The organism is Paenochrobactrum gallinarii (assembly GCF_014205685.1).
Lineage (GTDB): Bacteria > Pseudomonadota > Alphaproteobacteria > Rhizobiales > Rhizobiaceae > Paenochrobactrum > Paenochrobactrum gallinarii.
The window spans coordinates 288,357-345,352 of sequence record NZ_JACIIU010000002.1 but is presented as its reverse complement, the minus strand read 5'-3'; the positions used below and the strand labels follow the sequence as shown (position 1 = coordinate 345,352).

Sequence of the window (56,996 nt, the reverse complement as noted above, 5' to 3'; positions counted from 1 at the left end):
CTTTTCTGGTTTGTCCGGCTTCACCGCCTGGTCTGGTTGGTGTGGGCGAAGAGTGCACAGTGCTGCAAGTACATGAACCTTTGCCGGAAAATGTATTGGGTGAGGTGCGCCTGCATCAGCAAATTTACCAAAACCGTGCCGAAGTAAATGGCGTGGTGCGCTTTATGAGCCCGAAAATGATGTCGCTGGCTGCAATGGGTTTGAGCCCTAAGCCGCGTCATGGCTTTGGTTCTTATTTCGCGCCGAGCGTTCCGCTTTGGGATGATCCGCAGCTTATCCGTGATGATGAGCGGGCACAAAAAGTCATCCGTCTGATGGGCGAGGCCAAGGCCGTGCTGATGCGCGGCAATGGTGCCGTTGTTGCCGGTCAGTCACTGGAAGAGGCGGTGGTGCTGGCTTGGTATCTGGAGGATAGCTGCCGCGTGGAACTCGATGTTCTGGCCAGCGGCATGGCGCAACATGCACCCGTTTTAAGCAATGAAGAAGCTGCACAGCGTGCGACCAAAGCAGGCCGCATCTTTGAAAGAATGTGGCAGTTTTTAACGAATGATGATGAAGAGTGAACCGGATTATGACTTCAAATAAATCAACTGGCGCAGGCGCTGCCGGTACTGAAATTCTCAACTTTATCGGCGGCGAATATCGTAAAGGTGGCGGCCGCCTGTTTGAAAATTATTATCCGGCAACCGGTCAGGTGCATGCCCATGTGCATGAAGCAAGCCGTGAGGATGTCGATCTGGCAGTTGGTGCTGCCAAGCAGGCGCTCAAAGGCCCTTGGGGTCGTATGAGTGTTGCTGAACGTCTGACTATTTTGCGCAAGGTGGCTGATGGTATTCAGGCGCGTTTTGATGAGTTTTTGCGTGCCGAAATCATGGATACCGGCAAGCCGCGCTCCATTGCCAGCCATATCGACATTCCGCGTGGTGGCGCAAACTTCAACGTGTTTGCCGATCAGATCGCATCTTTAAGCACCGAAGCATTCCAGTCGGCAACGCCGGATGGTGCAGGCGCTATCAACTATGCCATTCGCGTTCCGCGTGGTGTGATTGCGGTCATCTGCCCGTGGAACCTGCCACTACTGTTGATGACATGGAAAGTCGCGCCAGCCATGGCCGCCGGTAACACGGTTGTGGTTAAGCCATCAGAAGAAACACCTGCAACAGCGGCGCTTTTGGGCGAGGTCATGAATGCTGCCGGTGTTCCGGCTGGTGTTTATAACGTCGTGCATGGTTTTGGTGCGGATTCCGCCGGTGAGTTTTTGACCTCCCATCCCGATGTTGACGGCATCACCTTTACCGGCGAAACCTCAACCGGTGAAGCAATCATGCGTGCGGCCTCCAATGGTGTCCGTCCTGTTTCGCTTGAACTGGGTGGCAAAAATGCCGGTATCATTTTCAATGATGCTGATCTTGCCAAGGCGATTGAAGGCACAGGGCGTTCTTGCTTTGCCAATACCGGTCAGGTTTGCCTTGCAACCGAGCGTCTTTATGTTCAGCGCGGCATTTTTGAAGAATTTTGCGCCAAACTGACTGCGCAGGCCAAGTCCTACCGCTTTGGTGATCCGTTTAATCCGGAAGTGACCATGGGGCCGTTGGTCAGCGACATTCACCGCCAGAAAGTGCTGGGCTTTTATGAAAAAGCCAAGGCAGAAGGTGCAACCATCCTTTGTGGCGGCGGCACACCGGATGTGGCTGGTTTTGAAAACGGTTATTTTGTTGAGCCAACTCTTTGGACCGGTCTGCCGCAGACATCGGAAATCGTCACCAATGAAATCTTTGGTCCTTGTGCACATATCAGCGTGTTTGACGATGAAGAAGAAGTTGTCGGCCTTGCCAATAACAGCCCTTACGGTTTGGCAACCGCAGTCTGGACAGAAAACCTAAGCCGTGCGCACCGCGTTGCCTCGCAGATTGATGTGGGCATTGCATGGGTAAACAGCTGGTTCCTGCGTGATCTGCGCACCCCGTTCGGCGGCTCGAAAAAGTCCGGTATCGGTCGCGAAGGCGGCAACCACTCATTCGAATTTTACACAGAGCTTCGCAACATCTGCATCAAGCTTTAATCGCATTATCAGGAAGTAGAATACTATGTTGAACGATCAGGAACGCTCGCTTGCCATTGAAGCTTTGCTGGAAGCCCATCGCAGCAAAAAGCCTTGCACACAATTATCAACCCAGTGGCCACATATCACCATTGATGATGCTTATGCGATCTCCCATGCGGTTGCGCAAAAGCGTATGGCAGGCGGCGCACGCATTGTCGGTCACAAAATTGGCCTGACATCAAAAGCGATGCAGGCTTCTTCTCAGATTGATGAGCCGGATTACGGCCATATCTTTGATGATATGCTGCTTAATGATGGTGCTAAAGTCCGTCATGCTGATTTCTGTGTCCCGCGCGTTGAGCCGGAACTGACCTTTGTGCTGAAAGAGCCGCTCAAAGGCCCGAATATCGGTCTGGTTGATGTGCTGCGCGCGACAGAATATGTCATTCCGTCCATCGAAATCATTGATGCGCGTGTGCAGAACCCGCGTAAAATCTTTGATACTGTTGCAGATAATGGCGCAGCCGCTGGTCTGGTACTCGGAGGTCGTCCGGTGCGTCCTGAAGAGATTGATCTGCGTTGGGCTGGTGCCGTTTTCTATCGCAACTCCGAGATTGAAGAAACAGGTCTTGCTGCCGGCGTGCTTGGTCATCCGGCCATGGCGATTGCATGGCTTGCCAATAAGCTTGCGCCATTTGGTGTGACATTGGAGCCTGGCCATTTGCTGCTTTCCGGTTCGTTTACGCGTCCGGTCTGGGCTGACAAGGGCGATACACTGCATGCAGATTTTGGTCCACTCGGCAGCGTTGCTGTACAGTTTGTTTAATAGGTTTGATCATGGATGTGAAAACAAACCCGTTTAAGGCAGCCATGCTTTCACGCACCAGGCAAATTGGTGTGTGGAGCATGAGCGCCAGCCCTGTAGCGGTGGAAATTATCGGCAATAGCGGCTTTGATTGGGTCTGCCTTGATGCGGAACATTCACCGGTTGATATTTCCAATCTCGTGTCACTCTTGCATGCTGGCTCCGCTGGCAAGGCGCATCCGGTGGTGCGTCCGGCATGGAATGATCCGGTGCTGCTTAAGCGTGTGCTGGATGTGGGGGCACAAACAGTGCTGGTGCCTTTTGTGCAAAATGCAGAAGAAGCACGTCAGGCTGTTGCGGCTTGCCGTTATCCGCCTGAAGGTATCCGTGGTGTGTCGGGAAGCTCGCGTGCATCGGCCTATGGCCAGATGAACGGCTATCTGAAAAAAGCCAATGACGAGATCTGTGTGCTGGTGCAGCTTGAAACCGGCAGCGCTTTGCAAAATCTGGAAGAGATTGCGCAGGTTGAAGGTGTGGATGGTGTCTTTATCGGCCCGTCGGATCTCGCGGCATCGCTTGGTCATTTAGGTAATCCCGGCCATCCGGATGTGCAAAATGCTATTCAGGAAGCTATCGAAAAGCTCAATAAGCTTGGCAAGGCCGGTGGTATTTTAACCACTGATATTGCGGCGGCACGTAAATATCTGGAATGGGGCTTTACCTTCGTGGCTTCGGCGCTGGATATTCAGTTGCTGATGGGGGGCTTAAAAAATGCCCTGCATGAAGTGACAAAAGACTAAAATATAAAAACCGGCTTCTATAATCAGAAGCCGGTTTTTTTAATTTGCCGATTTTCTGTGTACTGAGAATTAGCAGTCGTTGAAATAAAATAAGAAGCCATCATCGCATAGCTCAAAAATAAGCTGCGTTTTTAATCATTTTTATATCAGGAAAGTCATGGCTGGGGCGCCTGGATTCGAACCAGGGAATGCCGGTACCAAAAACCGGTGCCTTACCGCTTGGCTACGCCCCAACAATTCGCAAATCATTGCGATGCGGTTGGCGAACCTATAGCCGCTTAAAAACCGAAGTGCAATGTGCATATGTCGTTTTCCTGTAAGTTTTTTCACGGAAAACTCAAAAATTAGCAAATCTGTGGAGAGTTCTGGCAAATTTTCGTAACGATTGTGATAAATGTCTGTATTTCAGTCATTTAAGCGATGTTGCTGCGGTATAAATGCTGCCAATATAGCGCAATAATAGTCTGAGTTTGAATCAGTCGTAGCCAATTGTATTTCAGGAGCAGGATGTGGAATCAGTTTCGTCGCAGATGATGATTGCCTTCATATCAGCATTCGTGCTTTGTGCCTGCTTGTTGGGCGCCTTATATTATCTTTTGCCAAGTCATTTTCTGGCGGCTCAAAAGAATGCCCGCTCCAATCACACCATTCCGGCACGCCAGATCGGTGGCCTGGCTCTGGTGCCAACCATATTAATTCTGCTTGCTGTTTTTTATTCTTTTGCCGGTTTAAGTGGCAGGACAGTGGTGTTGCTGGAGGTGAGCGGCTGGCTTTTATGGCTGACGGGGCTGTTGGATGATCGTTATGACATCTCCGTGCGTTTACGCTTGAGTGTGCAACTGCTTGGGGCTGTGCTTGGTATTGCAGCCCTTGGTAATGATTTTCAGCTCTTCACTTTTTTGCCATTTTGGCTTGAATTCGGTCTGCTTGTATTTGTGATGCTCGTTTGGATCAATGTGACCAATTTTATGGATGGTCTTGATCTGATGACTGTGAGTGGTTTGGGAATTCCGGTTTTATGGATTGCTGTCTTTGCCGGCCTTGGTTTGGCTGGCATGAGTGCCGGTTATCTGGCAGCATTAATTGCAGGTGCAATAATGGGTTTTGCGCTTTTTAACCGGCATCCTGCAAAGGTGTTTCTAGGAGATTCCGGTAGCCTGCCTCTCGGTATGTTAAGCTGCTTTGCATTGTTGTTATTTGCACAACAAGCATCTGTTTGGTTGGCGCTTCTTTTGCCGCTTTATTATGTGCTGGATGCGTCGTCAACAATTCTGATGCGCCTGTGTGAGGGCGAGAATATTTTCGTTGCACACTCACGCCACGCTTATCAAAAGGCAAAAAGGGCAGGGCATTCGGTTTGGTCGATCGTGGGCGCAGTTGCCTTATTGAATGTGGCTCTTGGTGTATTCGTGTTTTTAGGGTTACTAAGGCCGCACGCATGGGTTTTGCTCGGCATAACCCTTAGTGGGGTAATAATCTCTAGCGTATTATTGCTGAAATTCAGAACCACACCAACTCAATAGTCCGGCTGTAAAAAAGAGTAAGGGCGCTTAGATAACCTCTGAAGCGCCCCAAGTTAATTACTAAATTTGTTTGACCAAAAACTATACTTCTTCTGTATTTGTTTCTTCTTTAAAGCCTGCTTTATTCATCTTGGCAAAACACCAGACAATGAATGCTATGGCAGCAACGCCCATTAAATAATACCAACCCATTTTATGTTCCCTTATGTTTTTAAGGTATATTGGCAGTATTATTGGGAAAATGTCTAGTTAATAATTACGCCGTCCTCGCAGTCATCATAAGGGATGATGCTGAACAGTACTTCGCGCAAGGTTTCATGGTCATTGGAAGCGATAGCACTATTCAGGCGGTCAAGTGCTTCATAAATATCGATATTTGCTTTTTGACCGCGGGGTGATCGCATGATTTTTGGATGGCGCGTTACTTGCACCAGCTGAGGATCATAAAAAAGTTCTTCAAACATTTTTTCGCCCGGACGAATGCCGGTGACCTCAATGGCGATGTCGCCTTGCGGGTTATTTGTATCTTTTAAAGTCAGACCGGCCAGGAGAATCATATTCTCAGCCAGATCCCTAATACGGATCGGATCGCCCATTTCGAGGAGGATCGTGTCGCCTGTTTGTGCCACACCGCCAGACTGGAGAATAAGTTCTGCCGCCTCCTTGATCGACATGAAATAACGGGTCATTTTTTCATGTGTCAGTGTGACGGGGCCACCCCTTGAAATTTGCTCGCGGAAGAGTGGGACAACAGATCCGTTTGAGCCTAACACATTGCCAAAGCGTACCGAATAGAAGGAACTTTTCGGGTTGGAGATCCGCGCGATTTCACCATATTGATAGATGATCAGCTCTGCCCAGCGTTTTGTTGCACCCATTATGTTGGTCGGACGAACGGCCTTGTCTGATGAAATCAGTACCAGTCGGTCAACTTTGGCGGCAACAGCGGCTTGAGCGATATTAACAGTGCCGATCACATTATTACGCACACCAATGATCGGGTTTTTCTCGACCAGTGGAACATGTTTGTAAGCTGCGCAATGATAAACAATATTGACAGCATGATCGCGAATGGTTTTTTCCACCTCTGCGCGATCAAGAACTGTTCCGAGAACGGGAATGATTTCGCAGAGATTAAGCGCTTGTAAGTGACGCTCCGCTTCGTAAAGCGCAAATTCACTGACTTCGAAAAGAACGAGGCGTTTAGGTGAAAGATTGACAATGGCTTGGCACAATTCGCGACCAATGGAGCCGCCGGCTCCGGTGACCATGATTGTTTTTCCTTGCACAACTTCCGACAGCAGTGCCTGATCCGGCGGCACCGGCGAGCGCCCTAAAAGATCGTCAATCTCAACATTGCGCAATGCGCTGATCAGATATTTACCGGCGGACAGGTCAGCAATGGGAGGTAAAATTCGGGTCTTAACAGTTTGACGCCCCAGTATATTGGCGTATTGACGACGTTCTTCCGCACTTAGGTTGGGATCTGAAATAATAACCTGATCAATGCCGTAATTATCAATCAGCGATGGAATAAGGTCAGGGGCATAAACACGCAGGCCGATGATATCCATGCCAACAGTTGCAGGGTTACTGTCGATAAAGCCATAAACTCTGGTTCGTCCATGGCTACGTAGTGCTGTTGCTAATTGCCGCGCAGCTGCACCGCTGCCAATAATCAATGCCTTGACATAATCATTATGATTATCAGTTGTCCGCTGCAAAATCCATTTAGCGCTGAAACGACTGGACGTGATCAGGACTGTGCTGATGAGCCAATAGAGTAATGGCACGGAACGCGGTGCGCCACGTCCGCCATTTAATTCTGTTAAGAAAATAACTGTTACCCATAAAAGCGCAACGGCACTGGAGGCTTGAAATATCGACCAAATTGCACGTTCCGGCAAGTAACGTATGATGGCGCGATAAAGGCCGTACTTGATGAAAACGGGTAAGGCGATAGCCGGAACAAGAAAAATCAGAAAAAGTTGTGAGTGGTTAGGTTGAAAAAAGAAACTAAAACGTATGGCAAATGCAAGATAAGCGCTGAAAAGTAATAAGATACAGTCAGTAGAAATCAGAATAAGTTGTTTTGTGCGGCGTGGTAATTTCGCAATGTTTTTACATAAGGCCGTTAAGTTTGTGCTCAAAATGTTCCTCTTAAAGAAAAGGCCTTATTCAATTGATGCATGGCCGCTTGTTATTAAATACTTACTTAACCCAAAATGTAATTTCTATACAAATGATGAATGAATATCCCATATTTTATGTGAACGACTCGGTTCAGAAGAACAATTCCTGTTATTGCATAAAATAGCGATACAAATTTTATATAAGTTTTTAAATTATTTTTAAGTTTAAAAAGATGCTGACTAAATTGTAAATTTATAAGGAGTTAAGCGAGAGATTACGGCTTTGAAGGAAGCCGACACAAACCGTTCGGCAGATCAGTTTAAGCGATTACCGCGCCTGAACGAAGTGATAACCATTGTTTCCCGTCAGAATAGGCATGTTGAGCGCCGCCGCTGGCATCACTTACAAAGATTATGGCACCTGCACCTTGCGTTGAGGCGGAGGGTAGGGTTCTGATGGTGATGCTGCCCGTACGGATTGCACCGTCCACATGCAAGCGCGTGCTTGGTGTCATTGCACCAATCATTATATTGCCGCTGCTACGGTCAACACGCATGGCTTCACGCCATTGGCCATTGTCATCGCTGACTTTAACTGAGAAATCTTTGCTGCCGGCAAGTCCCATCTCGGCATGGCCTGTCCAGTTTGATTGAAATAATAAAGAAGCGGTGTCGGCTTCGCCATTTTTGTTGAGTTTTAACTGGTGACCATTACCTGCATGATTGAGCAACGTTGCCGCTGCTGATACGGTGAGGCGGTTGGTTTCATCTGCGCTGGCATGGATGCCAAGCATCTCAATTGAGCTCAGATCAGCGCTCCCACCTGTTTCCTGCCAGTCAGTGCCGTTAAAAATAAGTAGCTTGTTTTCATTTTTGACATAACAAAGCCAGCCCGCTAGCGGAGTGAAATAAGACCAGCTGCCATCGGTAAATGCGGCAAGCTTATGCGTGTGCTCGATCCAGTCGCCACCTGCATTATCTGGTACAATATAACGATCACCTTCTTGAGCTTCAGGATCGGGGTGGGTGTAATCACGAGCGATAACAGCAAGCTGCACAATGGCATCCAGCATCCGCAACGCTTCATTATGAGTGACATGTTTTTGTGCCTGACTTGGCAGGATATAAGGTAGTTTTAAGTGGTTTGTCTGTTCCATGCATCATGCTCCTTTATGCAATGAGGACTGCATCAAGTGTAAGTCAGCTTTGGAAGCGGGGGATAAGATTTCTTGGCCAAGGGACGCTTTTATGATGGGTTTTGCTTAATGTTGATATATAGCTCTTCTGAAATATGAGGAACTTATTAGGATTTCTGGCGGAAAGACGTGAATAAAATGGCTTTGGTTTTTGATACTGATTTTACGCCGGCCTATGGCGAGGCACATGAAGTGTCACCGAATATTTCCAGATTAACGGTCAATAATCCAAGTGCTTTTACCTTTCACGGTACCAATACTTATATTGTCGGTACTGATCATCTGGCCATTATTGATCCGGGGCCGGAAGATGATGCGCATTTCGAAGCTATTTTGAAAGCGGTCAACGGGCGCCCCGTCAGCCATATTCTTGTAAGCCATACGCATCGTGATCATTCGCCTTTGGCTGCGCGTTTAAAACAGGTATTGGGTGCACAAACCGTTGCCGAAGGTGTGCACCGTCCGTCACGCGAATATCATCAGGGCGAGGTCAATATGCTTGATGCAGCCGCGGATACGGATTTCGTGCCGGATATTTTTCTAAAAGACGGTGAAACATTGCAAGGCGATGGCTGGGCGCTGACAGGTATTCATACACCTGGGCATGCAGCAAACCACATGGTGTTTGCACTGGAAAATACCGGAGTTCTATTTTCGGCAGATCATGTGATGGCATGGGCAACGTCGGTGGTAGCGCCTCCCGATGGCTCGATGAGCGATTATATGGCTTCGCTTGATGTGCTGCTTGAGCGGGATGATCAGCTCTATTTGCCCGGACATGGCGGGGCTGTGACTAATCCGGCAGCTTTTTTGCGCGGCCTTCGGATGCATCGCAAAATGCGTGAGAGGGCTATTCTTGAACGTGTCATTACGGGTGACAGGACGATCATGGAAATCGTGCGCGCAATTTACCGCGATATTGATCCGCGCTTGCACGGAGCCGCGGCTTTATCGGTGATGGCGCATATGGAAGATTTGGTTGGTAAAGGTCTCGTGAAAACAGATGGTTATGCCAGCCTTGAAGGCATTTATTCGCCATCTTAATCATCGTTGCAAATTGTGATGACGTAAAAAGCTGTGTTTCATGGAAAATAAAGTGTCTTACCCCCTACTTATAGGGTAAGCAGCCTGTTCGGGAGGCCCCACTTAGATTCTGCGGAGACGATAATATGGATCGTAGCCATTCTGGCGACGCATCAGACAGTGAATTAGACACATCCGAAACGGCGACATTAGAAGCCGTTGAGTTAGAATTTGCTTTGGGCGCACAAGATGTTTTTACCGATGGATTTGACGTGGCTTTGTGCAAGGCCGCGGAGGTCGTCGGTGGCAAAGTATTATTCAATATGCCAGCGGTTGATAATGCAAATGCGCAGCGCATTGCCGCTATCGCTATTTTTGATGGTGTATCAGATCAGGTTTTATTCGTGACATTGCTGAATGACGGCATCACGATGGCGCTCGCGCCGCTGACAGGCGAGAACAAAGTATTTGAAGGTCTTGGCCGCAATTTTGCCGCTGTAATCCGTGGTCTTGATACTGTTTGATTGAGTTTACTGTTTTGCGAGTGGCAAAACAGTATGGCTTGTTTCAACATCTTTCAAACGAACAAATCGCATTCCGCGTTTTTTCAGCTTTAAAATAACGTTTGCGACACATTCACCGCCTTGACTGCTTGGCTGGTTGGCTGGTTGACATGGACGATAATCACATCGCCGTCACGGACGTTCAAAATTCTTTTTTCGGTCGAACCGGCTGAGACCCAAGCACCCATATCCGCATCCAGAGAACCAGCCGTTTTGCTGTCATACATAGTCGGAACGCTGGTAATGGCAGGCACATGCCTGGCCCCGTAATTTTCAATCTGGAAGAGATGAGGATGCGCCGGCATGATATCCATCGCAGGCTGATTATGTTGCAGCCAACGCGATGTGATGAAGAAAGTGACAGCGGTTTTTTCCTCAAACATATTATTGGTTAATTTGTTAGCTTACGCATGTGCGTTCAGCAGACTGGCCGCACCAAGATGGGGCAAAAATAATCAGCCGGCAAAGACAGGTTTGTACATTTTGACTTTTAGGATGAAGGAAAAACAGCCGGATTATGATCCGGCTGTTTTGCATCTCATTATTTAACTGAAGCCTGCGCCGCTGCCAGACGTGCAATCGGCACGCGGAAAGGTGAGCAGGAGACGTAATCAAGGCCGGTCTTCTCGCAGAATGCGATAGATGCAGGATCGCCGCCGTGTTCGCCGCATATGCCGAGCTTGATTTTCGGACGCGCTGTGCGGCCACGCTCAGTAGCAATTTGTACGAGTTCGCCAACACCATCCACATCAAGCGATACGAACGGATCCTGCTCAATCACGCCTTTTTGCTGATAGGCGGTGATAAACGGTGCGGCATCATCGCGTGAAATACCAAATGTAGTCTGTGTCAGATCGTTGGTGCCGAAAGAGAAGAACTCTGCCGATTGAGCAATGTCTGCTGCACGTAGCGCTGCACGTGGCAGTTCGATCATGGTGCCAACCATATAGTCGATTTTGATGCCGGCTTCTTTCATGACGTCTGCAGCAACCGCATCAATGCGGGCTTTGACGAAATCCAACTCGGCTTTGAGGCCGACAAGCGGAACCATCACTTCCGGCACCACAGCTTCGCCGGTTTTTTTGGCGGCTTCTACGGCTGCTTCAAAAATAGCGCGTGCCTGCATTTCAGCAATTTCCGGATAGGAAATGGCAAGACGGCAACCACGGTGACCAAGCATCGGGTTAAATTCGTGCAGGCTTTCGCTGCGTTCACGCAGTAATTCCGGTGAGACATCCATGGCGGTTGCCACTTCGGCAATTTCAGCGTCGGTGCGTGGCAGGAATTCGTGCAATGGCGGGTCGAGCAGGCGAATGGTGACCGGCAAGCCCTTCATGATTTCAAAGATTTCGGCAAAGTCGGCGCGCTGCATTGGCAGAAGTTTTTCCAGAGCTTTGCGGCGGCCTGCTTCATCATTGGAAAGGATCATCTCGCGCATAGCAAGAATGCGCTCACCTTCAAAAAACATGTGTTCTGTGCGGCAAAGGCCGATACCTTCTGCGCCGAATGAGCGGGCGGTACGGGCATCTGCCGGTGTTTCGGCATTGGCACGTACTTTCATGCGACGGGTTTTATCAGCCCATTCCATCAACTGGCCGAAATCGCCGGAAAGCTCCGGCTGAAGCATCGCGACCGAGCCTTTTAAAATCTGGCCGCTGGCACCATCAATAGTGATGATGTCGCCTTTTTTGAAAGTCTGGCCTGCGGCAAGCATGGTGCCGTTGCGATAATCAACACGCAAAGAACCAGCACCCGAAACACAAGGCTTACCCATGCCGCGGGCAACCACAGCCGCATGGCTGGTCATACCGCCGCGGGTGGTTAAAATGCCTTCTGCGGCATGCATACCATGAATATCTTCCGGGCTGGTTTCAATACGTACCAGAATAACTTTGCGACCTTCAGCTTTTGCCTGCTCTGCATCTTCAGATGAGAAGACGATTTCACCGGTGGCAGCACCTGGAGAAGCAGGCAAACCGGCGCCGATGACGTGGCGCGCAGCTTTTGGATCAATGGTTGGATGCAGAAGCTGATCGAGTGATGCCGGATCAATGCGCATCACAGCTTCACTTTGTGTAATCAGGCCTTCTTCAGCCATTTCCACTGCCATTTTAAGGGCGGCTTTGGCGGTGCGCTTGCCGGAGCGGGTTTGCAACATCCACAATTTGCCACGCTCAATGGTAAATTCCAGATCCTGCATATCGCGGTAATGCTGTTCAAGCTTATCGGCGACTGCGATAAAGTCGGCAAACGCTTCGGGCATTACTTTTTCAAGCGATGGCTTATCGGAGCCAGCGGCAATGCGGGCTTCTTCGGTGATGTTTTGTGGTGTGCGGATACCGGCAACCACATCTTCACCCTGTGCATTGACGAGAAACTCGCCGTAGAGCTTCTTTTCGCCGGTGGATGGGTTACGGGTAAAGGCAACGCCGGTGGCGGAACTGTCACCCATATTGCCGAACACCATTGCCTGTACGTTGACGGCGGTGCCCCAGCTTTCCGGAATGGAATGCAGGCGGCGATAGGTGATGGCGCGCGCATTCATCCAGCTGGAGAAAACAGCGCCGACAGCGCCGGAAAGCTGTTGTTTCGGATCTTGCGGGAAAGGTTCGCCCAGCTCTTCCTCAACGGTGGCTTTATATTTGGCGATGACATCTTTCCAGTCGTCAGCGGAAAGGTCAGTGTCGACCTCTGTACCGAGACTTGCTTTTTTGTCTTCGAGAATTTCTTCAAAAAATGCGTGATCAACGCCTAAAACCACATCCGAATACATCTGGATGAAACGGCGATAGCTGTCATAGGCAAAGCGTGCATCATTGGCTTCACGGGCAATGGCTTCAACGGTCTGGTCGTTCAGACCGAGATTGAGGACAGTGTCCATCATACCTGGCATGGAAGCACGGGAACCGGAGCGTACAGAAACGAGCAAAGGTTTGTCCTGATCGCCAAAGCGGCGGCCGGTAATTCTTGCGACTTCCGCCAGAGAATCCTGAATTTGCTGCTCCAGCTCAGGCGGATAGCTGCGATCGTGCGCATAATAATAGGTGCAAACTTCGGTTGTGATGGTAAAACCGGGAGGAACCGGCAAGCCGAGGCTGCACATTTCAGCCAGGTTCGCTCCTTTACCTCCTAGAAGCTCACGGTCTGTTGCCGCTCCTTCTGCTTTTCCGTCTCCGAAATTATATACCCATTTAGCCATTACGACCTCCTATATTCGCTCCGGATGCGCCTGATGCTGCTTACCTTGGATGCCAGGTAACAATGCGTCTTTTGCTTATGTGATCAGAGCCGCTCGTTCCACGATAAAATGCGGTCTGGCTGGAATAGAATCGATTAAATGGCGGAAATGCCGCAAGAAAAAGGCCGTGAAACTGGCTTAACTTGAAAAAACACCAATATTCACGGCCATGTCTCGTCAGGCTTTAAGGAATCGTCAGGCGATTCCCTTGTGCATTAGTAGGGGCTGTCGACATCTCCGGCTTCAACATAGACAGTTTTGATCTGGCTGTAATGTTCCAGTGCCGCCACGCCGTTTTCACGGCCGATGCCGGAACTTTTATAACCACCAAACGGCACTTCGACAGGGGTGAGATTATAGGCGTTGATCCAGCAGGTGCCTGCTTTCAACTGGCCAATCACACGGTGTCCGCGTGCCAGATTTTGGGTGAAAACACCGGCAGCCAATCCAAACTCGGTTGCATTGGCGCGGGCAATCACTTCATCCTCATCTTCAAAAGACAAAATGCTCATGACGGGGCCGAAGATTTCTTCACGCGCGATGGTCATAGTGTCTTGCACATCAGTGAAGATGGTCGGTTGAATATAAAAGCCGCTTTCAAAACCGGCGACTTTGGCCACATCGCCGCCATGAACGAGTTTTGCGCCTTCCGCCTTGCCTTTTTCAATGAAAGATAAAACGCGGTCGAGTTGGGCGCGGCTGATGAGCGGGCCCATCTGGGTTGTTTCATCCAACGGATCACCGAGTTTGATTTTCGCAGTGCGTTCGATCAGGCGGTTTACAAATTGATCATGGATAGTTTTATGAACAAAAACGCGGGTGCCGTTGGAGCAGACCTGTCCGGTGGAGTAGAAATTGCCGAGCATGGCGCCGCCGATGGCGTTTTCAATATCAGCATCATCAAAGACGATAAGCGGAGACTTACCGCCCAGTTCCATGGTTGCATGTTTGAGATGGCTACCCGCCTGTGCCATGATTTTGCGCCCTGTTGGCACCGAGCCGGTGAGTGACACTTTTGCGGTTGCCGGATGGTCGATCAACGCAGCACCCACATCACCAAAGCCTTGTACCACATTGAAAAGACCGGCAGGCAAGCCGGCTTCATGGTAGATTTCAGCGAGTGCCAAAGCAGTCAGCGGCGTGTTTTCTGATGGCTTGAAGATAAAGGCATTGCCCATGGCAAGGGCGGGCGCGGATTTCCATGCTGCGATCTGGATCGGGTAATTCCACGCGCCAATACCAACACATACGCCCAAGGCTTCGCGCTTTGTATAAGCGAAGGAGCCGCCGAGATCGACAAATTCGCCGTTAAAAGATCCAATCGCACCGCTTAAAAACTCAAGCGCATCGGCAGCTGATGCGGCATCTGCCACCAGTGTTTCCTGAATGGCTTTACCGGTATTGAGTGTTTCAAGCCTCGAGAGCTCTTCGTTTTTCGCGCGTAACAATTCGGCGGCGCGCATTAAAATGCGGCCACGTTCCACCGGCTTTTTTGCAGCCCATTCAACTTGGGCTTTGGCGGCGCTTTGCATCGCTTGTTCAATAATGGCCGGGGTGGCACTGCGCAATTGCGCAATCACTTCACCGGTTGCCGGATAAAGCACATTAAGCTCGCGACCATCATGGTCTTCTACGAACTGACCGCCAATGAAATGGGAGGCTTTAGGTTGGGCTTTCATCAAAGAAACTCCTTTATTCTTAACGGTCTGAAACTTGCCAGCGTGGATTGATCCACGGCTGTTTGTTGGAGCGGGGCAGCATATCATGCCCTAAAATATGATCGGCGGCTTTTTCGCCGGTCATGATGGAAGGGGAATTGAGATTGCCATTGGTAATACGCGGGAAGATTGACGAATCCGCGACACGTAAATTTTCAACGCCGATGACGCGGCATTCAGGGTCAACAACTGCCATCGGATCATCAGCGGCACCCATTTTACAGGTGCCGCATGGATGGAAGGCGCTTTCCGCATGGTCGCGGATGAAGTCATCCAGCTCGTCATCTGTTTGCACATGTTTGCCCGGTTGAATTTCTTCGCCACGATAGGGATCAAAAGCATGCTGGCCAAAAATCTCGCGGGTGAGGCGGATGCAGTGGCGGAAATCTGCCCAATCATCGGGGTGTGACATATAATTAAACAGAATTTTCGGCTTGTCGCGCGGATCATCAGAGCGAAGCGTAACGCTCCCACGTGATTTGGAGCGCATCGGCCCGACATGCGCCTGAAAGCCATGCCCTTCCGCAGCCGCTTTACCATCATAGCGGATAGCGGCTGGCAGGAAATGATATTGAATATCAGGATATTCAACACCGGCTTTTGAGCGCAAAAAGGCAGCGCTTTCAAAATGATTGCTGGCACCGTCACCGGATTTGAAAAACAACCACTGCGCGCCGATCATGGCTTTTGAAATGAGATTAAGCTTGGAATGAAGCGTTATCGGCTGCACGCAAGATTGCTGGATATAAAGCTCCATATGGTCTTGCAGATTTTGACCAACGCCCTGGCGGTCGGCAACAACCGGAATGTTGAACTGCGCCAGATGCTCAGCCGGACCAATGCCGGAAAGCATCAGAAGTTTGGGTGAGTTGATCGAGGAGGCGGCAATGATGACCTCGCGTCTGGCGCGGATGGTGCGAATGACATTGCCGTTTTCAATCTCCACGCCGGTGGCGCGTTGATTCTCGATGACAACTTTACGAGCCAAGCCTTTGACGAGGGTTACGTTTTTACGTTTCAACGCTGGTTTCAAATAAGCATTGGCAGCAGACCAGCGACGTCCTTGATGGATGGTTTGTTCCATCTGGCCGAAGCCTTCCTGCTTCTCGCCATTATAATCATCGGTTAGTTCAAAGCCTGCCTGCCGGCCTGCTGCAATAAAAGCCTGATAAAGCGGATTGCGGCTTTTGCCGCGTTGCACATGCAAAGGGCCTTTCTTGCCGCGCCAGCCATCCTGATCAGCAAAGGCGACTTGTTCCATCTTTTGGAAATAGGGCAGCACATCGGCATATGACCAGCCATTTGCACCATTTTCTGCCCAATGATCAAAGTCGCGTGCGTGACCGCGTACATAAACCATGCCATTGATGGAAGAGGAGCCGCCGATCACTTTTCCGCGCGGTGTCACCAGTTGACGGCCATTTAAATGTGGTTCCGGCTCGGTTGAAAAGCGCCAGTCATAGGTTGCCATATTCATCGGAAAAGAAAGGGCTGCCGGCATCTGAATGAGGGGGCCAAAATCAGCGCCGCCTGCTTCAATAATAATCACGCTATGTTTGCCATCTTCCGACAGGCGATTGCTAAGCGCAGAACCTGCGGAGCCAGAGCCGATAATGACAAAATCTGCTTCTAAATTTGCGGACATAAACTCTAACAACCTGTTGTTTTGAGCAAAAGCTGGCTGTTGATGTAATCCTCAACCAGCATGGTTGCCGTTGTCGCTCTTTCTGCATCGGATTTATTTGTACCAAGGGCATGACGGATATAAAGGCCGTCGATCAAAGCGCCTGCACCTTTGGCGATATGGCGCGCTTTGTCACGCGATGTCAGAGCGGTTAAATCATGCATCAGATTGGAATGCAGACGGCTTGCATAAATCTTGAGAAGCCGTCGCATGTCATCGGAGCGCTGTGCATGGACGTAGAAGGTCAGCCATGCAGCAATCGTGCTGGGACTGAACTGAGATGATGAAAAATTCACCTCGATAATAGCTGATAGCCGTGCGCGCGGGCCGTCAGCCTGACGCAAGCCCTGTGCGCTCAATTCATGCAATTCGCGCAGCAAATGGCGCATGGTTTCAAGGATCAGATGTTCTTTGCTGCCGAAATAATGATGCGCGAGTGCGGATGAAACACCTGCCTGTTTGGCAATTTGCGCAACGGTAACATCAAGCGAGCCGTGTTCGCCGATCGTGCGGATAGCAGCACTGATCAGATCGCTTTTGCGCTGTTGTTCCATTCCGATTTTAGGCATCACATATTCCGTTATTTTGATCCTGACAGGCTTAATATAGTTTTGATTGACTGATCAATCAATAAAAATCTAACGGCATATTATGGCGCACCATTGCGGCTCCCTTAATCTAGGGCGTGCTTTTTGTTTTATTAAAGCGTATGAGCTGCATAAGATCATATGCAGTAACAGGAGTGATGTCTGGCTATGGTGAGCAATCCGGTTTTGGTTGAAGTGACACGTGGCAATGTCGTGGAAAGCCGCCATCGTGGCGCAATGTCGATCTTTGATGGCGATGGCCGTCAGGTGTTTTCAATTGGAGATGTCGAGCGCCTGACATTCCCTCGCTCTGCGATCAAATCCATTCAGGCTTTGCCGCTGGTGGAATCGGGTGCTGCTGATGCATTCGGCTTTGAAGATGCTGATCTGGCAATGGCTTGCGCATCCCATTCCGGCGAGCCGGAACATGTGGCGCGAGCCGAATTGATGCTGAAAAAGGCCGGTCTTGATGCGTCAGCACTTGAATGCGGCAGCCACTGGCCAACGCAGCAGCCGGTGCTGATTGATCTGGCTAAATCCGGCAAAGAGCCAACTGCTTTGCATAATAACTGCTCTGGCAAACATGCGGGCTTTTTGGCCACTTGCATGCATTGCGGCATGCAGACCAAAGGCTATGTGGCACAAGGTTCAGAAATTCAGGACACAGTTCGCGATGTAATGCAGTCCGTCACCGGTGCCCGGCATAGTCTTGATCATTGCGGCACGGATGGTTGTTCGATCCCGACTTACGCCATTCCTTTGTCTGATCTGGCCAATGGTTTTGCTAAAATGGCAACGGGTAATGGCCTTGAGCCATTGCGTGCAAATGCTGCAAAGCGCTTGATCAATGCCTGCATGGCCGAGCCTTATTATGTGGCGGGCAGCCGCCGTGCCTGCACCGAGTTGATGCAACTCGCCCCGGGTCGTATTTTTGTTAAAACCGGTGCAGAAGCCGTATTCTGTGGTGCTGTGCCGGAATTAGGCATTGGCTTTGCGCTGAAATGCGATGATGGCGGCACCCGCGCATCAGAAGCGATGGTCATTTCGCTGTTGTCGCGTCTTTTTGCCAAAGATCAGGAATTGTCTGCCAAGCTTGCAGCTATGGCAAATAAGGAACTGAAAAACTGGAATGGTATTTCTTTGGGCTATGTACGCCCGACGGAACTGATCAGCGCTGCGAATATCATCTAATCAATAATCAGAGCGGGTTTGATAAAGCCCGCTCTGATTTTATGGCTTATAGCCAGCCTTTACGGCGGAAGAAGTAAAGCGGGACGAGCGCGGAAGCGACCATAAAGCCCAAAGCCATCGGATAGCCCCAAGGTGAGTTCAGCTCCGGCATGAAGCTGAAATTCATCCCGTAAATCGACGCAACCAATGTTGGCGGCATGAAACCGACGGCTGCGACCGAGAAAATTTTGATAATCGCATTTTGCTCAATCGAAATTAGTCCGACAATGGTGTCGAGCAGAAATGTGACCTTATTGGCCAGAAAGTCTACATAATTGGTCAGCGATTGTACGTCGCGTTCCAGCGATTTGACCTGTGCGCGGCTGTCTTTCTTGGCGCCTGTATCGGACAGATTAGCGGTAAGATAGACAAGCATGCGGCCAAGCCCTGCCAGGCTTTCACGCACGCGTGATAAAAACGATCCCTGCGCCCCGATTTGTGTCAGGATATGCCGGAAATCGGCTGTTGACATCGGACGAACATCGCTTGGGCGGCGATAGATCGAGTGGGATGCCGCATCAATCTTGCCTGAGACACTTTCCAGAATATCGGCTATCCTGTTGGTTGTCGCTTCCAGAATACCGAGCATCACCGCATGACCGTTGGCCTTGGTGGTAATAAGCCCGTTGGCTGGTTTCATTGCACGCGACACATAGGTGCTGATGGATTTAGGATCGGAATAGCGCACAGTAATCAGCATTTTCTGATGAATAATAAATGTTACCGGCGCCAGCTCACGGTGATCCTGATCGACCGTGTGCAAGATAGGGGCTGTCAGATATTGCGCTCCGCTTTCAGTGTAGAAACGGTTGGATTCCTCAATCTCGGCCATGTCGTCATGGGTGGGGATGGAAATGCCGGTCAGATGCTCGACGATTTTATCTTCATTGACGCCTGGAGAAATCAAATCAATCCAGATGATGTTATCCGGAAGGCGCTCACCATTATCCAGTTCGTAATTTTCCAGATGATCGCCAACCAATGTATAATATTTAATCATAAAGCGTCCTGAATGAATCATTTCGTAAGTGTGCTGATTATTTCAGCGCATGCGCATGATTGCCAGTTTAAATGCCCTTCTGTGTCGTTTGAAAGACTAAAAGCTCAATTGCAGTATAAATGCAGTGAAGGTGCTAGCCTTGTTTGAGATATTTATGATTCTCTGCGAGAGTTTTATTTAAAAAGGCGTGTGCCATGTTGCATCACCAGCAATCAGTCACAGAAGTGGCAGTTAAAAAAACGGCTCGCATTTTGCTTGGGCTGAGCCTTGTATTAATTGCTTTTAATTTGCGTCCGGTCTTTTCAAGCTTCTCAGCGCTTTTACCTGAAATTGTTGCCAGCACCGGCATGTCGACTTTTACAGCCGGATTGCTTACTACTTTGCCGGTTTTGTGCTTGGGTGTTTTTGCGCCGCTGGCACCGCGTTTTGCACAACAAATCGGCGTTGAGAAAACGCTGCTGCTGGTGATGTTTATTCTCTCCATTGCCACTTTAATGCGCGGGGTTGGTACTCTGCCGTTTTTATTCATCGGCAGTGCTTTGGCTGGCGCTTGTATTGCAGTTGGTAATGTCTTGTTGCCCGGTGTGGTTAAGCGCGATTTTCCGGATCGCGCAGCCATTATGACAGGGCTTTACACCATGGCTTTATGCGGTGGTGCGGCAGCCGCCGCTGGTGTTACTGTGCCGGTTAAAAATCTGCTCAATGGTTCATGGCAATGGGCTTTGGCCTTTTGGGGGCTTCCGGCAGTTCTGGTTTTGCTCATCTGGTTGCCGCAATCTTTGCGCAAAAATCATCATAGCCACGGCGCGCGCATAAAAGTTGCAGGTCTTTGGCGCGATCGCTTGGCATGGCAGATCACATTGATGATGGGTTTCCAGTCCGCACTTGCCTATACGGTTTTTGGCTGGATGGCACCGGTTTTACGTGAGCGCGGTTTAAGCGGTGAAGCGGCAGGGCTTTTGGTGTCCGTTTCTATTGTTGCACAAGTTGTGGCCTGCCTGCTGGTTCCCTCGATTGCCATTCGTTGCAAAACCCAAAGTGTGCTCAATGTTTCATTATATTTCTGCGCAGTTATTGGTTTTCTGGGGTTGCTCTATGCGCCTTTAGCAGGTGCATGGGGTTGGGCAATCCTTCAAGGATTAGGTCAGGGCGGATTGATTGCTGCCGCTATGATTGTGATTGTGTTGCGTTCGAAAGATGCCCTTATCGCAGCGCATCTTTCCGGTATGGCTCAATGTGTGGGCTATACAATGGCGGCGCTTGGGCCATTATTGATGGGGATGATCCATTCATTCACCGGAAGCTTTATCTGGGGCGGGGCATTGTTGGTTACGCTTGGTATTGTTGGTTCGATAGCCGGTTGGGGCGCGGGCAGACCTGTGCTGGTTAATGCATATGCAAAAACGAATTAAGCCATAAAGATACAGGCAATTGCTTTAATGCTGTGCAAAGCGTTGAAGAAAAATCTCGAAGCCGATAAACTGCACCGCATAGAATTAAAGGAGCCGACAGCCTATGACTGCCGAGAATGCGATTTTTTTAGGCGCAAGCCGTAAACCGGATGATAGTTATCAGCAAGCGGAAGCGCTGGCGCTGAAATATGGTAATCGTCATGGCATCGTGACCGGTGCGACGGGTACGGGTAAAACGGTTGGTCTGCAAGTGCTGGCAGAGGGCTTTTCTGCGGCTGGTGTGCCGGTTTTTTGTGCGGATATTAAAGGCGATCTTTCCGGTATTGCGGCTATTGGTCAGGCTAAGGAAGGTTTGACGAAGCGAGCGCAAGAAGTGCATCTCGATCCTTATGAATTGCGTGCTTCACCAGTGATCTTCTGGGATATTTTTGGCGAGCTGGGACATCCGATCCGCGCGACTGTCGCCGAAATGGGGCCTTTGCTGCTTTCCCGCCTGATGAACCTCACCAATGCGCAGGAAGGCGTTTTAAACATTGCTTTCCGTCTGTCCGATGAAGAAGGCTTGCTGCTTTTGGATTTGAAAGATCTGCAAGCACTGCTCGCGCATATGGTGACGCGTTCGGAAGAGCTGAGCGCGCGTTATGGCAATGTCAACAAGGCATCAGTGGGTGCAATCCAGCGTTCATTATTGGTGCTGGAGCAACAAGGCGGCACCAGGTTTTTTGGTGAGCCGGCGCTTCGCATCGCCGACATAATGCGCACAACCACTGATGGTCGTGGTATGGTGAGTGTTTTGGCCGCCGACAAGCTGATGAATAATCCGCGCCTTTATTCCACATTTTTGCTTTGGCTGATGTCAGAACTTTTCGAGCAATTGCCGGAAGTGGGCGATCCGGAAAAGCCGCGTTTGGTGTTCTTTTTTGATGAAGCGCATTTGCTGTTTGATGAAGCGCCCAAAGCTTTGCTGACCCGCATTGAACAAGTGGTTCGCCTCATCCGCTCCAAAGGTGTCGGCATTTATTTTGTTTCGCAGAACCCGCTTGATGTGCCGGAATCGGTGCTGGCGCAGTTGGGTAATCGTGTGCAACATGCTTTGCGTGCCTATACGCCACGTGAAACCGCGGCTGTGAAAATCGCCGCTGATACTTTCCGTCCGAACCCTGATTTTCAGACATTTGAAGCCATCACCAATCTTTCAACCGGTGAAGCGCTGGTTTCCACCTTGCAGGCAAAGGGCATCCCTTCCATGGTGCAGCGAACCTTGATGCGCCCGCCTGCATCACGTATCGGCCCGTTGACGCCTGAAGAGCGCGCGCAGATCATTGCGGTTAGTCCGGTAGCCGGTCAATATGATCAGGATATCGATCGTGAATCCGCTTTTGAAATTTTGCAAAAGAAGGTGGTGGAGATTGCTGAGGCGCAGGAAAAAGCCAAGGTAGAGCCTGAAAGCGGCGGTATCTGGGGTGATCTGGTTGGTACGGCTCTCGGCACCAAGAAAACATCAGGACGTCAGACAGTTGCAGAAACAGCGATGAAATCCGTGGTGCGCTCTGTTGGTACATCGCTTGGCAATGCGCTGGTGCGCGGTATCTTGCGTAACTTCAAACGCTGAGAATTGCACTTAACATAAAGAAAACGCCCGAACCTATGTCAGTTTCGGGCGTTTTTATTACATTACCAAAATCGGGGTTTTGTTTGGTACGCGATCATAAAGATCGATAATGTCCTGATTGAGCAGGCGCACGCAGCCGGATGAAACGGCCTTACCGATTGACCACCATTCAGGATTACCATGCAGACGGTAGAGTGTGTCTTTACCATCTTTAAAGATGTAAAGCGCACGGGCACCGAGCGGGTTATTGAGGCCGGGCCCCATGCCGCCATTGCGGGCGCTATATTTTTCCAGATGTGGCTGACGGGCAATCATTTCATCCGGTGGTGTCCATTTAGGCCATTTACGCTTCCACTGGATGATAGCACGGCCAGACCATGCGAAGCCATCTTTACCAATACCAACACCGTAACGCAGTGCCTGACCGTTTTCCATTACCAGATAAAGGAAGCGGTTGGCTGTATCGACAACGATGGTGCCCGGGCGTTCGCCGGTCGGATCATTGACCACCTGACGCAGATATTTCTTATCCATTTTCTGGATAGGAATGGCAGGTAAAGAATAGCCTTCGTCCTGCACGGCTGCGTACATGCTGGTGTAATTACCATTGTATGAATCGACATTAGCTTTTGGGGTGCCGACAGGGCGTCCAAAATTATCAACGTCAATGATAGGAATATTTTTACTGAGCTGAGCACAACCGGCAAGACTTGTTGCGGCAGTAGCGCCCAGTGCAGTCAGAAAAGAACGACGCGAAATATATGCAGACATGTGAAAACCAGATCTGTGAAGGGGAGGCCAGACTAAGGCGATTAAGGTTAATGAATTGCAACTTTGAGGTTAGTTAGAGGTGGAAAGCTTTAGAGAAAAGCAAAAACAGCGATTTTGTTCCCAATTTTTTTCAAAATTATCTGCAATCAGAGAATTAGTGGCATTTTTTATGCAACTAAAATGGCTGTCGGCTGGTTGTCATTATCTGCTGTTAGAATCAAAACTGCCTTCAGCAAGGCCTGATAGTGAAGAGGGGTGACGGCTTCATATTCGGATAATTTTAATTTTCCAATGAAAATCTTGTAAAATTATATGCTTCCCCCATTGCGAGTTTCCCGCCAGAGGACTATGTAAAGAATGTTAGTTTGCGGGTTCATTCAATGTTCCCATATCAATTGAAGTAAAGAGGAGAGTTCCAAATGGCTTTTGAATTACCAGAACTGCCGTATGATTATGAAGCACTTGCTCCGTTCATGTCCCGTGAGACCCTCGAGTTTCACCATGACAAGCATCATCTGGCTTATGTAACCAATGGTAACAAGCTGCTCGAAGGCTCCGGCCTTGAAGGTAAAAGCCTGGAAGAAATCATTAAAGAAAGCTTTGGAAAAAATCAGGGTCTCTTTAACAATGCCGGTCAACATTACAACCACATCCATTTTTGGAAATGGATGAAGAAAGATGGCGGCGGCAAGAAAATCCCTGCTGCTTTGCAAAAAGCTATCGATTCTGATCTGGGCGGTTACGACAAGTTCCGTGAAGATTTCATCGCAGCTGGCGTTGGCCAGTTCGGTTCCGGCTGGGCATGGTTGTCGGTCAAAGACGGCAAGCTCGAAATCTCCAAGACCGCAAACGGCGAAAACCCGCTGGTTTATGGTGCGAAGCCAATTCTCGGTGTGGATGTTTGGGAACACTCTTATTACATCGACTACCGCAATGCGCGTCCTAAATATATGGAAGCCTTTGTTGATAGCCTGATCAACTGGGATTACGTATTGGAAATGTACGAACAGGCTTAATTTTTAAGCATTGCCTGATCAAAATAGTAGAAGCCCCTTTTGAGGGGCTTTTATTTTGTGCGACAATATTGTTCACTAATTATGCACAATTTTTTATCATTCATATTCAAATTTCGGACATAAGTCTTCTATAAGGACAAATTGGACTTTCTCTTGCCGATTTGGCTGTTGTCTGATTTGGGTCAGATAATTTTTTGCATTGATTGCACATTATCTTTTGGAGGTACTTCATGCGCAAGTTTCTAATGATCTCAACCGCATTGGCGCTATTCAGCGGTATTGCTCATGCCGACGTGATTGAAGATCGCAAGGCCATTATGAAGGATATCGGTAAATCCGTAGGCGTTATGGGCGCGATGATGAAGGGCGAAGCACCTTTTGACAGTGAAAAAGCGATCGAAGCTCTGAAAACCATTCAGGTATCAGCGGATAAGTATGATCCGGTTGCTCTGTTCCCTGAAGGGTCAGATAAAGGCGGCGAAACAGAAGCAGCGCCTGCTATCTGGCAGAATATGGAAGACTTTACTGCCCATGTGAATAAGTTCCGTGAAGATGCTGCCAAGGCTGCAACAGCCACCCCGCAGGATCTGGATCAGTTGAAGCCGGTATTCCAGCAGGTTGCAGCCAATTGCAGCGCTTGTCATGAAATTTACCGTATTAAGAAATAACTGATTGAATTTTAGGGGTAGTTGGAATGCGTAAAATTATTTACATCGGGGTGCTTGGCGCGATAGCCGGTGCATCTGCTTTTTGGATTTTAACTGCCCCTGAAACCGTTGATGCGAAAGTGATCGCATCTTTGAAAAAACCTGACTTGGCCAATGGTGAATTGGTTTTTAATGCCGGTGGTTGCGCATCATGCCATGCTGCACCCGGTGCAAAAGGTGATGATAAATGGGTCTTGACCGGCGGTCATGAGTTGGTGTCACCATTTGGTACGTTTGTTTCGCCCAATATTTCTCCGTCAGAACAGGGCATTGGTAACTGGACACAGCAACAGTTTTTTGATGCAATGATGAAGGGTGTGGCACCTGATGGCACCCATTTATATCCTTCATTCCCTTATACATCATACGCCAAAATGCAGCCGCAAGATGTGGCTGACCTTTTTGCTTTCATGAAAACGCTGCCTAAAACCGATAATGTGGCAGCAGATCATAAGCTCAGCTTTCCGTTTAATGTACGTCGCGGTTTAGGGTTGTGGAAGCAGCTTTATCTTTCAGATGAGCCGGTCATTGCCTTGGCAGATGATGCGTCCGATCAGTTGAAGCGCGGTCAATATCTGACTGAAAGCCTGGGGCACTGTGCTGAATGCCATACACCGCGCGGTGTTATTGGCGGCTTGAAAACCGATCAATGGATGGCAGGTGCCGTGTCAGCGGAAATCGGCTCTGACGGTAAGCCTGGTATTGTGCCAAACATTACCAGCGGGCAGGGTGGCATTGGCAGCTGGGGTGCCAGCGATATTGCTTATTCGCTTGAAACCGGATTTACCCCGGATTTTGACTCGCTCGGAGGCTCAATGACCAGTGTTGTCGAGAATATGAAGCTTCTGCCAGCATCTGACCGTGAAGCGATTGCGGCCTATTTGAAGGCTATTCCGGCACATGCCAACGGTTATCCGGCAAAGTAAAATTTTTACCGGATAAAGCAGCGTGAAACCGGGGTTGGGCCATTCACTGAATAAAGTGTATTCATTGTATAGAGCCAGCCCTGGCATTCACTCATGCTTGTAAAGCACTTATAGCGGTTGAGCGATGTATTGCTGTCATATGGAAAAAACTTGCGCTCTGCTGTGCCGGTAAACAGGCCAACAACAACACCGCTGCCCTTTGGTGGTGTTGTGCAGTTTTTGCCTGCATGTTCGCTGACATCTTTTCGCACCGCTGCTGCACTGTTTTGAACACCGGTAAAGGTAAGACCTGCCAGTAAAGCAGCAGAACATAGTGTGGTAAAACAGAATTTATATTGCATCTGATTTAATCCCTGCAAATGTGTGAACCGGCCAGTTTTAACTGACCGGTTTTGATCATCTCTATAACACTATTGCGCAGCAAATGGTTCCGCACTTAGCTTGCCGGTTGATTTAAGGGCAAAAGCATAAGAATAAGCGACTTCTTCCAAACGTGAAAAACGCCCTGAAGCACCGGCATGACCGGCATCCATATTGGTTCGGAAGAGAACCGGATTATTATCCGTCTTCAATTCGCGCAGTCGTGCCACCCATTTGGCTGGCTCCCAATAGGTCACGCGCGGGTCGGTGAGGCCAGCGACTGCCAGAATAGGCGGATAGGCTTGCACGGACACATTGTCATAAGGTGAATAGGCTGCAATGGTCTGGTAGTCTTCGCTGCTTGTCAGCGGGTTGCCCCATTCCGGCCATTCGGGCGGGGTGAGCGGCAATGTATCATCCAGCATTGTGTTGAGCACATCCACAAACGGTACTTCAGCAATAATTGCACCAAAGGCATCAGGTGCCATATTGGCCACAGCGCCCATCAACATACCGCCGGCTGAACCGCCATGCGCAACGATTTTATCTGAACTGGTGTATTTTTGCTCAGCCAAATAGCGTGCAGCATCAATGAAATCATAGAATGTATTGGTTTTTTGGGCGCGCTTGCCGTTTTCGTACCAAGCAAAACCCTTGTCCTTACCGCCGCGAATATGTGCAATCGCATAGACGAAGCCTCGGTTTACCAAGGAAAGGCAATTGGTGTTGAAGCTTGCAGGAATGGTAATGCCGTAGGAACCATAGCCATAAAGCAGGCAAGGAGCAGAGCCATCAAGCACGGTTTCGCGATGATAAACAATAGAGACAGGTATTTGCTCACCGTCGCGTGCCGGAACCATCAAGCGCTTGGTGATATAGTTTTTCGGATCGTGGCCGGATGGAACTTCCTGCGTTTTTAAGAGCTTACGTTCACGCGTCGCCATATTATATTCAAACTGCTGGCTTGGCGTGGTCATGGATGAATATGAAAAGCGGATTGTATCCGTGTCATATTCTGCACTGCCTTGCAGGCCGAGTGAATATGCTTCTTCATCAAAGCTGATTGCATGTTGTTCGCCGGTTTTACGGTCATGGATCATAATGAGCGGCAGGCCGTTATTGCGCTCCAGCCAGACCAGATGATTTTTATAAACCCCATGCGCCAGAATAAGTGTGCCGGGTTTTTCGGCAACTAAGTCTTTCCAGTTTTCGCGTTGTGGTGCGTTGGTTGGTGCTGTCATGATTTTAAAATCTTTAGCACCGTCAATATTGGTCAGAATGTAGAAAACTTCGCCACCGGATGCCAGATCATATTGAATGCCGGTTTCACGTTTTAAAACGAGTTGCGGTTTGGCATCCGGTTGATCGGCAGGGATCAGCCAGCATTCCGAGGTCTCGTGATCGTTAATATCAATCGAGATAAAATCATTGAGCGCATTGGAACTGACGCTCATGAAAAAGCCTGCGTCTTTTTCTTCGTATATCAAGTTGTCTTGTGTCTGATCTGTGCCTTGTTTGTGGTAGAAAAGCTTGGATGGGCGATGGTTTTCGTCCAGATGCGCATAGAAAAAGCCATTTGCCTGCGCATCCCACGCGCCGCTGCCATCCGTATCGACGATGATATCACTCAGATCAGTTTTGGTGGTCAGGTCACGGACTTTGAGTGTAAAAAACTCCGAGCCTTTGTCATCATAGCCCCAAAGCATCAGTTTATGATCGGGGGAGGCGTCAGTTGAAGCCAGCCGAAAGTAGGCTTTTCCTTCCGCTTCTTTGTCACCATTCAACAAAATTTCTTTGTCACCACCATCGCGAGGTGTACGGAAAACATGCGGTTGCTCTCCGCCTTTTTCATAAAGACTTCCATAAGCATAAGCGCCGTCTTTTACCGGAATAGAGGCATCATCTTCTTTGATGCGGCCTTTCATTTCAGCAAATAAGGTTGCTTGCAGGATTTCTGTGTCCTGCATCAGATCTTTTTGATAGGCGTTTTCTTCATTGAGGTGGTCGCGTATATCGCTAGCTAACTGGCTGGGATCTTTGAACATTTCCTGCCAATTATCTGCACGAAGCCAAGCATAATCATCTATGCGTGTAAAGTTATGATAAGTTGAGATTTGCGGCTTCTTTGCAGTATTCGGCGCTGTAACGGATTTGAAAATCGGAGATGACATGAAATTTCCGGTATTTTGAATTGGTCTGTCGGTAGGACGTGGTCAATTATTTTGATTAATCTTCAACGAAGATCATTGCATTGCCATTAATACAATGGCGCAAGCCTGTCGGTTGGGGGCCATCTGGAAAGCGATGACCTAAATGCGCATCGCAATCGGCACAACGAATTTCTGTGCGATGCATCCCGTAAGAGTGATCTTCAAAGAGTGCTATGGCATCTTCATTGATTGGTTCAAAGAAACTCGGCCAGCCTGAACCTGAATCATATTTGGCTTTTGAACTATAAAGCGGCTGGTCACAGCAAACACACAGATAGCGTCCTTGGAGGCTGCTGTTGAAGTCCGGACTGGAGAAAGCGCGTTCGGTGCCATGCTGGCGGGTTATTTGGTATTGAATGTCGGTTAATTGTTCACGCCATTCAGTATCTGTTTTTATAACTTTCAGCGGGCGTTTGCGGGTTGTTTCATCGGACATAGCTTTTCCTTTGATACAGTCATGTTCTGATTTAAAAATCATAATAGCAATTTATGTACGAGCTGTCCTGTATGGAGTTACATTTACATTATTGTATTTTTTCAATGTATCATTGATAGTGGACTGATGCTTTAGTTTAATATAATATTGTATATCGGAAATTTTAAGAGCTTTAATACATAAGTATTCTTTATGTTGACATGAAGTTGCCGCAATTATTTGCGCTTAATAATAGAATGATTTATATATATGTTATGTAAAATTTTATAAATTTTATCACTTAGCACTGTTAAGTTCCTTTAAAGGCAAGGATTATTCCAGATAATCATAAGGTTGACTTAGTATATCCCACTTTTTTGTGAACTCATTTGTATCTGTAATGCTTTTAATGCTCTGATTCATGTTTTTTTTGAGTAAAAATATTTGACTTTTTGTCATTAATTAGCCATATCCCCTTGAATAAGCGGGATGCAGTTATAACTAATAAGTTATCAGCTTGAATTCTTCAGCAAACGCCATATCAACGGTCGATATTGCCTTGCATAAATATAACTAAAGGAACCATAATGGACCATAATGACGAATATGATGCTAGCCGTGATCTGCTGTTGAGCTTAACAGCCGACATCGTTGCAGCTTATGTTGGCAATAATTCCATTCGTCCGAGTGATCTCCCGGCATTGATCACCGATGTTCACGCAGCATTCTCCCGCACAGAAGTGCGCGTTGAGGAAGCGCCAGTGGTAGAAAAACCAAAACCGGCAGTGAACCCGAAGAAATCAGTGACCGATGATTACATCATCTGCCTGGAAGACGGCAAAAAATTTAAGTCGCTGAAGCGTCACCTGATGACCCACTTCAACCTGACACCTGAACAATATCGCGAAAAGTGGGATCTGGAGCCAAACTACCCAATGGTTGCTCCAAACTACGCAAAAGCGCGCTCCAATCTTGCTAAGAAAATGGGGCTTGGCCGTAAAGCAAAAGAAGCTTGATCTATTAAAATCAGCTTATTTGATACGACAAGTCGTCATTGAATAAATTTAAAACCATACTTTGGTCTTTGCGCCGAAGTATGGTTTTTTTTGTGTTTTTGACAGTTTCTATGGCGCTACTGAATGGTAGCTGGCAAGGTTTGAGGCAGTAGACCATGCTTTATTCTGTCGAGTGCCTGCTTGAGGGCGATGTGCCGGTTTAAATCATAAGACCAGTGACCGGCAGTGCCTTTTAACCGTTCACGCTCAATCAGGCGGCGAAGTTTTCTCATGGCATTTTCTTTTTCGCCCAATGGCGCCACCATAATCTTATCTATATCCATATTAGCCAGTATCTGGAGCGCTGCGCGCTGAACGGCATGTTGGGCAAGACGTTGTTTTTCTGCTTTAAATGTCGCGATATTCTGTTTGAAAATAGTACACTGCATGAATCATTGATCCCGTTTTATGACTGTTGGTGGCGAGAAAAGAATCTTTCGCCTTAGGATCATTGTCGCCTGTAAATCCAATTGTAGGATAATAATCCTTAAAATATTTCATTTATTGTATTATGCTCTGGATAATTACAGAATTTAGTGATTCATTTAAGAAAGTTATCCTCGTTTACGTGATTTGGTGTATAAGAATATATTCCTGTTTTAGCGGAGGGGTGTATGTCTTTTCAAATTTCTGGCGTTATTCGTGTTCAGGCAGAGGCTTATCAAGCCCTGGAAATGATCGCTGCACGACAAATACGGCCAGTGCGGTTGGACAATTTAAAAAAACGATCAACACGGTTTAAAAAGAACGCGCTGGAAATTTGTGACGGTGTGCTTGATTTACTCAGTGATGCTTTTGGCGTCTGTGGCAGTGAGTTGCGCAATTCTGTGCGTGGTACCAAGGAAATTGCGCGGATCAGACAAATCGGCATGTATGTTGCGCATACAATGTTCAGTATGCCGATGACAACAGTAGCACTTGGTTTCGGACGCGACAGATCAACAGTGATGTATGCGTGTCATCAGATTGAAAATCTACGTGATGACGAGGAGTTTGATCAGATTGTTCTGAGTTTTGAACGTATTGTTGCAACTGCTTTTGCGATGCAAAGGAGGGCAAAATAATGATCTTTCAGGATGTGAGTAAGCACGACATGAATGTTATGCGGGTGCTGAAATTCTTGCAAAAAAGCCCTGCCAAACCCGAGCAGGGCGCAAAACAGGACATGATTATTTTGAGTTCAGCTCATGGGTCGGTTTCTGTATCGCAGGATTGCCTTGTGGGACTTGCCCGTGAGGGCTACTTGCAGGCTCATAAAGACGAGAAAATCAGCCTGAGCCTGCAAGGCGTTGATTATATAAAACTGCAGAAAAACAGTCGTCTTGCTGATATTCATCTTGAAAATGAAGTTTGTCAGAAGAGGGTCAAAGCCAATCTGGCTGAATCGCCTTTAGCGGTGCTATATCGGATGAAAAACAGCAGCGGGCAGAGTTTTCTGACTGAAGAAGAGTTTAACGCTGGCGAGCGTTTACGGTCTGACTTTACCCGTGGCTCCATGATGCCGCGTATCACATCAAATTGGGAGGCACATGTTATCAGTCATAGTCGTGGCGCGACGCATGGCGGAGTAGAACTGAGCGACGGAGCGCTTTCAGCGCGGCTGCGTGTGGAAAAAGCGCTGGATGCTGTGGGGCCGGAACTCAGCGGTGCATTGGTGGATATTTGCTGTTTTTTAAAAACAGTTACACAGGTGGAAACCGAGCGATCATGGCCGGCGCGCTCGGCCAAGATGATGATTAAAACCGGATTGTCGATGTTGCACAGGCACTATCATCCGATCGCCCAAGGCCGGACATCTGCAGGCATTTTGCATTGGGGGGCGCATGGTTATCGCCCTGCTTTATAGATTAAATTAGAGCAATGCTTCTTGCGCTTCAGCACGAATACGCGTGATCATTGCACGTAAACCATTGGAGCGCTGCGGGGTGAGGTGCTCATCAAGTCCCAATGTTTTCAGGAGCTCTTCCGGATCCGTTTTGATGATTTCGGAAGCGCGTTTGCCTTCATAAAATGCCAGAACCAGTGCCACAAGCCCGCGCACGATATGCGCATCGGAATCACCTAAGAATGTCAGTACGGGATCATTGCCTTGGTAAGGTAAGCGCTTAAGCCAAACCTGACTGACGCAGCCCTGCACTTTATATTCAGCACCTCTTGCATCATCCGGATAGGGGGCGAGATCTTTGCCCAAATCGATCACATAACGATAACGGTCTTCCCAATCATCCAAAAATTCGAAATCGGAAATAATGCTGTCGATTTTACTATCAGTCATGATTTTGGTCGTCTTACCTTTTGGTGTAAATTTTACACGTAAATGTAATCATTGCACTAAAACGTGCAATGAATGCAGACTTGTATAGCGCAGTCATGAACGTCCGTCATCACAATAAGGCACTTTATTTTAAAAGGCTTTTTAAGGGCGATGATTTGGTAGTGGCACTTGATTGCTAGTGTTTTGCGAAGAGCTTGTATCTGCGTCCATATGGGAAGGCGCTTCTTTTGCCTGTTCACCACCAAACTGGTCGCTTAAAAAATCAAGCAATTTTCCGCTGCCTTCAAGTAAGCCGGAACCGGCAGCCGACAAGATGTTTTTGCCCTCTATGCATAAAACGGGATTGTTATAGCAGAAACTGCCGACTTCGGCCGCTGTTTGGCTGGCAATGATGATTTCATCTATTTTATCTTGCGAAGGCAGTGTGATTTTAGCATTGTCCCGCTGCGCCTGATCCGTATCTGGACTGATAATTTTGGGCATGACGATAAAGGCCAGTGACAGCCAAAACACGGATTTAAGAATGAACCGTATCATTATGTTATCGTGCCTTTCTTGTGCAGATTGGCAACTATAGCAGCAATCTTCTTTAATTATCGTGAATCGTCACCATGGCAGTCATTGCACAATATTATCTTTATCTAAGCTTTTGAGGCTGAGGGGTAAACGCTCCATTTACCATAGCGATAAAAGCCTTAGTGTTCCTTGAAAAAAAGACCATTTAGCGGCGCTGACAGGCACGTTTTTTATCCTTTCATTAAAGGCTGCGCGTCATGCTGCATATCAATCAGACTTATTGATGATGGGAATCATTGAGGCAGTCTGGTGATGACCAGAGTTGGAGCGTGTGATCTGTTGGGTTCAATCTTTAAAAATTTAGTGAAGAATTTGCAGGCAGCGATAAAAAGCTGCGGGCTGCTTCATGATGATTTTTCAAAGCGGGGAACCAATGCCAAGGCAGCGGCTTTCGATCAAATTGCACTGACGGAACAAGCATTTGGTGGTCTGGGGTTTCATCTTGATCTCGATGGCATGATTACGGATATTTCCGACCATTCATCGCAGATGCTCGGCGTAAGCCGCGACGTGTTGATTGGCTCTTTATTGCTTGATCGCGTTCATGTGTCCGATCGTATTTATTATCTGCAGTTGATGGCTGATATTCGGCATCAGCGTGATATCAGCAATACAGCCTGTCATGTTCGCATCCGGACAGTGGTGACGCGGGATGACCACCGTCAAAGCGTGGAGCATCACTATTTCCGTATTCATGGTGTGCTGATGCAGCCGTGTCATATGGAAAACAGGATTTATTTGACTGCGGTTGCAAGTGACGTGCAGGTGAGCCAAGCGGAAGAATTGGTACAATTGCGGCAGGACTTGCAAGATATGGCGGCTTCAAGTAGTCACGCGCTGGCTTCACTCAGCCATGAACTGCGCAACCCGTTAAACGCGATTATCGGCTTTTCGGATTTATTGCTGCATGAAATGGGCTGCCGATTTGAAAATGAAAAACAGCGTGATTATGCAGGGCTTATTCAACGCTCCGGGCTTTATTCGCTGGATATCGTTAATACTATTCTGGATGCTTCGAAAATTGAGGCCGGAACCTATCAGATCAAACCGCAGGATTTCTCAATCCGTGAGGCGGTGCATCTGTCAATGAATATTCTGGCACCGCAAGCGGAGCAAAGACAGGTTATTTTATGTGACCGTATCCACAGCTCAATTGGTAATATGATTGCCGATCAGCGTGCTGTGCAGCAGATTTTGATTAATCTGATGGCTAATGCGGTGAAGTTTACCCCTATGGGCGGATGTGTGACGCTGGATGGCTTTAAAGATAGCAGCCATAACAAGCAGATGGTTTTCACTATTTCTGATAATGGTGTCGGTATAGCGGAAGATGATATCGAGCGTCTTGGTCAACCCTTCACGCAAGTGGGCGCAGGCGCTTTTGCTGGCTCGGAAGGGGTAGGGCTTGGTCTTTCACTCGTGAAAGCTTTAGTTGAAAAACATGAAGGACAGTTTGAAATCACCAGCCGTCTCGGTAAAGGCACAATTGTCACTATACGTTTGCCGCTCAACGGGCCGACGAAGGATGTGAACTGGCAGCAGCAGGAATTGATCGCGCAGGCTGAAAAGGATGAAGCGGAAGGTGTGACGGTTTTGAATATCAACCGTCTGCAGATTGGAAGGAAATATGTCAGGCAGGAAGACCAGTCCGGTGAAAAGAAACAATCGCAGGAACGAAAGATCGCGTAACCTAAGCGAGCGTTTTGTCGGATTTTTATTGACCAGTATTGCGTCGGGAGCTGTGTTCGCCGGCCGCTTTATGGTGCGTAATCCTGTTTTGACCGGCGGTGCCACGGCTTTTTTGGTGGTGATGGGTTTCGTCTCCGCCAATGCTTTGTGGTATCAGCCGCAATCCCATGACAATTTATTTTTCCGCACGAGACCGGATTTGGTTTTTGTTCCAACACCAAAGCCAAGCCTGTTGTCTCAAAAAGCAAATACGAATGATAGTAGTGGTGCATCTGAGCCTGATCCGGTACCGACGCAAAAGAATGATTCTGAGCAAACTGCAACCAGCCAAGTTGCATCTTTGGATAGTGTCGAGTTAACCGATGAATTGCCGGCTTTAGCACCTAATGCTGATCTGGAAATTGCCAAAATTCAGCAAAAGTTACGATCGCTTGGCCTTTATGACGGTGCGGTTGACGGGCTTCCGGGGCCAAAAACAAGGCAGGCGGTAGAGCAATGGCAATTATTGCAGAAAAAGGCAGGTGTGAATACCGCGCCTCAACAAAACACGGACAAGGCTGCCGCGCAGCCAAGTATCGAAAATATCATTCAGGTGGCCGTGCCGGAGGCGCGCCCCAAGCCGCAGAATACTGTAGCTGTTGACAGAGTTGTGACATCCAATGCACCGCCAAAACTGGAAGCCGCAGAACAGGCCGCTGTAAAGCCGAATGAGCGTACACGCCCTGAAACCGTGACTGCTTCACTCACGACCAATGCGAAGCCTGTGACTTCGCAGGATATTGTGCGTGTGCAGGCAGGCTTGAAAGCCTTTGGCAACGATCTGATCATTGTTGACGGTGTTGCCGGACAGTCGACGCAGGATGCAATCCGAGAGTTCCAGAAGCTTTTCGACATGCAAATAACGGGACAGGTAGATATGCAGCTGATCGGCAAAATGCGTGAAATTGGTCTGATCAGCTAACGGAGCCTGTCCATGCGCCTTACATCTGAGTTTTGGGTTGCAGCCCTGATACGTCGTATTCGTGGCGATAATGGCTTTGCTTATTTGGCTGAGCGTGGCTCGGGCGAGGCAGGAGCAATTTTCATCAAAAAGCGGCTGGCGTCACAAAATTTTCATGAAGAAACATGGGAGCTATATACGCCAGCCCCGCAATCAGCTTATGATGAGCGCAAGCCGGACGAGCGCAGTTTTATATTGTCATTATCAAATGCTGATAGTGAAGCCTGTGAGAAGCGGCTGAATGCTGAGAAGAAATTCGACAGCGATTTATGGATTTTAGAGATCGAAGATATTGCTGATCTGGCACCTTATATCTCTATTGTGCCAGATCCTTATGCCTGAAAAGTGACTGCTTAAATCGCGGTTTTTGTCTGCGTATCATGTTCAACCACCACATCGGCAGCCTGCCATCGCTGGACAATCTGTTGTGCCGTTTCAGGATCGATTGAGCGATAAATATGCACAAAATCGCGCAAACTATCACGATCACCATGAATGGTGCCAAGAACGGCAGTTAAGATCAGATAGCAATCTTGTGCTGTTAAGTTTAGCGCTTTAAGCGCAATCGGTAATTGTGAACTTGGCCATTCACCGATGATATGTTTTGCCCGTTCCAGACTAACACCTAATGCGTCAGCAAGGGCGACACGGAAAAAGTCCGGATTAATCAGCAATGCACTGTCGATCAGATGGTTTTCCGGCACTTGATAAGACGATACGGGCGGCAGATGGCGTACTGGTGCTTTTTCCAACTCAGTATTGGCATCACGCATCATCAAGTTGAGCTGCTGGTGAATTTGCGTCAGCTTTTGCGAATTGGTTTTTTCCGGCACTTTGACGCTAGATGCATCAAGGCTGTGCGGCGCATCTAAGTCAATTTCTTGCGCAAGGATGCGGTCAATCTCCGGATCGGCAAAGCTTTGCAACAAGCCGGTGAGCAGAGCATCTTGAGGTCGGCGGCGGGCGATAATGCGTGCATGCGCCAATCCTCTGGCTTCAATCAGATACAATAAATCACTGGTCGACAGAGCATCAGAGCGCAGCAAAAGCGGTGCGGAAATATTGGTTGGTTCATGTGCCAGTTTGAAGACGAGACTGTGTGGTGCTTCATACATTTGCACCAGTCGCATTGCTGCATCCCGTTTGCCTTTCGCGCTGGCATAATCAATCAGCGGCATTGCCAGATCTTCAAGCTGTAATAAATCCTGACGGCCGGGACGTGTGATCGAAGCATAACCGGAGATGGCAGCACTCAGCAGATCATCTGCTTTGCTGTCGGCAGGGTTTCGATTGATTGAGAACCCCTCTAAGGCGCGAAACTGGTCACGGGTCACGCTTGTTACTCCGATGCTACACTGAACTGAAACCGCACATACAAAGATGCAGTCCGCTTCAATCTAGCTAACAAGCCTTAGCAACTTATTAACCGTGTTAAAAAATATATGGCTGATCAGATGAGAGGCCTGCATTTAGCACCACTCAGCATTTGCTTGCCAAGCTCCTGCCAGCTTGCATCGGGCACCAAAGCGCGTAACGTGATCATGCCTTCGTTGATATCTTGTTCTACCAAAACAGAATGGGATTGCGCCTCGGCCAAGCTTGCTTTGAGGGCAGGGCCAAGCGACAGCGGTGAAATGATAAGATCAAGATCACCATCAGCAGCAATCGTATCGTTAAAATTCAACAGATTGTCACCCTGTCGATTATAAATTGACACCGACCAGAAGGGCAGCAGGCCTTCAGCATGTATATGCACCGCCTGCTCATCGAGCTCAAAACGGCAGACCGCTTCAATAAAATAAGGATCAGATGAGGCTGTCAGATTTTGTCTGTTGGCCAGATCATGAAACTGATGCGGTTCGCCAAGCTTGCTGATTTGCGACCATGCATTTTGATCTGAATAGGTCGGCACTAAGAGTACAATCAGAATATGGATTATCGCGGCACCAATTAAGCCCAAAAGACAAGCATATAATAAGCGAAGCATCAGCATTTTCCTCCGTCACGAAGGGCGGTAATGCGCGGCATGGGAATTTCGCTAAAGCTTGCAGAGCTGGCAACGGGCGTATCATAAAGTGTCATCACAAGGGTGAACTGACCGCGACCATTGATACTCAGCCAATTATTGCCATGGGCTTGCGGGCTGATGGTAATGTCAAAATGCCCAGCATTTTGTTGCACGACATTGCTGGAAAGCAGCGATGTTGGCAGGTCTTTATTATTGGATAAAAGTTTGCCGTTATTATCGGTAGCAAAAAGCGTCCAAAACCGTGCATTGGGGCTGGTGCCTGACATGAGATATGTGCAACCGCGCTCCAGCGCCTTGCCGTCACTGCTGGTGCGGGCATAAAAAATCAAACCTTCGGCTGCGCCTAAGGATAAATTGCCCAGGCGTGCTGAACGCGCTTTTGCATAAGGGTCGGCTTGCGGGCTGCCGGCGAGGGGGTAAGATATCCATTCACCGGTTGCCAGTTCACTGAAACCGCCAAAATGATCCAGCGCCCAGCGGGCTGACCATATGCCACCACCCAGCGCGACGATGAGTGCGAGCAGAATAAATAAGAGATTGTGTAACATCAGCCTCATCAGGTGATCCCTTTATAAGAGGCTTAGTTTTTTAGGTGCGCTGCCATCAGGCAAAGCAGGCGCATTAAGAAAATCATCATGAAGTTTTTGCAAGAACCTGGTCATTTGTGGCGTCAGCAATGTAGGGCGCTGAACCTGGCTGTCTTCATGCGAGGAAATTTGTGCATCAGGGGCATTTTTAGGCTTGGCCGGAAACGGGTTTTTAATGCCGAAAATTGGTTTCAGCTCAATATTCTGGTGCGCATAATTCATCATACGCTGCCATGTCATGGCAGGCAGAATGCCGCCTGTCAGATTGTTCATCGGGCTGAAATTATCATTCCCAAACCAAACTGCTGCTGTGAAATTGCCGGTATAACCAACAAACCACGCATCGCGATAGCTTTGGGTGGTGCCGGTTTTGCCCGCAACACGGGTCATGGCTAAGCTGGCACGACGCGCTGTTCCCCATTCAGGCACTTGCACCAGCATTGAGTTCATATCGACGGCGGCTTTTTCAGAAAGCACCCGATGTGGTTTTTCTCCGTCACGGTTGATGTCCCAGATAATGCGCCCGTCCGTGGTGGTGATTTGCGTGAAACCATGTTGAGTGCCAGCCATGCCGCCATTGGCGAAAACATTAAAGCCCATCGCTTGTTCCATTACCGTCATGCCGGAGGTACCGAGCACCATGGTTTTATGGGATGATACAGGGGATTGCACGCCGATGGCTTTGACAAGAGCGACAATCGGAGCCGTGGTCAGATGGTCTTTGGCAAGGCGTACGGGCACACTGTTGAGCGATTTGACCAATGCGGTGGTGAGGTTGACACGACCAGAAAAACTGCGGCCATAATTGCGCGGTGCCCAGTTACCCCAGGCAACCGGAGCATCGGAAACAATGGTTTCCGGTGTCATGCCTTTTTCCATTGCCGCCGCGAAGACATAAGGCTTGAAGGATGAGCCGGTTTGACGCGAGGCAGAAGTGGCGCGGTTAAACTGGCTTTCACCATAGTCCCTTCCACCAACAATCGCCCGCACACCGCCATCATTGTCTAGCACAACGGTTGCAGCTTCAGTAACTTTATAATCAGCCCCAAATTGTCGCAAATGAAACTCGATTGCTTCTTCAGCAGCATTTTGGATGCCCCGATCCAGTGTGGTGCGTACAATCAATGAATGCTGTGGCATGTTTTGGGTAACGCGCTTGACCTCATCAAAAGCCCAGTCGAGAAAATAATCAGGGCTTTCGCTTTTGGCACGGTCAATAACGCTGGCCGGATTGCGTTTGGCAGCCATAATCTGGCCTTCGCTCATCATGCCGCTATCAATCATGTTGGATAAAACCACACTGGCGCGTGCACGCGCAGCAGGTAAATTGACATGAGGGGCGAATTTGGCAGGTGCTTTAAAAAGTCCGGCAAGCATGGCTGCCTCAGCAAGATTGACATCTTTGATGTTTTTGCCGAAGTAAAATTCAGATGCAGCGGCAATGCCAAATGTGCCGCCACCCATATAGGCGCGATCAAGATAAAGCTGCAAAATTTCCTTTTTGCTTAAGTTGGCTTCGAGCCAAAGAGCCAGAAATGCTTCGTTGATTTTGCGCTCGATCGTTCGCTCATTGGTCAAAAACAGGTTTTTGGCTAATTGCTGAGTAATGGTTGAGCCGCCTTGCACAACACCGTTGGCCTGCACGTTTTGGCTAAGAGCGCGTGACAAGCCCCACAGATCAATGCCGAAATGCTCAAAAAAACGTCGGTCTTCGGTGCCAAGAACAGCTTTCATCACGTGATCGGGCAATTCATCAATTGGCACGGCTTCACGATGCAAAATGCCACGTTGGCCGATTTCATTGCCGTTGCGATCAAGGAATGTCACGGCATAATTATCCTGCGCGCGCCAGTCTTTCTTGGTTTCTTCAAAGGCTGGCAGGGCAAGTGCCAGCATTATAACCGCCCCGACTGTACCCCATGTTGCACATTCACTGAATATTTCGATCAGAAAACGGCGAAATCCACGAACACGAAAGCGGCGAAAGAAAATAGTAATATTTTCCCATGATTCACTTAAAAAGTATCGTAAATTATAAAAACTACTATCGAGCCATGCATCGAATCCAATCAACCGCGATACCCGAAACTTTCGGCGCGGTTTTGAATGATGATTTTCCGGCTCGTTTATATTCTGCATCACGGCGCTTTTGTTTTTGAATCCAGTCGTTTGCGTCTAACTTGCGCTTTATAACAGCTTGACTATAGCAAAGTTTTGCCCGTTTCGGCGGTGTTTAAAGAGAAATTCCCAATTAAGGTAACCAGAAGCTTAGCGCCTTTTTAAGAAAATAATCCAAATTAGGAAAAAAGTCCTTGACGGTGTCACACTTCTCCTGTAGGTTTTAGTTATAGTCCGGTAATTGCGTCAAAACACAATGTTTGGGCGCATCAAGGGTTGAGGTACCGGAAACTTAATCCATAAATCATGATGATAGAATGAGCCTTACCGGCTGAGCTGATAAGGTTATTTTTACATAGCTGTGACGGAGACATTTTCAGTGAAAGAAAGCTCTGAAAATAAATCTGCAGCAAAATTACGTGCGGCTTGGCGTATGCAGCAGCGTTATCATATTGCGGCGGCAGAGATAGCCGCAGTTTTAGGCATAACAGAAAACATCTATCGCAAACGGCTTTTAAAGCTGGGCCTGGATTGTTCCCATATTGAAAATCCGTTTGGCCTTTATGGTGAGGCCGCGGGTATTATGGTGAAACTGCAAACAGAGCTTGCGCGACTGGCTAATGATAGTGGTTTGCCGGATAAATCTTCGGCTGATGCACTCACCGCATTGGCACGAACCGTGAAAACGGTAGTGGAGCTCATGCGGGAGGGGGCGGCAGAACCCGAAACCGGCAATGCGCCGCAAGACGATTTGATCGATATTGGCGCGGCTTTGGAAAAAATTGACAGGAGAATAAACGAACTTGCAGGGGAAAGGGCGGCAGAAATCCTGCGTCGCCGGACTGAGTGTGCAGCAGAAAATAGCATTGAGCAGGGAGTGGTTGTTTCAGGCGCGTGATGCGCAATTACCACCGTCTGGCAATTGGCGTAGCTGGCTGATTTTGGGCGGGCGCGGTTCGGGAAAAACCCGTGCAGGTGCGGAGTGGGTGTCGGGTATGGCGCTTGGGCTAGCGCCATTTACAAAAAGAGCCAGCGGCCATATTGCGCTGGTCGGCGAAACTCTTGGTGATATTCGCGAAGTGATGATTGACGGGCCTTCGGGCATTTTATCCGTCTCCCGGCTGGAGCGTCCGCGTTATGAAGCAACGCGCCGCCGGTTGGTCTGGCAGAACGGGGCGGTCGCTTCTTTGTTTTCATCAGAAGATCCGGACAGTTTGCGCGGGCCGCAATTTGATGCGGCCTGGTGTGATGAATTGGCAAAATGGAAACATGCTCAGGAAACATGGGACATGTTGCAATTTGGCCTAAGGCTTGGCGATAATCCGCGCCAGATCATCACTACAACACCACGCGCTGTGCCACTTTTGCGGCATTTGCTGGATGATAAAAACATCCCAGTTACACGGATGAAAACCAGTGAAAATGCGGCGCATCTGGCCAGTGCTTTTATGGCATCAATTGAAGAGCGTTATGGCAATACGCGACTTGGCCGTCAGGAACTGGACGGTGAAATGATTGAAGAGCGCGCCGATGCATTATGGTCGCGCGATATGATTGAAAAGTTGATTTTCGCAGATACGCCGGAACTCACACGCATTGTCGTGGCGCTTGATCCGCCTGCAACATCGAATAAAAATTCTGATGCTTGCGGCATTGTGGTGGCTGGTCTTGATGAAAATGGTGTCGGGCATGTTTTGCTTGATGCCAGTCTGAGTCAGGTTAAGCCACATCAATGGGCACGCCGCGCGGTGGCACTTTATCATCAGTTTGAGGCGGATGCGATTATTGCCGAGGTTAATCAGGGCGGCGAGATGGTCAATGCCGTGATTGGCGCGGCAGATAAAACGGTTCCGGTACGTTCGGTCAGGGCAAAACGTGGCAAATATCTGCGTGCTGAACCGATTGCTGCGCTTTATGAGCAGGGACGTGTTCGTCATGCAGCGCGTTTTCCGGCATTGGAAGATGAAATGTGTGATTTTGCGCCTGATGGTTTGTCATCGGGGCGCTCACCAGACCGGCTTGATGCTATGGTTTGGGCGCTTAGCGAATTGATGCTGGGCAGTGAATATAAACCGCGCATCCGGCGGTTGAATACATAATTCTCAATTAAATATGAGGGCCTCTCAATGGCATTATCATGGCCGTGGCGCAAAAGCGCTGCGCTTCCATCTGCTGCGCCTCAACGCCCAGCGGAAATGAAACACTCAACCGGTTTTGTCACTTTGCATATGGCGCAATCAGCTTCGTGGGTGGGACGCGATTATAGCTCGCTGGCGCGTGAAGGTTTCATGCGTAATCCGGTGGTTCATCGTTGTGTGCGGATGATTGCAGAAGCCGCGGCCTCGGTGCCATGGCTGCTTTATGAAGATGTGACGGAACATGAAACCCATCCGCTTTTGGAGCTGATGAAACATCCGCAGCAGGGGCAGGGTGGCGCTAGCTTTTTTGAGCGCCTTTATGGGCATTTATTACTATCCGGCAATGCTTATCTGGAGCGGATAACAGCACCCAATGGAACACATGAGCTGCATTTATTGCGTCCTGAACGGGTGACGGTAGAATGTGACGGCAATGGCTGGCCATCGGCACTGCTTTATCGTGCAGGTAATGTAAAGCGTATGATCCCGTTGGGATGTGACCAGTCAAACAGTGGCCTCCACCTGAAACTATTTCATCCGCTAGACGATCACTATGGTTTTCCGCCGCTGGAAGCAGCGCTGATGGCACTGGATATTCATAATGCGGCGGGCGCGTGGAACAAGGCTTTGCTGGACAATTCAGCCCGCCCTTCCGGCGCGCTGGTCTATGCACCAAAAGATGGCGGCAATCTTACCGAAGAACAATTTCAGCGCCTGAAAGACGAGCTGGAAGATGGCTATACCGGCGCCAATGGGGCGGGGCGGCCATTGCTTTTAGAAGGCGGGCTTGATTGGAAGGCCATGGGTCTGACGCCCAAAGACATGGATTTTATCGAAGCCAAAAACGCTGCAAGCCGCGAGATTGCACTGGCTTTTGGGGTGCCGCCAATGCTGCTCGGCATTCCGGGCGATAATACTTACGCCAATTATGCCGAAGCCAATCGCGCTTTTTATCGCCTTACTGTTTTGCCGCTGATTAACAGAACTGCCAATGCCATGAGCGGTTGGCTGAAGCCGCTTTATGACGGCGACTTACGGTTTGAGCCTGACCTTGACCGTGTTGATGGTTTGTCAGCGGAGCGTGAAGCACTGTGGCGTCGCATCAGCGATGCGGATTTCTTGGACGCTGATGAAAAGCGTGAGGCGGTTGGCTATTGAAACAAGCGCATCCCGAAAAATGTAATGCGGTTTTCGGAGAAAATGCGCATCAAAAAAGAACACGGAGAGAGCAATGAATACGCTTGATAATCCGGTATGGACATCTGAAACCGCACTCGTCTGGATTGCCCGCATTGCCGGTGCTGTGGCGGGATCTGCTGTTTCACTCGGCTATATGCTGCCGCAGGGGCGGCGCGAAGCGGCGATGCGTTTTGCAGTTGGCCTCATTTGCGGCATGGTTTTTGGCAGTGCGGCAGGCATCAGGATTGCTGAGAAATTTGAACTCATGGACAGTCTGGGGCGTGCAGAACTGATGCTGATGGGCTCGGCTGTTGCAAGCCTTGCCGCTTGGTCGGCGCTTGGAGTTTTCAGTCGTTTTGTCGAACGGCTGAAGTTGAACCTACCCACAGGCGGAGCAAATAAGCATGAGTGATAAAAATGCACTGCTGGAAACGAAACGCATGGCTTTGGCGCTCGATAATGTGGAGCTGGATGGCAGTTTTTCCGGTTATGCCAGTCTGTTTGGTGTGGTGGATCTGGGCAATGACGTGATGGATGCCGGTGCATTTACGCGCTCGCTGGAGCGTCGGCACGCTTCCGGCATCCGCATGTTGTGGCAGCATGAAGCGCGTGAACCAATTGGCATCTGGACGACCATTCGTGAAGATGCGCAAGGGCTTTATGTGGAAGGGCGTCTTGCCAAAGGTGTGGCGCGGGCGCGTGAAACATTGGAGCTGATGCGCTCAAAAGCCGTTGACGGCTTGTCGGTGGGCTTTCGTACTGTAAAGGCGCGCAAAGATGCGCGCACCGGAGTGCGCCATATTACCGAAGCCGATTTGTGGGAAATCTCTGTCGTGACCTTTCCTATGCAGCCAGACGCGCGCATAGGTCAGGTGAAATCCGGCACATTTCCCACCATCAGAGAATTTGAACGCTGGCTCACGCGGGATGCGGGGCTCAGCCGACAAGAAGCGCGCACAGTGATTGCAAAAGGTTTTGCGACATTGGCGCAAAAATTTCGACCGGAAGAGCCGCGGGATGCCTTTTCTAACGACAGTCAATCTATGGCCGAGCGCTTGCGTCAGGCCGCACATTATTTTCGCTAAAGGGATAAAACATGGATCATATTGAAACTTCCGCGCTTGAAACCAAATCTGTTGGCCATAATGCCGATATCAGCGCAGCATTTGATGAATTTATGGGTGCATTCTCTGCTTTTAAGGAAGCCAATGATGAACGCCTGAAAAATGTAGAAAAACATGTCGGCACGGATGTGCTGATGACCGAAAAAGTTGATCGCATTAACCGTGCATTGGATGAGCAGAAGCAGGCCATGGATCACATGGTACTTAAACAGGCGCGACCGACGCTTGGCGGTCAACTGCCGATTATCAATGGGGAGCATAAAAATGCATTCCAGAATTATGTGCGTAAAGGTGACGAGCAAAACCTTCGTGCCATTGAGCTGAAAGCTCATTCTTATGGTTCGGGGCCGGATGGCGGCTATCTGGTGCCAGCGGAATTGGAAACCGAAATTGGTCGTCGTTTGAGTGTTTTGTCACCGATCCGCTCACTCGCAACCGTGCGGCAGGTGTCCGGTGCGGTGCTGAAAAAACCGTTTTCGGTAAGTGGTCCGGCAACCGGCTGGGTTTCAGAAACCGCAGTGCGACCACAGACCAATTCAGCACAATTGGCTGAAATGCAGTTTCCGACCATGGAAATCTACGCCATGCCTGCGGCAACATCCTCGCTGCTGGATGATGCGGCAGTAGATATTGAACAGTGGATTTCTGCCGAAGTGGAAGCCGCTTTTGCCGAGCAGGAAAGTGCAGCTTTCATCAATGGTGATGGCGTTAATAAGCCGAAAGGTTTCTTGAACTATGACACAGTTGATGAGGCAAATTGGACATGGGGCAAGCTTGGCACAGTTGCAACCGGCACAGCCGGTGCATTGCCAGCAACAGACTCGTCCGATGTGTTGATCGAGCTGATTTATTCGCTCAAAGCCGGTTATCGTCAAAACGCCAATTTTGTCATGAACCGCAAGACACAAAGTGCGCTTCGTAAGCTCAAAGATAATGACGGTCAGTATCTCTGGCAGCCGCCTGCAACCATTGGCGATAAGGCCAGTTTTATGGGCTTTGGTCTGGTTGAAGCAGAAGACATGCCGGACATTGATGAAGATAAAACACCAATTGCTTTTGGTGATTTATCCCGTGGTTATCTGGTGGTTGACCGTGCCGGTATCCGCGTTCTGCGCGATCCTTATTCTGCCAAACCATATGTGCTTTTCTACACCACCAAACGTGTAGGCGGTGGTGTGCAGGATTTTGATGCAATCAAACTGCTTAAATTCTCCGTTTGATTAGGATTCCGGTGTTCAAAAATACCTGCCGGAATTGGCTAAGGTTGTAAAAACACCTGTCGGTATTGGCCAAGGACTTCAAAAATACCTGCCGGTTTTGGCCAAGGTCGTAAAAAATACCTGCCGGTATTGGCCAAGGTCGTAAAAAATACCTGCCGGTATTGGCAGGTAGATTATTTATAATGAATCGATGAATCTGTATTTCAGCGATTTTCCATAAAACATTGATTTTTATGTAGGTTTCTCACAGAGGGAAAATCTTATGACAATGCATCCTGTAACGCCTCCGGCCATTGAGCCGGTGTCGATCGATGAAGCACGCGCCTATCTGCGCATCACAAGTGACAGCGAAAATGCGCTGTTGCAATCTTTGATTAAAACTGCCCGCGAAACAGTGGAAGCGCGTGCTGGTCTGGCGCTTATAACACAAAGCTGGCGCTTGCATATCGACCGCTGGCCACGCTCCAACCGCCTGGCGCTATATCGTTATCCGGTCACATCTGTTGATGCGATTACGGCTTATTTGCCTGATGGTACACCTGTTGTATTTGAAGCGGATGATTGGAAGCTGCAACAGGCAGGCCGCCCGCAACGGCTTTATTTGCAAAGCCGGGCTGATATGGCTTCATTGAGTGGTTTGGAAATTGATCTGACTGCTGGTTTTGGGGTTGATGCAGCATCTGTCCCTGAAGTGTTGAAGCAGGCTATTTTGGTGCTGGTCGCGCATTTATATGAATTTCGCGGTGCCTTTGACGAGCAGTCTCAGCCAATTTCATTTCCAAGCAGCTTTGAGCGTTTGGTCGATATCTGGAAACGGGTATCCGTATGAATACGCTGTTTATGAATGCGGGGCGCTTGCGCACTGAATTAAAACTGGAAGCACTGCAACCGCAACCAGATGATATTGGCGGCTATAGTGAAACTTGGCACGAGATTGCTCTCATCTGGGGGCAAATCCGTGCCATCACCTCATCATCACGTTTTTTGGCACAGCGTTGGCATCCGGAAACGACCCATCGCATTACTATCCGTTTTAGTGAAGCGATCCAGGCAGGGATGCGCCTTCGCAAAGATAAGCGTATTTTCCATATTGATGCCATTCAGGATGCGGATGAAACACGGCGTTATCAGATCTGTTTTGTGCGTGAGGAAACGTCATGAAGCTGGCGGTGAAATTGCGTTTTGAAGCGCTTTTGGCCGCATTGCGTTTGAAATCTATGGCGCTGGCAGAGCGAAACTGGCGAGAGCAGATAACGGCAAAACAAGAGGAGCGTGAAGGTTGAGTGCATCTATTAGTTTGCAAAAAGCAATTTATGATCTTCTGTGCCATGATGCAGATGTGAGCGCTAAACTTGGCGCCAATCGTATTCTCGATCATGTGCCGCCTTCAACCGGCTTTCCTTATATTACCCTTGGCAGCAGTGTTGTTTATGATTGGTCAACCGACAGCGAGCCGGGGCAGGAACATCTGATCTCTTTGCATATCTGGGCACAAAGCAGCGGACGTAAATTTGTGTTGGAAGTGATTGAACTGATCGCACAAAAATTGGATCAAGAGGCGCTCCGGCTTGGCCGGTACACATTGGTTAATCTGAGTTTGCAGGAAATCACGGCGCAAAACAGTGACCGTCGCAATGCCTATCAGGGTATTATGCGTTATCGCGCAGTGACAGAGCCACAGGCAGCCTGAGCCATCCTCATTTCATAAATCAGCGCATTTGCAGTCCGGTAAACCATGAGGTTCGCCGGATTTTTGCGTGTTTGTTTTCTTTCATGGAGATTTTAATGTCAGCACAAAGAGGCAAAGACATTTTATTGAAAATTGCTCTTGAGAGCGGGGGCTTTGAAACTTGCGCAGGATTACGTACCAAACGTATCGCGTTTAATACTGAAAGTGTAGATGTGACCGATGCCGATGCAACAGGGCGTTGGCGGCAATTATTGGGTGCCAGTGGTGTGCAGCGTGCTTCAATCAGTGGTTCAGGCATTTTCAAAGATGCAGCATCAGACGCTTTGCTGCGTCAGGTTTTCTTTCAGGGCGAAATCCGCAATTGGGAAGTTATCCTGCCGGATTTTGGTGTGTTAAGCGGGCTGTTTCAAATTGTGGCGCTTGAATATGGTGGCAATCATGATGGTGAAGTGACCTTTGAAATGGCGCTGGAATCCGCAGGTGTTGTCAGCTTTGGAGAATTGCCATGATGATCAATAAGCATCGCGGTGAGGTGGGCGCTGTGCTTGATGGCCGCCCGTGGACACTATGTTTGACCCTTGGTGCTTTGGCTGAACTGGAATCGGCTTTTGCAGCCGATGATTTGCCCAAGCTTTTGGCACGGTTTTCAGCAGCACAATTATCAGCTCAAGATATGATCCGCATTCTTTGTGCAGGACTTAGGGGCGGCGGGCATAGTGTGACACTGGAAGATGTCGCAGAAATGCGCGCCGATGGTGGCGCTGCCGGTTTTGCCCGCATTGTTGCAGAGCTTTTAACAGTGACATTCGGCACTACAGAAAATTCAGTTTCTGACAAAAAAACAATATGTTGAATACACGCCTTGAATCAAAATCTGATCCGGCAAGCGCTTTTCCATGGGCTGAGGTGATGCAAATTGGTCTTGGGCAATTGCGCCTCGCGCCAAAAGATTTTTGGGCACTAAGTTTGCGTGAACTGAACGCTATGATCGGCGCACATATGCCGGTGGTGAATGTGCCGGACAGGCAGGTGCTTGATGATCTGATGCAGGCTTATCCTGACTGATTGCCGGATTTTCAAGCTTTAAGGAAACATCATGAATGAGAATATGACCGTCTCGATTGACGCGGATACAACCGCGTTTAATCGGGCGCTTGATGATTTGCAAAAGCGCTCGGCCACTTTTGGCAATAGTCTTTCATCGGCACTGAAAGGTGCGGTTGTTGATGGCAAAGGGCTGGAAGATGTTTTGCGCAAGCTCGCCACTGACATGGCGGGAATGGCTTTGTCTATCGGAATGAAACCACTCGAAGGTGTCGCATCGTCTTTGTTTTCCGGCGTGATGGCCGGAATTGGTGGCGTGAAACCTTTTGCCAAAGGTGGTGTGGTTTCCAGCCCGACCTATTTCGGGATGGGCAATGGCAATATTGGGCTGACCGGAGAAGCGGGAGCGGAAGCAATTTTGCCATTGGCGCGAGGTTCCGATGGCCGGCTGGGCGTTGCCACCGGCGGCGGCTCCAAACCTGTCAGCATTGTTTTTAATATGTCATCGCCTGATGCCGCGTCTTTCCACAAGTCTGAAGCGCAACTGGCTTCGATGCTGGCTGGTGCCGTCAGCCGGGGCGCAAGGAGATTATAAATGAGCCAGATCAATTCCTTCCATGATGTGGCTTTTCCGCTTGGTGTTTCTTTTGGTTCGGTGGCGGGGCCTGAATGGAAAAACGAGATCGCGCAACTCAATTCGGGGCATGAGAAACGCAATGCCCGCTGGGCACAATCACGTCGTCATTTTGATGCCGGAACCGGTATTCGTTCGCTGGCGGATTTGCGTCAGGTTTTAAGTTTTTTTGAAGCGCGGCGCGGTTCATTGTTTTCATTCCGTTTCCGTGATCCGTTTGATCATTTTTCCAATCACGGGTCGCAAGAACCCACAGCTTTTGATCAGCAGATTGGTATTGGTGACGGCATTACTAAAAGCTTTCAGCTGGTCAAAAATTACGAGACCTATTCACGGGTGATTACCAAACCGGTGGCATCAAGTGTGAAGCTGGCCGTTAATGGTGAAAAGCTTGAAAACAATGCTGATTTTCAGGTGGACGTTTTGACCGGTAAGGTGACTTTCAATGACTTGATCGTGGTGGGTGAAGGAGCCGTGATTACGGCCGGATTTTTATTTGATGTGCCGGTTCGTTTTAACACTGACCGTTTGCAGGCAAGTATTTCATCATTTCAGGCTGGTGAAATTCCCTCCATTCCGATTATTGAGGTGAAGGCATGAGAACAATTTCCCCGCAACTGGAATCACATTTGCAAGGCGTTGTAACAAACCATTGTTTTGTCTGGATAATACGGTGCAGCAATCAGCAGATATTGGGTTTTACTGATCATGATTTGCCGCTTGTGGTGAAAAGCATCAAGTGTGAACCACAAAGCGGAATGAACTCCAGCGAGGCGCATTCCAAGCTTGGATTGTCAATCAGCGGCAGCGAGATTGAAGGAGCGCTGGTTAGTGATCGCATCCGTGAAGAGGATATCGAAAACGGCATTTATGATGATGCCGTGGTGGAAACCTATCTGGTCAATTGGAATGAACCTGCCGAGCAGCTGTTTTTGCAAAGCTGGACAATCGGCAAGATTACACGCAGTGGCGTAAAGTTTGTCGCGGAAATAAAAGGGGCAGCGGCTGCTTATGATAAAATTCATGGGCGCCGGATTTTGCGCCAATGTGATGCGGAATTGGGTGATCAGCGCTGCGGCATTTTAAGTCGTGATCCGCGCTATCATGCACATGGTGTTGTCGTTGCGGTTGATGGGGCGGATATGGAGGTGTCCGGCCTTGAAAATTATGCTGCTGACTGGTTTTTACATGGTTCTTTCACTTGGACGCATGGGCGTAACATAAACGCAAAATCCAAAGTGACATTGCAGCGTTCTGATTTAATACGCTTGCGTGATGAACCGGTTTTTGCAGTCGAAGCGGGCGACGAGTTCGAGATTTTGGCTGGATGTGACAAGAGTTTTTCCACCTGTAAGGCCAAGTTTACCAATAGCGTTAATTTCAGAGGCTTTCCGCATCTGCCCGGCAATGATGCGGCTTATAGTTATATCAATAAAGATATGAATTTTGACGGCGGGGCACTGGTGCCATGATCATGAGTTCAAACCTTCGCCAAGCGGTTTTGAAAGAGGCCTATCAATGGTTTGGTACGCCTTACCGACATGGTGCGGCACGTAAACAAGTCGGTTGTGATTGCTTAGGGTTGATCAGAGGTGTGTGGAGAGAGATCTATGGCTATGAGCCGGAAAAGCCCGCTACTTATGCCCCCGATTGGGCGGAGCTATCTGACAAAGAGCCCCTGCTGGATGCAGCAGCAAAACATATGATGCGCTGCCCCATGCCGGTAAGCATCAAAGATATTATGCCTGCACAGGTGCTGATATTTCGTTGGCAACCGACAATGGCAGCCAAGCATATTGCCATTATGGGGCAAGAGGGACGTTTCATTCATGCCTATCACGGCCACAGGGTTTTGACCTCGGCGCTGGTGCCGCAATGGTTCAGGCGCATTGCAGGCGTGTTTGAATTTCCGTTGCCAGACGGCCAAGTGAAACAAGGGAGAAATCTATGACGACGGTAGTCTTACAGGCTGTCGGCGGGGTGATCGGCTCTGTATTCGGGCCGGTTGGTACGGCTATTGGCTCAGCTCTTGGTGCTATGGGCGGCTATATGGTGGATAGCGCCATCATTAATTCGACACGACGAATTGAAGGGCCGCGCCTTGCAAATGCCAAGCCCTTGACGGCCGAAGAAGGTGCAGCACTTCCCTTTATTTACGGGACAGCGCGTGTATCGGGAACGCTTATTTGGGCGACACGTTTTGAGGAAGATAAAACCACCGAACGTCAGGGCGGCAAGGGCGGGCCAAAGGTCACGACCTATAGTTATTTTGTTAATGCCGCTTTTGCTGTGGCGGAAGGTGAGATTTCAGGCATTCGCCGTGTCTGGGCGGATGGTAAAGAGATTGACCTGACCAATATTGAGATGCGCCTTTATAAAGGTACGTCCGATCAGCAACCTGACCCGTTGATTGAAGCAAAGCAGGGCGAAGGCAATACACCAGCCTATCGTGGCACGGCTTATGTGGTGATTGAGCGTTTTCCGGTTGATGAATATGGCCATCGTATTCCGCAGCTACAATTTGAGGTGATCCGCGCAGTCGGAAAATTGGCAAACTCCGTTCAGGCCGTGACATTGTTACCAGGGGCCACTGAATTTGGTCTGTCGCCATTATTAGTCACGGATGAAGCGTCACCCGGTCAAAAGCGACTGATCAATCGCAATAATTTGCGAGCCGATACGGATTGGTCTGCTTCGATGGATGAGTTGCAGGCCTTGTGTCCAAACCTCAAACATGTCGCGATTATTGTACCATGGTTTGGCGATGATTTGCGGGCAGGGCATTGCAGGCTTAAACCGGCTGTGACGGAGCACAATACCCGTAAACCAAGCCGCAATTGGCAGGTGAACCATATTGAGCGCGAGGACGCGCATCTTGTTAGCCGGCATAATAACGAAGCCGCCTATGGCGGCACACCATCGGACGATACGGTGATTGAAGCGATCAGGGATGCGAAGAAGCGTGGGCTTTCGGTGACACTTTATCCGTTCATCATGATGGATATTGCCGAAGATAATCAATTGCCGTCACCTTATGGCGGCAATCAGCAGCCTGCCTATCCTTGGCGTGGGCGGATTACCTGTCATCCGGCCATTGGTCAGGCGGAGAGCGTTGATAAAACAACATCGGCAGCCACTCAGATCAGTCAATTTGTTGAAGGTGAATGGGGCTATCGTCGCTTTCTTAATCATTGTGCTGATCTGGCCGTAAGCGCAGGAGGCATTGATGCTTTTCTGGTCGGCTCCGAGCTGATCGGGCTGACCCATGTGCGCTCATCACGGGAAGCGTTTCCGTTTGTTGATGCTTTATGTGATTTGGCGCAAGCCATGCGCAATAAACTTGGAAGCGGTTGCAAAATCACTTATGCGGCGGATTGGTCGGAATATTTCGGCTATCAGGCGCAAGATGGTACCGGTGATGTGTTCTTCCATCTCGATCCGCTTTGGGCACATAGTGCAATCAATGCGATAGGTATTGATAATTATATGCCGCTCAGTGACTGGCGCGATCAGGATTGGCATATTGATAATCCTGATGGTTTTGCAGCGCCTTATGATCTGGACGCGTTAAAAAGCCAGATTGCTGCGGGTGAGGGTTATGAGTGGTATTATGCCAGCGGGCAGGATCGCAAAAACCGTGTTCGTACCCCCATCACTGATGGCTTGGCCGGAAAACCTTGGGTTTTCCGTTATAAAGACCTGCGCTCATGGTGGGGAAATGCACATTACAACCGTGTAAATGGTGCTGAAAAAGTAAGTCCAACGGCTTGGGTGCCGATGTCAAAGCCATTCTGGCTGACCGAACTTGGCTGTCCGGCGGTGGATAAGGGGCCTAACCAGCCCAATGTTTTTCCTGATAAAAAATCATCGGAAAATGCAGTGCCTTATTTTTCCAGTGCAGTGCAGTGCGGTCTGATTTAGCTATGGACAGGTTTTTGCGCGCACACCTGACTTATTGGCCAGAGGCGGGCGCGCATAATCCGGTTTCACCGCTTTATGGTGGTAAAATGCTGGATGATGAGCGGATTTATCTTTGGGCGTGGGACACACGACCATTTCCGGAGTTTCCGCTTTATAATTATTATTGGGGGGATGCGGCGAATTGGTCGCGCGGGCATTGGCTTAATGGGCGTTTAAGTCAGGTGTCTTTGGATGAGTTGATTGCACAAATTATTCAAGACTATGGTTTGCCGGAGGTGGATAGCAGTCAGGCAGATGGCTGTGTTCATGGTTTTGTGATTTCCGACCCGACAACCGCGCGTTCTGTTTTAGAGCCTTTGCTTGAAATTTTTGGTGTTCATGCTTTTGAAAAAGATGGAAAATTTATTTTTAAAAGTCTGGATCACCGGCAAGAGGCTATTCGTATTATTGATGACATAGTGGTGCCCGATGAAGCGGATGCACTGACCATCACGCTGGAGGATAAAAACGATCTGCCACGCAATGCGACATTGTTTTATCAAGATCCGATGCGTGAATATCAGGCCGGCGGGGCTAAAACCTATCAGGATATGGGTGAGGGGGACGAGTCAATAAGCCTTTCCGGTTCACTGGAGCGGGGGGCTGCGGATGGGTTGGTGGAGCAATGGCTGCTGCGACGACAGGCGCATAGGCGTTCGGTTTCATTTGCAGTGCCTTGGGCGCGCGCGCAGTTTCATGTCGGAGATCGTGTCAAACTTCCGATTGTTAACGGCAATCGTGACTATGTGATTACTTCATTGGAAGATGGCGAGGTGCGGCAAGTTCAGGCCGTGGCTTTGGCACCGCGCATTGATGTTTCGGATCATGGTGAAATTCCGTTTAAGCCTGATCCGGCACCGGTTCTGGATGTCAAACCACTGGTACATCTGATTGATTTGCCATTGTGGCCGGGTGCCGAAAAGGCGCATCAGCAATTGCGGGTGGCATGCCATGCCAAGCCTTGGCGTGGTGTCGCAGCTTATGTTTCGCCGCAGACAGACGGTTTTACCGAGCGAACACTTGTGACTTCGCGTGCGGTAATGGGCGAACTCTTACAGCCATTCGTTTCTGAACAGGCCAGCGGGCGTATTATTAGCGGATATAATCTCGATGTGGTGCTTTATGCGGGCGAGCTGCATTCATGCACGATGCAACAGCTCTATAATGGTGCGAATACTGCAATCATCCAAGCCCCCGATGGCGAATGGGAAGTTCTACAATTCTTGCATGCTGAAGAAGTGGCAAATGGCCACTGGCGTTTGTCTGATTTCTTACGTGGTCAGCTTGGAACAGAAGCACAAAGCATGATGGAAAAATCGGCTGAAGCGGCGTTCATCCTGCTTGATTCATCTGTTGTTCCTGTCGGGCTAGATGCTTCAGAGATTGGTTTACAGTTAAACTGGCGGCTGGGAACAGCGGGAAGACCATTCACCTCAGACTATTTTGAGACCATTGCCACGATTGGTGGAATGCGTGCGTTGCGGCCGTTAAGTCCGGTTCATTTACGTGCAAAAAGGCAAGGCAATAACACGTATTTCTCATGGATTCGCCGCGGGCGGATAGATGCTGACAGCTGGTTGGCTGACGACATTGTGATCGGTGAAGAACGTGAGCGCTATCAGGCAGAACTATGGCGGGGCGGATTGAAGGTTTGGGGCGGGGAGCTGAGTGAACCAGCTTGGAATTTAACCGCAACCCAACGTGAAGCACTCTTTGGATCAGCTCCTGCCGACATAGAATTTAAGGTTGCTATGGTCAGTGCGCAGGCAGGTCACGGTGACTTCGCCACACTTCATTTAACTCTATAAATCAAAGAGAACGAGGTCAGAATATGATTGAAAATAAACCTTGGTATTTGTCACGCACCATCTGGGGTTCAATGGTGGCGTTACTTTATCCGGCTGGAAATTTGCTTGGAATACCCATTGGTGTGGTGGAGCAGGCCACATTAGTTGATGCACTTATGCAACTTGCAGCAGCTGGTGCAGGAATTTTTGCGATTATCGGGCGTATGAAGGCAACTTCGCGCATTTCATAAAATTACAAAACATGATAGCTAAGGTTCAAATAAATGGGATTCAGCCTGTCTGGGTCATTCATGTAATGTTCAGCTAAGGCATACTATAAAAGCATCATGATGAAAAAGCTCTCCGCATATACACTTATTCTCGGTATGGCAGTTGCGGCCGTTAGCTCTCCGGCAATCTCCGCCAGCCTTCCGATGGTTGTTCCGCACAAGGCAAATCTTGTGGTCGCTGCTGCAGATGATTGTGCTGCCGCAGGGCAGCGCGTTGCTGCCGCTCAAGGCGGAACTTTGACAAAAGCTACTCCTGCGGTGCAGGGGGGTAGAAATGTCTGTGTCGTCGTTGTTCTTGTACCTGGTCGAAACGGCGAGCGGCCGCGCCGCGTGGAAGTTGCAGTGCCTGCGGAATAAGCAGGCACTTAAACACGCGAATGAGTTTCGAAAGGCGATGCAGTGCGCATATTGATCGTTGAAGATGATAAAGACCTGAACCGGCAGTTGTCAGAAGCAATGGTAGAAGCCGGTTATGTGGTTGATAGCGCATATGACGGTGAGGAAGGTCATTTTCTTGGTGATACCGAGCCTTACGATGCGGTCATTCTTGATATTGGTCTGCCGCAGATGGATGGTATCAGTGTAGTTGAGCGCTGGCGCCGTGATGGTCGCACCATGCCGGTTTTGATGCTGACAGCACGCGATCGCTGGTCGGACAAGGTGGCTGGTATTGATGCCGGTGCCGATGATTATGTCGCCAAACCGTTTCATGTTGAAGAAGTATTGGCACGTTTACGGGCGCTTATTCGTCGTGCGGCCGGTCATGCCTCTTCGGAACTCGCCTGCGGGCCATTACTGCTCGATACGAAAACGTCAAAAGTGACCGTTGACGGTACTGCATTGAAGCTCACTTCGCATGAGTTTCGGCTGTTATCTTATCTGATGCACCATATGGATAAGGTAATTTCGCGCACTGAATTGGTTGAGCATTTGTACGATCAGGATTTTGATCGTGATTCGAATACGATTGAAGTTTTCGTCGGGCGCTTGCGCCGGAAAATGGGGATTGATCTCATCGAAACCGTTCGTGGCATGGGTTATCGTATGAATTCGGGTGCTGGTACAGAAGGTGTGAATAGCTGAGTATTGCACGGTTTAAACCAGCCCTTCATTCGCTTGCTTTGCGCGTGGTAACATTATCCACGCTTTGGGTGATTGTAGCGCTGGTAGTTGTCGCGACATTAATCGGTTCCATTTACAAACAGGCATCAGAGCGCAATTTTGAACGCCTGTTATGGGCGCATCTTTATAATCTGGTCGGTTCCGTCAGCGTTTCTGAAAATGGCGATCTGCAAGGGCGACCGGAGTTGGGTGAGATACGCTATTCCAGTCCGACATCTGGCTGGTATTGGGAGGTTGACTCAGTCTCTTCCAATCTGCATGGAACCCTCCACTCATTATCATTGGGTACCAGAAAAATCTGGCAGGAAAGCCTGGTTACTTTCCCTTTTGATAGCTCATTTAAACGTACCTATCCCGCGCATGGCCCAAATGGCGAAGAGCTATTTGTTGCGGAAACAGAAGTTGTGCTGGATAGTGAAAACCGTATTGCCCGCTTTCGGGTGATGGGGAATTTGAGCGAAGTTAAGCAGGAATACCGCGATTTTAATGCCCGGCTTTATAGCTATT

The 56,996-nt window shown here is 49.1% G+C and carries 59 protein-coding genes, 1 tRNA gene and 1 pseudogene (2 of these 61 cut by a window edge); 41 read left to right on the top strand and 20 right to left on the bottom strand.

The features are described from left to right. The 4 genes in view from FHS77_RS04355 to FHS77_RS04340 are tightly spaced (at most 25 nt apart) and all read left to right on the top strand, a layout consistent with a single transcriptional unit that may run on beyond the window. Positions 1-563, top strand: the 3' portion of a protein-coding gene (locus FHS77_RS04355) for a class II aldolase/adducin family protein (protein ID WP_184220504.1). 115 nt of this gene lie to the left of the window's left edge; 563 of the gene's 678 nt are visible here — the last part of the coding sequence; its start codon lies off the left edge, out of view; its stop codon occupies positions 561-563. A gap of 8 nt (positions 564-571) precedes the next feature. Beyond that, a complete protein-coding gene (locus FHS77_RS04350; protein WP_184220501.1) occupies positions 572-2,062 on the top strand; it encodes a 2-hydroxymuconic semialdehyde dehydrogenase in 1,491 nt (496 codons plus the stop codon). Positions 2,063-2,087: 25 nt separating this feature from the next. After that, entirely contained in the window at positions 2,088-2,870 is a 783-nt protein-coding gene (hpaH, locus tag FHS77_RS04345; RefSeq protein WP_184220498.1) for a 2-oxo-hept-4-ene-1,7-dioate hydratase, read from the top strand. An 11-nt stretch (positions 2,871-2,881) separates the two neighbouring features. Next, the gene (locus tag FHS77_RS04340) at positions 2,882-3,649 is read left to right on the top strand and encodes an HpcH/HpaI aldolase family protein (protein WP_184220495.1); all 768 of its coding nucleotides are present in this window, start codon (positions 2,882-2,884) and stop codon (positions 3,647-3,649) included. A 158-nt stretch (positions 3,650-3,807) separates the two neighbouring features. Here the strand turns inward: FHS77_RS04340 and FHS77_RS04335 are convergent. After that, a tRNA-Gln gene (locus FHS77_RS04335) sits at positions 3,808-3,882 on the bottom strand. Between the two features lie 276 nt (positions 3,883-4,158). On the opposite strand from FHS77_RS04335, the gene FHS77_RS04330 reads away from it, so the two are divergent. Next, on the top strand, positions 4,159-5,172 hold the full coding sequence (locus tag FHS77_RS04330; protein WP_184220492.1) for an MraY family glycosyltransferase: 1,014 nt from the start codon (positions 4,159-4,161) through the stop codon (positions 5,170-5,172). Positions 5,173-5,417: 245 nt separating this feature from the next. On the opposite strand, the gene FHS77_RS04325 is transcribed toward FHS77_RS04330, so the two are convergent. Further along, positions 5,418-7,322, bottom strand: a complete 1,905-nt coding sequence (locus tag FHS77_RS04325; RefSeq protein WP_210307021.1) for a polysaccharide biosynthesis protein — start codon at positions 7,320-7,322, stop codon at positions 5,418-5,420. A 302-nt stretch (positions 7,323-7,624) separates the two neighbouring features. Next, entirely contained in the window at positions 7,625-8,461 is an 837-nt protein-coding gene (locus FHS77_RS04320) for a DUF2793 domain-containing protein (protein WP_184220489.1), read from the bottom strand. A gap of 177 nt (positions 8,462-8,638) precedes the next feature. On the opposite strand from FHS77_RS04320, the gene FHS77_RS04315 reads away from it, so the two are divergent. Together FHS77_RS04315 and FHS77_RS04310 are read left to right on the top strand one after the other, a co-directional pair. Beyond that, complete coding sequence (locus FHS77_RS04315) at positions 8,639-9,544, top strand: MBL fold metallo-hydrolase (protein WP_184220640.1); 906 nt, start codon at positions 8,639-8,641, stop codon at positions 9,542-9,544. A gap of 125 nt (positions 9,545-9,669) precedes the next feature. Beyond that, complete coding sequence (locus tag FHS77_RS04310; RefSeq protein WP_210307032.1) at positions 9,670-10,047, top strand: hypothetical protein; 378 nt, start codon at positions 9,670-9,672, stop codon at positions 10,045-10,047. 89 nt (positions 10,048-10,136) lie between these two features. On the opposite strand, the gene FHS77_RS16205 is transcribed toward FHS77_RS04310, so the two are convergent. From FHS77_RS16205 to betI, 5 genes are all read right to left on the bottom strand, one after another. After that, the gene (locus tag FHS77_RS16205; protein ID WP_246431213.1) at positions 10,137-10,469 is read right to left on the bottom strand and encodes a polysaccharide deacetylase family protein; all 333 of its coding nucleotides are present in this window, start codon (positions 10,467-10,469) and stop codon (positions 10,137-10,139) included. A gap of 158 nt (positions 10,470-10,627) precedes the next feature. Beyond that, positions 10,628-13,285, bottom strand: a complete 2,658-nt coding sequence (gene ppdK, locus FHS77_RS04300; RefSeq protein WP_184220486.1) for a pyruvate, phosphate dikinase — start codon at positions 13,283-13,285, stop codon at positions 10,628-10,630. Positions 13,286-13,539: 254 nt separating this feature from the next. Next, the gene (gene betB / locus FHS77_RS04295) at positions 13,540-15,003 is read right to left on the bottom strand and encodes a betaine-aldehyde dehydrogenase (RefSeq protein WP_184220483.1); all 1,464 of its coding nucleotides are present in this window, start codon (positions 15,001-15,003) and stop codon (positions 13,540-13,542) included. A 19-nt stretch (positions 15,004-15,022) separates the two neighbouring features. After that, the gene (gene betA, locus FHS77_RS04290) at positions 15,023-16,687 is read right to left on the bottom strand and encodes a choline dehydrogenase (protein WP_184220481.1); all 1,665 of its coding nucleotides are present in this window, start codon (positions 16,685-16,687) and stop codon (positions 15,023-15,025) included. Between the two features lie 5 nt (positions 16,688-16,692). Then, entirely contained in the window at positions 16,693-17,295 is a 603-nt protein-coding gene (gene betI, locus FHS77_RS04285; protein WP_184220478.1) for a transcriptional regulator BetI, read from the bottom strand. Between the two features lie 186 nt (positions 17,296-17,481). On the opposite strand from betI, the gene FHS77_RS04280 reads away from it, so the two are divergent. After that, a complete protein-coding gene (locus FHS77_RS04280) occupies positions 17,482-18,504 on the top strand; it encodes an asparaginase (protein ID WP_184220475.1) in 1,023 nt (340 codons plus the stop codon). Between the two features lie 46 nt (positions 18,505-18,550). On the opposite strand, the gene FHS77_RS04275 is transcribed toward FHS77_RS04280, so the two are convergent. Next, on the bottom strand, positions 18,551-19,543 hold the full coding sequence (locus tag FHS77_RS04275) for a magnesium transporter CorA family protein (RefSeq protein WP_184220472.1): 993 nt from the start codon (positions 19,541-19,543) through the stop codon (positions 18,551-18,553). 194 nt (positions 19,544-19,737) lie between these two features. On the opposite strand from FHS77_RS04275, the gene FHS77_RS04270 reads away from it, so the two are divergent. Both FHS77_RS04270 and FHS77_RS04265 read left to right on the top strand, forming a co-directional pair. Beyond that, positions 19,738-20,955 (top strand): CynX/NimT family MFS transporter, encoded by a 1,218-nt coding sequence (locus FHS77_RS04270; protein WP_184220470.1) that lies wholly within the window; start codon positions 19,738-19,740, stop codon positions 20,953-20,955. A gap of 103 nt (positions 20,956-21,058) precedes the next feature. Next, positions 21,059-22,567 (top strand): helicase HerA-like C-terminal domain-containing protein, encoded by a 1,509-nt coding sequence (locus tag FHS77_RS04265; protein WP_184220467.1) that lies wholly within the window; start codon positions 21,059-21,061, stop codon positions 22,565-22,567. A gap of 57 nt (positions 22,568-22,624) precedes the next feature. Here FHS77_RS04265 and FHS77_RS04260 read toward each other — a convergent pair whose 3' ends face one another. After that, positions 22,625-23,338, bottom strand: a complete 714-nt coding sequence (locus FHS77_RS04260) for a L,D-transpeptidase family protein (protein ID WP_184220464.1) — start codon at positions 23,336-23,338, stop codon at positions 22,625-22,627. A 419-nt stretch (positions 23,339-23,757) separates the two neighbouring features. On the opposite strand from FHS77_RS04260, the gene FHS77_RS04255 reads away from it, so the two are divergent. From FHS77_RS04255 to FHS77_RS04245, 3 genes are all read left to right on the top strand, one after another. Further along, a complete protein-coding gene (locus tag FHS77_RS04255; RefSeq protein WP_184220461.1) occupies positions 23,758-24,354 on the top strand; it encodes a superoxide dismutase in 597 nt (198 codons plus the stop codon). A gap of 230 nt (positions 24,355-24,584) precedes the next feature. Continuing rightward, the gene (locus tag FHS77_RS04250; protein ID WP_184220458.1) at positions 24,585-25,022 is read left to right on the top strand and encodes a c-type cytochrome; all 438 of its coding nucleotides are present in this window, start codon (positions 24,585-24,587) and stop codon (positions 25,020-25,022) included. Positions 25,023-25,048: 26 nt separating this feature from the next. After that, positions 25,049-25,987, top strand: coding sequence for a cytochrome c (locus FHS77_RS04245; RefSeq protein WP_184220455.1), 939 nt, complete (start codon positions 25,049-25,051; stop codon positions 25,985-25,987). Positions 25,988-25,992: 5 nt separating this feature from the next. Here FHS77_RS04245 and FHS77_RS04240 read toward each other — a convergent pair whose 3' ends face one another. The 3 genes from FHS77_RS04240 to msrB all read right to left on the bottom strand — a co-directional run bounded on the left by FHS77_RS04240 (position 25,993) and on the right by msrB (position 28,993). Further along, entirely contained in the window at positions 25,993-26,328 is a 336-nt protein-coding gene (locus FHS77_RS04240) for a metallophosphoesterase (RefSeq protein ID WP_184220452.1), read from the bottom strand. A 69-nt stretch (positions 26,329-26,397) separates the two neighbouring features. Beyond that, entirely contained in the window at positions 26,398-28,518 is a 2,121-nt protein-coding gene (locus FHS77_RS04235; protein WP_184220449.1) for a S9 family peptidase, read from the bottom strand. Positions 28,519-28,573: 55 nt separating this feature from the next. After that, on the bottom strand, positions 28,574-28,993 hold the full coding sequence (msrB, locus tag FHS77_RS04230; RefSeq protein ID WP_184220446.1) for a peptide-methionine (R)-S-oxide reductase MsrB: 420 nt from the start codon (positions 28,991-28,993) through the stop codon (positions 28,574-28,576). A 566-nt stretch (positions 28,994-29,559) separates the two neighbouring features. Between msrB and FHS77_RS04225 the strand changes: the two genes are divergently transcribed. After that, entirely contained in the window at positions 29,560-29,988 is a 429-nt protein-coding gene (locus FHS77_RS04225; RefSeq protein WP_184220443.1) for a Ros/MucR family transcriptional regulator, read from the top strand. 116 nt (positions 29,989-30,104) lie between these two features. On the opposite strand, the gene FHS77_RS04220 is transcribed toward FHS77_RS04225, so the two are convergent. Beyond that, on the bottom strand, positions 30,105-30,416 hold the full coding sequence (locus FHS77_RS04220; protein ID WP_184220440.1) for a cytoplasmic protein: 312 nt from the start codon (positions 30,414-30,416) through the stop codon (positions 30,105-30,107). 225 nt (positions 30,417-30,641) lie between these two features. Between FHS77_RS04220 and FHS77_RS04215 the strand changes: the two genes are divergently transcribed. Both FHS77_RS04215 and FHS77_RS04210 read left to right on the top strand, forming a co-directional pair. Beyond that, complete coding sequence (locus FHS77_RS04215; RefSeq protein WP_184220437.1) at positions 30,642-31,091, top strand: helix-turn-helix domain-containing protein; 450 nt, start codon at positions 30,642-30,644, stop codon at positions 31,089-31,091. Further along, a complete protein-coding gene (locus FHS77_RS04210; RefSeq protein ID WP_184220434.1) occupies positions 31,091-31,873 on the top strand; it encodes a DUF6456 domain-containing protein in 783 nt (260 codons plus the stop codon). Before FHS77_RS04215 ends, FHS77_RS04210 begins: the two co-directional genes overlap by 1 nt. Before the next feature lie 6 nt (positions 31,874-31,879). Here the strand turns inward: FHS77_RS04210 and FHS77_RS04205 are convergent, their stop codons facing one another. Both FHS77_RS04205 and FHS77_RS04200 read right to left on the bottom strand, forming a co-directional pair. Then, positions 31,880-32,302, bottom strand: coding sequence for a SufE family protein (locus FHS77_RS04205; protein ID WP_184220431.1), 423 nt, complete (start codon positions 32,300-32,302; stop codon positions 31,880-31,882). A gap of 141 nt (positions 32,303-32,443) precedes the next feature. Continuing rightward, a complete protein-coding gene (locus FHS77_RS04200) occupies positions 32,444-32,839 on the bottom strand; it encodes a hypothetical protein (protein ID WP_184220428.1) in 396 nt (131 codons plus the stop codon). Positions 32,840-33,130: 291 nt separating this feature from the next. On the opposite strand from FHS77_RS04200, the gene FHS77_RS04195 reads away from it, so the two are divergent. Genes FHS77_RS04195 through FHS77_RS04185 form a run of 3 tightly spaced genes read left to right on the top strand, consistent with a single transcriptional unit; the run spans position 33,131 to position 35,909 of the window. Then, complete coding sequence (locus FHS77_RS04195) at positions 33,131-34,567, top strand: sensor histidine kinase (protein WP_184220425.1); 1,437 nt, start codon at positions 33,131-33,133, stop codon at positions 34,565-34,567. Continuing rightward, entirely contained in the window at positions 34,506-35,528 is a 1,023-nt protein-coding gene (locus tag FHS77_RS04190) for a peptidoglycan-binding domain-containing protein (RefSeq protein WP_184220422.1), read from the top strand. The genes FHS77_RS04195 and FHS77_RS04190 overlap by 62 nt, the downstream gene beginning before the upstream one ends. A gap of 12 nt (positions 35,529-35,540) precedes the next feature. After that, complete coding sequence (locus FHS77_RS04185) at positions 35,541-35,909, top strand: DUF1491 family protein (protein ID WP_184220419.1); 369 nt, start codon at positions 35,541-35,543, stop codon at positions 35,907-35,909. An 11-nt stretch (positions 35,910-35,920) separates the two neighbouring features. Here the strand turns inward: FHS77_RS04185 and FHS77_RS16430 are convergent, their stop codons facing one another. The 4 genes from FHS77_RS16430 to FHS77_RS04165 form a co-directional block, all read right to left on the bottom strand. After that, positions 35,921-36,901: a DUF2336 domain-containing protein gene (locus tag FHS77_RS16430; protein ID WP_184220416.1), complete on the bottom strand. Its 981-nt coding sequence runs from the start codon at positions 36,899-36,901 to the stop codon at positions 35,921-35,923. Between the two features lie 116 nt (positions 36,902-37,017). Then, the gene (locus FHS77_RS04175) at positions 37,018-37,554 is read right to left on the bottom strand and encodes a DUF1254 domain-containing protein (protein WP_184220413.1); all 537 of its coding nucleotides are present in this window, start codon (positions 37,552-37,554) and stop codon (positions 37,018-37,020) included. After that, positions 37,554-38,153: a DUF1214 domain-containing protein gene (locus FHS77_RS04170; RefSeq protein ID WP_246431212.1), complete on the bottom strand. Its 600-nt coding sequence runs from the start codon at positions 38,151-38,153 to the stop codon at positions 37,554-37,556. Before FHS77_RS04170 ends, FHS77_RS04175 begins: the two co-directional genes overlap by 1 nt. Positions 38,154-38,165: 12 nt before the next feature. Further along, entirely contained in the window at positions 38,166-40,322 is a 2,157-nt protein-coding gene (locus FHS77_RS04165; RefSeq protein ID WP_184220410.1) for a transglycosylase domain-containing protein, read from the bottom strand. Positions 40,323-40,680: 358 nt separating this feature from the next. Between FHS77_RS04165 and FHS77_RS04160 the strand changes: the two genes are divergently transcribed. From FHS77_RS04160 to FHS77_RS04060, 22 genes and pseudogenes are all read left to right on the top strand, one after another. After that, on the top strand, positions 40,681-41,199 hold the full coding sequence (locus FHS77_RS04160; RefSeq protein WP_184220407.1) for a hypothetical protein: 519 nt from the start codon (positions 40,681-40,683) through the stop codon (positions 41,197-41,199). After that, positions 41,144-42,400, top strand: a complete 1,257-nt coding sequence (locus FHS77_RS04155; protein ID WP_246431225.1) for a DNA-packaging protein — start codon at positions 41,144-41,146, stop codon at positions 42,398-42,400. The genes FHS77_RS04160 and FHS77_RS04155 overlap by 56 nt, the downstream gene beginning before the upstream one ends. A gap of 27 nt (positions 42,401-42,427) precedes the next feature. Next, the gene (locus FHS77_RS04150) at positions 42,428-43,597 is read left to right on the top strand and encodes a phage portal protein (RefSeq protein ID WP_184220404.1); all 1,170 of its coding nucleotides are present in this window, start codon (positions 42,428-42,430) and stop codon (positions 43,595-43,597) included. A gap of 73 nt (positions 43,598-43,670) precedes the next feature. Then, on the top strand, positions 43,671-44,030 hold the full coding sequence (locus tag FHS77_RS04145; protein WP_184220401.1) for a DUF6107 family protein: 360 nt from the start codon (positions 43,671-43,673) through the stop codon (positions 44,028-44,030). Beyond that, a complete protein-coding gene (locus FHS77_RS04140; RefSeq protein WP_184220398.1) occupies positions 44,023-44,703 on the top strand; it encodes an HK97 family phage prohead protease in 681 nt (226 codons plus the stop codon). The genes FHS77_RS04145 and FHS77_RS04140 overlap by 8 nt, the downstream gene beginning before the upstream one ends. 11 nt (positions 44,704-44,714) lie before the next feature. After that, on the top strand, positions 44,715-45,962 hold the full coding sequence (locus tag FHS77_RS04135) for a phage major capsid protein (RefSeq protein WP_184220395.1): 1,248 nt from the start codon (positions 44,715-44,717) through the stop codon (positions 45,960-45,962). A gap of 262 nt (positions 45,963-46,224) precedes the next feature. After that, a complete protein-coding gene (locus FHS77_RS04130) occupies positions 46,225-46,791 on the top strand; it encodes a head-tail connector protein (protein WP_184220392.1) in 567 nt (188 codons plus the stop codon). Continuing rightward, entirely contained in the window at positions 46,788-47,123 is a 336-nt protein-coding gene (locus tag FHS77_RS04125) for a phage head closure protein (protein ID WP_184220389.1), read from the top strand. Before FHS77_RS04130 ends, FHS77_RS04125 begins: the two co-directional genes overlap by 4 nt. Further along, positions 47,120-47,245: a hypothetical protein gene (locus FHS77_RS16365; protein WP_281383563.1), complete on the top strand. Its 126-nt coding sequence runs from the start codon at positions 47,120-47,122 to the stop codon at positions 47,243-47,245. The genes FHS77_RS04125 and FHS77_RS16365 overlap by 4 nt, the downstream gene beginning before the upstream one ends. Next, positions 47,242-47,652, top strand: a complete 411-nt coding sequence (locus FHS77_RS04120; protein WP_184220386.1) for a DUF3168 domain-containing protein — start codon at positions 47,242-47,244, stop codon at positions 47,650-47,652. Before FHS77_RS16365 ends, FHS77_RS04120 begins: the two co-directional genes overlap by 4 nt. Before the next feature lie 95 nt (positions 47,653-47,747). Further along, positions 47,748-48,161, top strand: a complete 414-nt coding sequence (locus FHS77_RS04115) for a phage major tail protein, TP901-1 family (protein ID WP_184220383.1) — start codon at positions 47,748-47,750, stop codon at positions 48,159-48,161. Beyond that, positions 48,158-48,505: a gene transfer agent family protein gene (locus FHS77_RS04110; RefSeq protein ID WP_246431211.1), complete on the top strand. Its 348-nt coding sequence runs from the start codon at positions 48,158-48,160 to the stop codon at positions 48,503-48,505. The genes FHS77_RS04115 and FHS77_RS04110 overlap by 4 nt, the downstream gene beginning before the upstream one ends. After that, positions 48,499-48,717 carry a rcc01693 family protein gene (locus FHS77_RS04105; RefSeq protein ID WP_184220381.1) on the top strand — a complete coding sequence of 73 codons (219 nt, stop codon included), beginning with the start codon at positions 48,499-48,501 and terminating at the stop codon, positions 48,715-48,717. The genes FHS77_RS04110 and FHS77_RS04105 overlap by 7 nt, the downstream gene beginning before the upstream one ends. Before the next feature lie 31 nt (positions 48,718-48,748). Further along, on the top strand, positions 48,749-49,291 hold the full coding sequence (locus FHS77_RS04100) for a phage tail tape measure protein (RefSeq protein ID WP_210307019.1): 543 nt from the start codon (positions 48,749-48,751) through the stop codon (positions 49,289-49,291). Further along, entirely contained in the window at positions 49,292-49,930 is a 639-nt protein-coding gene (locus FHS77_RS04095) for a DUF2460 domain-containing protein (protein WP_184220379.1), read from the top strand. After that, positions 49,927-50,802 (top strand): DUF2163 domain-containing protein, encoded by an 876-nt coding sequence (locus tag FHS77_RS04090; RefSeq protein WP_184220376.1) that lies wholly within the window; start codon positions 49,927-49,929, stop codon positions 50,800-50,802. Before FHS77_RS04095 ends, FHS77_RS04090 begins: the two co-directional genes overlap by 4 nt. 2 nt (positions 50,803-50,804) lie before the next feature. Then, positions 50,805-51,281, top strand: a complete 477-nt coding sequence (locus tag FHS77_RS04085) for an NlpC/P60 family protein (protein WP_184220372.1) — start codon at positions 50,805-50,807, stop codon at positions 51,279-51,281. After that, a pseudogene (locus tag FHS77_RS04080) lies at positions 51,278-55,098 on the top strand (baseplate multidomain protein megatron). Before FHS77_RS04085 ends, FHS77_RS04080 begins: the two are co-directional and overlap by 4 nt. Positions 55,099-55,121: 23 nt before the next feature. After that, a complete protein-coding gene (locus tag FHS77_RS04075) occupies positions 55,122-55,328 on the top strand; it encodes a hypothetical protein (protein ID WP_184220368.1) in 207 nt (68 codons plus the stop codon). Between the two features lie 99 nt (positions 55,329-55,427). Further along, positions 55,428-55,724: a hypothetical protein gene (locus tag FHS77_RS04070; protein WP_184220626.1), complete on the top strand. Its 297-nt coding sequence runs from the start codon at positions 55,428-55,430 to the stop codon at positions 55,722-55,724. 42 nt (positions 55,725-55,766) lie between these two features. Continuing rightward, a complete protein-coding gene (locus FHS77_RS04065) occupies positions 55,767-56,450 on the top strand; it encodes a response regulator (RefSeq protein ID WP_184220366.1) in 684 nt (227 codons plus the stop codon). A 44-nt stretch (positions 56,451-56,494) separates the two neighbouring features. Then, a protein-coding gene (locus FHS77_RS04060) for an ATP-binding protein (protein WP_343060948.1) crosses the window boundary here: on the top strand, positions 56,495-56,996 show its 5' end (the start). 836 nt of this gene lie beyond the right edge of the window; the window shows 502 of its 1,338 coding nt (coding positions 1-502); the start codon lies at positions 56,495-56,497; its stop codon lies off the right edge, out of view.

Bases quoted from the DNA above. Each gene is read 5' to 3' on its own strand.
- FHS77_RS04315 (WP_184220640.1), top strand. From the start codon at position 8,639: ATGGCTTTGGTTTTTGATACTGATTTTACGCCGGCCTATGGCGAGGCA.
- FHS77_RS04240 (WP_184220452.1), bottom strand. From the start codon at position 26,328: ATGCAATATAAATTCTGTTTTACCACACTATGTTCTGCTGCTTTACTG.
- FHS77_RS04205 (WP_184220431.1), bottom strand. From the start codon at position 32,302: ATGACTGATAGTAAAATCGACAGCATTATTTCCGATTTCGAATTTTTG.
- betI (WP_184220478.1), bottom strand. From the start codon at position 17,295: ATGCCTAAAATCGGAATGGAACAACAGCGCAAAAGCGATCTGATCAGT.
- FHS77_RS04100 (WP_210307019.1), top strand. From the start codon at position 48,749: ATGAATGAGAATATGACCGTCTCGATTGACGCGGATACAACCGCGTTT.
- FHS77_RS04275 (WP_184220472.1), bottom strand. From the start codon at position 19,543: ATGATTAAATATTATACATTGGTTGGCGATCATCTGGAAAATTACGAA.
- FHS77_RS04105 (WP_184220381.1), top strand. From the start codon at position 48,499: ATGTTGAATACACGCCTTGAATCAAAATCTGATCCGGCAAGCGCTTTT.
- FHS77_RS04210 (WP_184220434.1), top strand. From the start codon at position 31,091: ATGATCTTTCAGGATGTGAGTAAGCACGACATGAATGTTATGCGGGTG.
- FHS77_RS04185 (WP_184220419.1), top strand. From the start codon at position 35,541: ATGCGCCTTACATCTGAGTTTTGGGTTGCAGCCCTGATACGTCGTATT.
- FHS77_RS04225 (WP_184220443.1), top strand. From the start codon at position 29,560: ATGGACCATAATGACGAATATGATGCTAGCCGTGATCTGCTGTTGAGC.
- hpaH (WP_184220498.1), top strand. From the start codon at position 2,088: ATGTTGAACGATCAGGAACGCTCGCTTGCCATTGAAGCTTTGCTGGAA.
- FHS77_RS04175 (WP_184220413.1), bottom strand. From the start codon at position 37,554: ATGCTTCGCTTATTATATGCTTGTCTTTTGGGCTTAATTGGTGCCGCG.
- FHS77_RS04320 (WP_184220489.1), bottom strand. From the start codon at position 8,461: ATGGAACAGACAAACCACTTAAAACTACCTTATATCCTGCCAAGTCAG.
- FHS77_RS04075 (WP_184220368.1), top strand. From the start codon at position 55,122: ATGATTGAAAATAAACCTTGGTATTTGTCACGCACCATCTGGGGTTCA.
- FHS77_RS04110 (WP_246431211.1), top strand. From the start codon at position 48,158: ATGATGATCAATAAGCATCGCGGTGAGGTGGGCGCTGTGCTTGATGGC.
- FHS77_RS04115 (WP_184220383.1), top strand. From the start codon at position 47,748: ATGTCAGCACAAAGAGGCAAAGACATTTTATTGAAAATTGCTCTTGAG.
- FHS77_RS04260 (WP_184220464.1), bottom strand. From the start codon at position 23,338: ATGTCTGCATATATTTCGCGTCGTTCTTTTCTGACTGCACTGGGCGCT.
- FHS77_RS04070 (WP_184220626.1), top strand. From the start codon at position 55,428: ATGAAAAAGCTCTCCGCATATACACTTATTCTCGGTATGGCAGTTGCG.
- FHS77_RS04265 (WP_184220467.1), top strand. From the start codon at position 21,059: ATGACTGCCGAGAATGCGATTTTTTTAGGCGCAAGCCGTAAACCGGAT.
- FHS77_RS04165 (WP_184220410.1), bottom strand. From the start codon at position 40,322: ATGCAGAATATAAACGAGCCGGAAAATCATCATTCAAAACCGCGCCGA.
- FHS77_RS04090 (WP_184220376.1), top strand. From the start codon at position 49,927: ATGAGAACAATTTCCCCGCAACTGGAATCACATTTGCAAGGCGTTGTA.
- FHS77_RS04310 (WP_210307032.1), top strand. From the start codon at position 9,670: ATGGATCGTAGCCATTCTGGCGACGCATCAGACAGTGAATTAGACACA.
- FHS77_RS04170 (WP_246431212.1), bottom strand. From the start codon at position 38,153: ATGAGGCTGATGTTACACAATCTCTTATTTATTCTGCTCGCACTCATC.
- FHS77_RS04130 (WP_184220392.1), top strand. From the start codon at position 46,225: ATGACAATGCATCCTGTAACGCCTCCGGCCATTGAGCCGGTGTCGATC.
- FHS77_RS16365 (WP_281383563.1), top strand. From the start codon at position 47,120: ATGAAGCTGGCGGTGAAATTGCGTTTTGAAGCGCTTTTGGCCGCATTG.
- FHS77_RS04245 (WP_184220455.1), top strand. From the start codon at position 25,049: ATGCGTAAAATTATTTACATCGGGGTGCTTGGCGCGATAGCCGGTGCA.
- FHS77_RS04250 (WP_184220458.1), top strand. From the start codon at position 24,585: ATGCGCAAGTTTCTAATGATCTCAACCGCATTGGCGCTATTCAGCGGT.
- FHS77_RS04340 (WP_184220495.1), top strand. From the start codon at position 2,882: ATGGATGTGAAAACAAACCCGTTTAAGGCAGCCATGCTTTCACGCACC.
- FHS77_RS04350 (WP_184220501.1), top strand. From the start codon at position 572: ATGACTTCAAATAAATCAACTGGCGCAGGCGCTGCCGGTACTGAAATT.
- FHS77_RS04200 (WP_184220428.1), bottom strand. From the start codon at position 32,839: ATGATACGGTTCATTCTTAAATCCGTGTTTTGGCTGTCACTGGCCTTT.
- FHS77_RS04270 (WP_184220470.1), top strand. From the start codon at position 19,738: ATGTTGCATCACCAGCAATCAGTCACAGAAGTGGCAGTTAAAAAAACG.
- FHS77_RS04190 (WP_184220422.1), top strand. From the start codon at position 34,506: ATGTCAGGCAGGAAGACCAGTCCGGTGAAAAGAAACAATCGCAGGAAC.
- FHS77_RS04195 (WP_184220425.1), top strand. From the start codon at position 33,131: ATGACCAGAGTTGGAGCGTGTGATCTGTTGGGTTCAATCTTTAAAAAT.
- FHS77_RS04220 (WP_184220440.1), bottom strand. From the start codon at position 30,416: ATGCAGTGTACTATTTTCAAACAGAATATCGCGACATTTAAAGCAGAA.
- FHS77_RS04140 (WP_184220398.1), top strand. From the start codon at position 44,023: ATGAGTGATAAAAATGCACTGCTGGAAACGAAACGCATGGCTTTGGCG.
- FHS77_RS04145 (WP_184220401.1), top strand. From the start codon at position 43,671: ATGAATACGCTTGATAATCCGGTATGGACATCTGAAACCGCACTCGTC.
- FHS77_RS16205 (WP_246431213.1), bottom strand. From the start codon at position 10,469: ATGTTTGAGGAAAAAACCGCTGTCACTTTCTTCATCACATCGCGTTGG.
- FHS77_RS04215 (WP_184220437.1), top strand. From the start codon at position 30,642: ATGTCTTTTCAAATTTCTGGCGTTATTCGTGTTCAGGCAGAGGCTTAT.
- FHS77_RS04235 (WP_184220449.1), bottom strand. From the start codon at position 28,518: ATGTCATCTCCGATTTTCAAATCCGTTACAGCGCCGAATACTGCAAAG.
- FHS77_RS04085 (WP_184220372.1), top strand. From the start codon at position 50,805: ATGAGTTCAAACCTTCGCCAAGCGGTTTTGAAAGAGGCCTATCAATGG.
- FHS77_RS04095 (WP_184220379.1), top strand. From the start codon at position 49,292: ATGAGCCAGATCAATTCCTTCCATGATGTGGCTTTTCCGCTTGGTGTT.
- FHS77_RS04150 (WP_184220404.1), top strand. From the start codon at position 42,428: ATGGCATTATCATGGCCGTGGCGCAAAAGCGCTGCGCTTCCATCTGCT.
- FHS77_RS04135 (WP_184220395.1), top strand. From the start codon at position 44,715: ATGGATCATATTGAAACTTCCGCGCTTGAAACCAAATCTGTTGGCCAT.
- FHS77_RS04280 (WP_184220475.1), top strand. From the start codon at position 17,482: ATGGTGAGCAATCCGGTTTTGGTTGAAGTGACACGTGGCAATGTCGTG.
- FHS77_RS04125 (WP_184220389.1), top strand. From the start codon at position 46,788: ATGAATACGCTGTTTATGAATGCGGGGCGCTTGCGCACTGAATTAAAA.
- msrB (WP_184220446.1), bottom strand. From the start codon at position 28,993: ATGTCCGATGAAACAACCCGCAAACGCCCGCTGAAAGTTATAAAAACA.
- betA (WP_184220481.1), bottom strand. From the start codon at position 16,687: ATGTCCGCAAATTTAGAAGCAGATTTTGTCATTATCGGCTCTGGCTCC.
- betB (WP_184220483.1), bottom strand. From the start codon at position 15,003: ATGAAAGCCCAACCTAAAGCCTCCCATTTCATTGGCGGTCAGTTCGTA.
- FHS77_RS04255 (WP_184220461.1), top strand. From the start codon at position 23,758: ATGGCTTTTGAATTACCAGAACTGCCGTATGATTATGAAGCACTTGCT.
- ppdK (WP_184220486.1), bottom strand. From the start codon at position 13,285: ATGGCTAAATGGGTATATAATTTCGGAGACGGAAAAGCAGAAGGAGCG.